The sequence below is a fragment of the Neptunicoccus cionae genome (assembly GCF_014643735.1).
Classification (GTDB): domain Bacteria; phylum Pseudomonadota; class Alphaproteobacteria; order Rhodobacterales; family Rhodobacteraceae; genus Amylibacter; species Amylibacter cionae.
In genome coordinates, this window is record NZ_BMKA01000003.1 from 111,749 (window position 1) to 169,419 (window position 57,671).

A 57,671-nucleotide genomic window follows, 5' to 3' on the forward strand; every position below is an offset into this window, starting at 1 on the left:
GAGGCGTCATACCTTGCGCCTTTTGGCTATCTAACCCTGCTATTCAACGCTTTTTGGGCCTATATGTTCTTTGCAGAAGTCCCCGACCGCGCCACGGTTATTGGTGGCGCAGTGATCGTCTTTGCAGGCGTTTATGTCTGGTATCGAGAGAGTTTTGGCGCGAAAAAAGCGGTCACAACCTAAAGCGCAGCGGTATTAATCCGACCGCCGCGCCGCAAGCACAGGGCCGAGGTTTTCGGACTGCACAACCACCGCATAATGGGCAGATTCCTCTACCGGATAGGTCAGGCTCATCGGGGTCGCGCCATCCCACTGGTCGACAGTAGACCAGTCCGTCACGGTATTCACGTAGTCCATATGGCGACCTGCGTTCTCCCCGTGTTCGATCTTCACTTCAACACTCGGCTCGAATGAAACCACATGAACGTCGGACGGCACAGACTGCCCTTCTATCGGGGTGATAACGATCTTAAGCGCACCGCCATCCCGTGACAGCACAACGCGCGCCCGCTCCGGTTCGTCCGAGAGCATCTCAATATAGTCGAGTATTTTCTGACGTTTGGCACCCGCGACATAGTCCCGCCCGTTAAAGATCATCTGCGGCGTCACAAGCCGGTACTTGCTATCCATTTTCGTATTAAACGCCGCCTGACGCTCTGCAAATTCCGGTTGGGCCAGATGATCCTGCCACCCCAAATAGTCCCAGTAATCCACATGCAAACCCAGCGCGAGCACGTCATCCCGTTGCGCGATCTCTGACAGGATCTCATCCGCTTCCGGACAGGAAGAACATCCCTGAGAGGTGTAAAGCTCTACCAGAACCAACGCGCCATCCGCCTGCGCTGTCTGAATTAAACCGGTTGTGGAAATGGCCATAGCGGCCAGAAATCTGCGCATGAACTGTGCTCGCATCAAAGTCTGTTAAGTCTTTTATAAACCTCTTCGCCCCTATTTGACCAATAAAGGTTTCGAGAGGTTTATGTTACAAAGCCCGTCTTCCGGCTATCGCTGCAGGGCTGAAGGGGCTTAGGATAAAGCAAACCCGATGTAACTTTGGACGGATGGCATGATCTCACCCGAATCCCCTGTCGTAATTCTGGGCGCTGGTGCCATTGGATGTTACCTTGGCGCGCAATGGGCCGCTGCGGGGGTGCCGGTTACTCTGCTTGGTCGGGACAGGCTACTCTCGCTGAACGACACAGGCTTTGCGGTGGAAGGCGGCCCTGATTTCACCGGCGCAGAGCTGGCCCGGAACCCAAAGGTCACGACCGAACCTGCCGTTCTCGCGAATGCTGGTCTCATCGTGCTGACGGTCAAATCAACGGCATTGGACGCAGCCGTTTCTCAGATCAGCACATTCAGCGCAAGCCATACACCCGTTTTGTGTCTGCTCAACGGCATCGCGCCCGTCCGCAGATTAGCAGCCGCTTTGCCCGAACGGGAGATCAGCGCAGGGATGGTGCCGTTCAACGTGGTGTGGCGCAATGCCAGCACCCTGCGCCGCTCCTCCGTTGGAGAGGTCATTCTAGAACGCTCCCCTGCAACCCGCGCCCTTAGCGCAGCAATTGGCGGCTCCGGCATAAGTCTCAGCGATGACATCCGCGCGGTGCAATACGGTAAGCTGCTGCTAAACCTGAACAATCCGGTGAACGCGCTCTCAGGAAAGTCTCTCTACCACCAACTGCGGGAACGTCCCTATCGTCTGGTCTATGCCGCAGCCCTTCAGGAAGCGCTGGATGTTTACGAGGGCGCACAAATCGCCCATGCAAAATCCGGTCCCCTGCCCGCAAACCGGATCGTGCAAATGCTGCGCGCGCCTGACTGGTTGTTCAACACCGTTGCCCTGCGTCTGCAAAAACTGGACCCGCAGTCACAAACTTCAATGGCGCAAGATCTGGCGGCTGGGAAGCCGACCGAAATCGACACAATCAACGGAGAGATCGTCGATCTCGCCACTGCAACGGGCCAGATCGCGCCCGTAAACACCAAGCTGGTGGAACTGGTCAAATCCGCCAGCGCCGGCGGACAGAAAACCTACACCGGCGCAGAACTGCACCGCGCGGTCCTTTCCACACCTTAAAAACAGGGCAAACCGCCACGGCTCTTTTTGGTTCAAATATCCAAATTCCACCCTCACCACGCAAAAAAGGCGCCGCAATGGGCGCCTTTTCCTTTCATTTCTTTAACAGTTAGATCAGGCAGATTTTGCCAGATTGCGCAGCACATAGTGCAGAACGCCACCGTTCTTGATGTAGTCGATTTCAACTTCGGTATCGATACGACACTTCAGTGTGATCTCTTTCACATCGCCGTTTGGATAGGTGATGGAACACAGCACGTCTTGCAACGGCTTCACAGTTTCCAGACCCTTAATCGAAACAGTTTCCTCACCGGTCAGATCCAGCGATTTGCGTGTATCGTCACCTGTGAACTCGAACGGTACAACACCCATCCCAACGAGGTTGGAGCGGTGGATACGTTCGAAGCTTTCAGCGATCACGGCTTTAACACCCAGAAGCGCTGTGCCTTTGGCGGCCCAGTCACGGCTGGAACCCGCACCGTATTGAACACCACCAAAGATCACCAGCGGCGTGTCGTTGGCCTGATGAGCCATCGCTGCGTCATAGATCGAGGTTTGCTCGCCATCGGTCCCTTTGGTGTAACCCCCTTCAACACCGTCCAGCATCTCGTTCTTGATACGGATGTTGGCAAAGGTGCCGCGCATCATCACTTCGTGGTTCCCGCGACGGGAGCCATAAGAGTTGAATTCACGCACAGGCACTTGGTGGTCTGTCAAATATTGACCAGCCGGTGTGGACTGTTTGAACGAACCCGCAGGGGAAATATGGTCGGTTGTGATCATATCGCCCAGCAATGCCAGAACCTTGGCGCCTTCGATGCTGCTGATTTCAGAAGCAGGATCTTTGGACATGCCTTGGAAATACGGCGGGTTACGCACGTAAGTGGACGAAGCAGGCCAGTCGTAGGTCAGGCTGTCAGTTGTATCAACGGCCTGCCATTTCTCGTCGCCTTCAAATACGGAAGCGTATTTTTCAAGGAAGGCTTCACGGGTCACGGTTTGCTCGACCAGCTCGGCAACTTCCTGTGTGGAAGGCCAGATGTCTTTGAGGTAAACATCATTGCCGTCTTTGTCCTGACCGAGAACTTCAGTGGTGATGTCCACATTCATGTCCCCCACCAGAGAGTAAGCAACAACTAGTGGCGGAGAGGCCAGATAGTTGGCGCGCACATCAGGGCTGATCCGCCCCTCAAAGTTCCGGTTGCCAGACAGGATCGACGTTGCAATCAGGTCATAGTCGTTGATCGCCTTGGAGATTTCAGGCTCCAGCGGACCGGAGTTCCCGATACAGGTCGTACAGCCGTAACCCACAAGGTTAAAGCCGATGGCGTCCAAATCTTCTTGCAGGTTAGCTGCTTCCAGATAGGCGGAAACCACTTGGCTGCCCGGTGCAAGGGATGTTTTCACCCAAGGCTTGCGGGTCAGACCCTTTTCGCGGGCTTTACGCGCCACAAGACCGGCACCGATCATCACATACGGGTTGGATGTGTTGGTACAGGATGTGATGGACGCAATTACGATAGACCCGTCATGCAGCTGGTAGTTACCATCTTCAGTGGCGACATAGCCGCGTTGGTGGTGGCCTTCATCACCTGGAATATCCTGTGGCTCTGGCTGTCCGCCCTCACCTTCCCAACGCACTTCCGAACGCTCGCTGGTGTCTTTTGCTGACCGCTCGCCCTTCACATACTGGGTGAAGGTTGTGCTCGCCTTGTTCAGTGCAATGTAGTCTTGCGGGCGTTTCGGACCGGAAATCGCCGGAACGATAGTGCCCATATCAAGGGACAGCGTGTCGGTGTAGATCGGTGCGTAATCCGCGTCGCGCCACATGCCGTTTTCCTTGGCGTAGGCTTCGACCAGCTTGATGCGCGCCTCATCTCGACCGGTTGTGCGCAGGTAACGCAGGGTTTCTGCATCGATCGGGAAGAAACCACAGGTCGCGCCGTATTCCGGTGCCATGTTCGCAATGGTCGCGCGGTCAGCCAGTGGCAGTTTATCCAGACCGGAGCCGTAGAATTCGACAAATTTGCCGACAACGCCTTTTTCGCGCAGCATCTCAACAACTTTGAGCACAAGGTCAGTCCCGGTTGTGCCTTCCAGCATCGCGCCGGTCAGTTCGAACCCGACAACTTCAGGGATCAGCATGGAAATCGGTTGGCCGAGCATGGCTGCTTCGGCTTCGATCCCGCCAACGCCCCAACCCAGAACAGCCGCGCCGTTCACCATTGTTGTGTGGCTGTCTGTCCCGACGAGCGTGTCAGGATAGGCCACTTCCACGCCGTCTTGGTCTGTGTCAGTCCAAACAGTTTGGGACAAATACTCAAGGTTTACCTGGTGGCAGATGCCTGTGCCCGGTGGTACAACGCGGAAGTTGTTAAACGCGCTTTGGCCCCATTTCAGGAAGGTATAACGCTCCATGTTGCGTTCGTATTCGCGGTCCACGTTCATCTGGAACGCCCGCGGGTTGCCAAATTCGTCGATCATAACCGAGTGGTCGATGACCAGATCAACCGGGTTCAGCGGGTTAATTTGTTCCGCGTCACCACCCAGTGCAACGATCCCGTCACGCATTGCTGCCAGATCCACAACCGCCGGAACACCGGTGAAGTCCTGCATCAGAACGCGGGCCGGACGGTAGGCGATCTCACGCGGGTTTTTCCCGCCGTTCGCGCCCCATTTTGCGAATGCTTTGATGTCGTCCACAGAAACCGTGCGCCCGTCATCTTCAAAGCGCAGCATGTTTTCCAGAACAACCTTCAACGCAGCTGGCAGATTGGTGAAATCCCCGAGACCGGCTTCTTGCGCCGCAGGAATTGAGTAATAGTCCACAGAAACGCCATCAACGCTGAGGGTTTTGCGGGTTTTGCTGGTATCGTTGCCGACGGATACGGTCATATTGGTCCTCCGAAACTGGATGTATAGAACTGGCTGGCCCGTCAATGCACCATTTTGCTGAGTCCTGCAAGGGTTCCGGTATACAATTGTGCACAATAAACCGCCGACCACTCTGGCGAAAGTAGTTCTTGATTATTTTACACGGGTTTGGGCTGGCTCAACCTGCTCAGCGCGTCTGATTTTAAGGATGACATCGCACTGCCGGACGGGCAATGTCATTCAATGAACACCCCGACAAATGCCCCCGCCCCTCACACCAGTTGCGCCTTCCTGTTTGACGGGTCCGGCGCGGCTGTCGCGCTAGACCTGAATACGACGCCTGCTATCCCAGACAGCGGGTTTCTCTGGGTGCATCTGGTCAAGGATGATCCTGCTACCCCCCTTTGGCTGGCAAAGGCCGATCTGCCCCCGATGATCGAAGCCGCGATCAGTGCAGAGGATACCCGCCCCCGCTGTACTCCCCACGGCAACGGCGCGGTGATTATCCTGCGCGGTGTGAACCTGAACGAAGGCGCACGGGCCGAGGATATGGTGTCCATCCGGCTGTGGGTCACGCAACATTGCATCATCAGTTACGCACAACGGCGGCTGCGCGCGCTGGAAGACATCCAGACATCCGCTGCCAGCGGCCCCACCGCCCATTCTCCGGGTGATTTTCTCGGGCGGCTGACCCAGCGGCTTGCGGATCGTGCAGAACCGACAGTGTCCGAATTGAACGAGCAGCTAGACGGGATAGAGGAAACCCTTCTGGACGAAGGCACCCTGCCCGACCGCAGCAGCCTCGGGGAAATCCGCCGCGCCGCGATTACCCTGCGCCGCTATATGATGCCGCAAAGGGATGCGCTCACGACCTTATTGATTGAGGACTTTAACTGGCTGTCAGACGCCGACCTCGCCCGCCTGCGCGAAGCGACGGAGCGGATTACCCTTTTGTCCGAAGAACTCGACGCGATCCGCGACCGCGCACAGGTGGTACACGATCAGATTCTCGACAAACGGTCTGAAACCATGAACCGCCAAATGTTCATCCTGTCATCAGTGGCGGCGATCTTCCTGCCTCTTGGCCTGATCACCGGATTGCTCGGGATTAATGTGGGCGGCATTCCAGGCACCGAAAACCCGAGCGCCTTTGCCCTTGTCACCATCGGTTTGGTGGTAATGGGCGGCCTGCTGGTCTGGCTGTTCCGCAAATGGGGGCTGCTTTAGCCTGCGCCCTTTGGTCTCTTCCCCCCCGTTGTCAATTGCCGTAAGGCTTCGCCCATGATGACAGTCACCGATCTAGACTGCCTGCGCGGGCAAAGACGCGTGCTAAGCGGGGTATCCTTCGCGCTAGACGCGGGCGATTGTCTGATCCTGCGCGGCCCAAACGGTGCGGGCAAAACCACGCTTTTGCGCACATTGGCAGGGCTTAGCCCCGCGCCCCGTGGCGCGCTGTCCACCGCACCCGAGGATCTGGTTTATACCGGCCACCTTGATGCGGTGAAACCGCAGCTGACCGTGGCTGAAAATCTGACATTCTGGCAAGGCATCTATCAAAACGCGCCGCAAGACACCCTCAATAGCTTTGATCTGGACGAACTGGCAGACCGCCCCGCCGCCACCCTGTCCGCCGGACAGAAGCGGCGGCTTGGCCTTGCGCGGTTGCATGTATCGGGTCGCAAAATCTGGTTACTCGACGAACCGACAACTGCGCTTGATGCTGATCACGTCGCCCGTTTCACCGACACCCTGCAAGCCCATTGCAACGGAGGCGGCATCGCGATCATCTCAACCCATCTGGATATAGCCCTGCCCCAAGCGCGCACCCTGAATGTGGCCGATTTCGCTGCAAGGCAGGACAGAACAGCGGACGAAGAAGCCGATCCGTTCTTACAAGGGGCTTACTGATGCTGGCGCTGTTCAAACGGGACATCCTGCTGGCCGTCCGCTCTGGCGGCGGCTTTGGTCTGGCGCTGGCGTTTTTTCTGATCCTCGTGATGTTTGTTCCCTTTGGCATCGGCCCAGACCGTGCGGTGCTGGCGCGGATTGCGCCGGGGATCTTGTGGATCGGGGCGCTGCTGGCCTGCTTGCTGTCCCTTGACCGCGTGTTCCAGCTGGATGCAGAGGACGGCACGCTGGAAGCGCTTGCCACCTCTCCGATCCCGCTCACAGGGCTGGTCAGCGCCAAAGCCGCCGCCCACTGGATTACCACGGGACTGCCCCTGACGCTCGCCAGCGCCCCGCTTGGCTATCTGCTCGGCCTGCCGTCGATTGGCTACGTCTGGTTGATCGCGAGCCTTGGCGTAGGCACGGTGTCCCTGTCCTTCATCGGCACCTTTGGTGCAGCGATTACGGTCGGCATAAAACGGGGCGGCCTGTTGTTGTCACTGTTGGTGCTGCCACTTTATATCCCCACCCTGATTCTCGGGGCGCACGTCGTTACACGGGCGGTCACCGGCCAAAATCCAACTCCGTCACTGGCCCTGCTCTGTGGCCTGACCCTTCTGACACTGGCCCTGATCCCAGCAGCGGCTGCAATGGCTCTACGCGCGAATATGCGTTGAGCCAGCAGCCACAATCCTGTTATAAAGAATGTGTTATTTAGACCGAATAAAAGGAATTTATCATGCCACCTTTCCGCACCATTCTTATGACCGCTGCCCTGTCTTTGGCCGCTGCGCCCGCGTTCTCTGCCGACTTCAAAGTGAAGCTCGCCGGTGGCTGGAACGGTAAGAAAGTACCTGCTGGCCAACAGTGCAAACTGTTCGGGGGAAATGGCGCCACTCCGCCTATGGTGATCAGCGGCTTGCCCGCTGGAACACAGTGGGTGCTGGTACAATACAACGACCGTGACTACAAACCCCTATCAACCAAAGGTGGTCACGGGGCGATCGGATTTCCGGTCAAAGGCTCCAAAGCGCAGCTTCCTGCAATTCCGGCCAATGTGAAAAAACTGCCAAACGGTATTTTCATCGCCTCCAAAGCCCGCAGCAGTGGGAAATACGCTTCCAAAGGCTATCTCCCCCCGTGTTCCGGCGGAAAAGGCCACATGTACTTTGCTGATGTCTTCGCGATGACCGGCAAGAATAAGTCGCTCGGTTCGACCCGCGTAGAGATCGGCCGCTACTGATCCAAGCCTCCACGGCCAAGGGCATCGGACCGGTTACGAACCTGTGACCCGATGTCCATTGGCGTGTTCCCAAAAACCCGTTACACACGCGGCTATGTCGATCTGGGAATATGCAAATCCGGTTAAATTCATGGCTCTCTCGGGCCGTGTATTGCCGTTCGCCACTCTGCTCTCCGCCTCGCTGCTGCTGACCGGTCTAGTCTGGGGCTTCTTCTTCACAGCGGACGATTACAAACAAGGGTCCACCGTCAAGATTATCTTCCTGCATGTGCCTGCCGCGCTCATGGCGATCAACATCTGGCTGATGATGCTGGTGGCTTCACTGGTCTGGCTGGTGCGCCGGCACCATGTCTCTGCACTGGCCGCACGCGCAGCTGCTCCGATTGGCATTACGATGACGCTGATTGCCCTGTTCACCGGCGCAATCTGGGGCAAGCCAATGTGGGGCACGTACTGGGCGTGGGACCCGCGTCTGACGTCTTTTATGATCCTCTTCGTCTTTTACCTCGGCTATCTCGCCCTGTGGCAAGCGGTTGAAGATGACGATACTGCCGCAGACCTGACCTCTATCCTGTGCATGGTCGGCTCGGTTTTCGCGCTGCTGTCGCGCTATGCGGTGAACCTGTGGAATCAGGGGCTGCATCAGGGCGCAACACTGACCGCAACCAAGGAAAGCCCGATTGACGGCAGCTATTACTATCCGCTTCTGATCTGCATCGTTGGCTTTATTACCCTGTTTATCACACTTGTTTTGCTGCGCACGCGCATGCACATCAGACTACGCCGCAGCCGCGCTGTTCTGGCACGAGAGGCCACAAGATGATCCCAGATCTCGGAAAATATGCCAGCGACGTGCTGTCGGCCTATGTGATCGCCCTCCTGCTGCTCGGCGGGTTGGTGGTGATAAGCCTGCGCCAGTCGGCAAAAGCCCGCAAGATACTGGAAGACGCCGAACGAAAGACCCGAAAATGAGCCGCATTTCTCCGTGGGTGGTGCTGCCGCCCGTGCTGTTTCTCACGATTGCTGCAACTTTCCTGTTGGGGCTTAACCGGTCCGATCCCAATGCGCTGCCCTCTACCATGATCGGCAAGCAGGCCCCGCCCCTGCAAGCTGAACCGCTCGGCGATCTGCCACCTGCCACCGAAGAACTGCTGCGCAGCGGAGACTTTAAACTGGTTAATTTCTGGGCGAGCTGGTGTGGCCCCTGCCGCGTGGAACACCCGAACCTGACCGAACTTGCCGATAACGGGATGCCGGTGATCGGGCTTAATTACAAAGACAACCCAAAAAACGCGCTGGCCTTCCTCGAAGAGCTGGGCAATCCCTATGTGGGCGCGTCATCGGTTGACGGACGTGCAGCGCTGGAATGGGGTGTTTACGGGGTGCCAGAGACCTTTTTGCTGGATGCAGACGGTACGATCCTGATGCGCACCGCCGGTCCGGTGACACAGCGCATCATCCGCGAAAAACTGGTCCCCGCAATGGAGGCAGCGCGCAAATAAACGCGCCGCCCGTTGGCAAAGATTACATCGCCAGAACCGATTTGACCGCACCTGCGGCCTCGGCACCTTTTTTGACGAAATGGGCCTTGTAAAAGGTCTCGTGCTCGGCAGTTTCCTGATAATGATGCGGCGTCAGACTGACGGAAAACACAGGCACACCCGTGTCCATCTGCGCGCGCATCAACCCGTCCACAACAGCAGCGGCAACGAAATCGTGGCGGTAGATACCGCCATCCACAACCAGCGCGGCGGCGACAACAGCATCAAATTCGCCAGTCTCGGCCAGTTTTTTGGCCAGAAACGGCATTTCAAACGCGCCGGGCACATCGAAGGGCTTCACCTCCGCATCGGGCATTTCTGCCAGAAAGCCTTCATAGGCGCGATCCACGATATCCGCATGCCAGCGGGCTTTGATAAAAGCGATTTTAGCGGGTTTTGTCATTGCTCTGATCCTTTCCTTCAACAAGACAAGACCCAGAGCGTTCAGACCCATGCCCCCAACGGGAACACAGCTCCATTCTCTTCCATCCGGACTATACCGTCGGCTCCGGAATTTCACCGGTATCTGCCCTGTGACAGGCTCGCGGGCTGTAACCGCCGGTGGGGAATTGCACCCCGCCCTGAGAATAGCCAATCGCTAGCAAGCTCTGTGCGCGGAAACAAGCCAAATCATCCCGACATTACGTCACTCCGGTGCAATTCAATGTTCCAGAAATACTCAGCGAACCGCCGACATCACCAATTGGCCCCAAAACTCCTTGCCCACCGCCCGTTCAGTTTTGTATCAGCAAGCAACAACACAGGAGCAACCTCCCATGACCAGCCTAACCATCCGCCGCCCCGACGACTGGCACCTGCATTTGCGCGACGGGGATATGTTGCGCGGCGTGCTGCCCGAAACGTCCCGCGATTTCGCCCGTGCGATTGTGATGCCGAACCTCGTGCCACCCGTGGTGACAGCCAAGGACGCCGCCGCCTATAAGGACCGCATCCTCGCCGCTCTGCCCGCAGGCAGCGATTTCCAGCCGCTGATGACGCTTTACCTGACCGAAACCACTGATCCGGCAGATGTTGCTGCGGCCTATGCAGACGGGCTGATCCACGCGGTGAAACTCTATCCGGCTGGCGCAACGACCAACTCCGCCTCCGGTGTGAAAGACATCAACAAGGCGATGCCGGTTCTCGAAAAAATGGCCGAAATCGGCCTGCCGATGTGCGTCCACGGTGAAGTCACCGATGCGGATGTGGATATTTTTGACCGCGAGGCCGTGTTCATCGACACGAAACTTGATCCCCTGCGCCGCCGCTTGCCCGAATTGCGAGTGGTAATGGAACATGTGACCACCAGCGACGGGATTGATTACATCAGCGAGGCAGAGGAAAACCTCGCCGGTACGATCACCACGCACCATCTGATCATCAACCGGAATCACTTGTTGGTGGGTGGCATCAAGCCCCATTACTACTGTCTGCCTGTTGCGAAACGCGAAGAACATCGTCTTGCCCTGCGCAGTGCGGCGACTTCGGGGGACGAACGCTTCTTCCTTGGCACGGATTCCGCGCCCCATACCGACCCGAACAAGCTGTGTGATTGCGGCTGTGCTGGCGTATTTTCTGCGACCAACACGATGGCCTGTCTCGCCCATGTATTTGAAGAAGAAAACCGGCTCGACAATCTGGAGGCGTTTGCGTCGCTGAACGGTCCGGCCTATTACAAGCTACCGGTGAACGAAGGGACTATGACCCTGACAAAACAGGACTCTCCGGTCGCCTATCCCAAGACGATAGAAACCGGTGAAGGCCCCGTAACCCTGTTCGATCCGGGCTTTCCGCTGTACTGGTCTGCGTCCTAAAGACAGTTACCCAATAAAAAACCCGGCTGCCGTAGCAGCCGGGTAAGTGCACCTGATGAATGACCGCCGACCTCGGAGGGAAGGACAGTCATGAGGCAGTTAAAAGAACCACAGTCCGAGTCTAACCGAAATTAGCAATGTTGGGTGGCCGACGCACAAAAATCGGATCAGCTTCCGCATCACCGAGACGAGGATTTGCACGCAGACAATCCACACCCGATTCGAGTCCTCATAGAAAAAGCCTAGCACGAATTGTATAGATACAAAAGTTTTCCACTATATTTTGTGGGAGCCCATTTCACGCAGAATTATTTTTCGCTGTGAATTTCCCTGCATAAGCCAGCCGATCCAACCGCTTTTTTCGCCTTATCCACAAGCAACCCGCCGTGTTTTCCAGATTGCCATTTGTCGGCCAATATCCCACATTGCAGACAATCAGAACAAGAGGACGAGATGAGCGGAATCGCAGCAATACCGGAACCCGGCCCAACCCCTGACACAGGCGAGAAATCCAGCCCGCTGCCCCATTCCATTGAGGCAGAACAGGCGCTTCTCGGGGCTTTGCTGGTCAACAACGAAGTCTATGACCGTGTGGCATCGCTGGTGAACGAATCCCACTTCTTTGATCCGGTCCACGGTCGTATCTTCGAAGTAATCGCGCGCCGCATCCAGAAGAACGCGCTCGCCTCTCCGGTGACGATCAAAGCTTTCCTAGAGGATGATCCCGGCCTCGCCGAACTGGGCGGTCCGGCGTATCTGGTTCGTCTTGCAGGGGCTTCTATGTCGGTGTTTGCAGCGCGGGATTATGCGCAGATGATCTATGATATGGCGATCCGGCGCGACCTGATCGCGATTGGTGAAGAAATCAGCGCCAAAGCCACAGAAATCAGCGTTGACGACGAACCAAAAGAGCAGATCGTCGCTGCGGAACAGCGGCTTTATGCGCTTGGCGAACAGGGTAGCGTGGACAGCGGCTTCCAGTCCTTTCTGAAAGCCGTGACCGAAGCGGTCAATGTGGCCAACACTGCCTATCAGCGGGACGGCGGGCTTGCGGGTATTTCCACCGGGCTGAGGGATATGGATGGCAAGCTAGGCGGCTTGCATAAATCCGACCTTCTGATCCTTGCCGGACGCCCCTCTATGGGGAAAACCTCGCTGGCGACCAACATCGCCTATAACATCGCCAAAGCCTATAAGAAGGGCATCACACCCGATGGCAAAGAAGGCGCGATTGAAGGGGGCGTTGTCGGGTTCTATTCGCTTGAGATGTCCGCCGAACAGCTGGCGGCGCGTATTCTGTCCGAAGCATCCGAGGTCGAATCCCACAAGATCCGCGCCGGTGACATGACAGAGGAAGAGTTCCGCCGCTTTGTTGAAGCCGCGAAAAGCCTCGAAAACTGTCCGCTGTTCATCGACGACACCGCCGCCCTGCCGATTTCCCAGCTTGCCGCCCGTGCCCGCCGCTTGAAACGAACCCACGGGCTCGATGTGCTGATCATCGACTATTTGCAGCTTGTCCGCCCCGCCACCGCCAAAGACAGCCGCGTGAACGAGGTATCCGAGATCACCCAAGGCATGAAAGCCATCGCCAAGGAACTGGACATCCCCGTGATCGCCCTGTCCCAGTTGTCCCGTCAGGTGGAAAGCCGCGACGATAAACGCCCGCAACTTTCAGACCTTCGGGAATCCGGCTCGATCGAGCAGGATGCGGACTGTGTCATGTTCGTGTACCGCGGCGAATATTATAAGGAACGGGAAAAACCGGCAGAGCATGAGGCCGAGAAAATGATGACTTGGCAGGCCGAAATGGAAGACCTGATGGGAAAGGCCGAAGTGATCATCGGCAAGCAGCGTCACGGTCCTATCGGGTCTGTCGATCTGGCATTTGAGGGCCGTTTCACCCGCTTTAGCGATCTCGCCAAACCTTGGCAAAGAGACCGCGAAGAAGAATATTAAGGTTAAATCACAGGCTTGGGGGGGTCCTTTCGTCTGTGTCGCAACCGCACAGGTTTAAATCCTCTTGACCTCTGCAAGGCTCTGGTGTCCCTACAAATCAAGATAAAAGGAACACGCCATGGCTGTAGCGACACTTACGATTGATCTGAACTCCCTAGTCGAAAACTGGCGCGCGCTCGACGCTGTGTCGGCAGATGCCGTTGAAACCGCTGCCGTGGTGAAAGCGGACGGTTATGGACTGGACGCGGGACGGGTCGCAGCTGCACTGGCGAAAGGTGGGGCAAAAACATTCTTTGTTGCCGTAGCCGAAGAAGGCGTCGCCGTCCGCAAGGCTGTTGGTGCGGAGCCAGAAATCTATGTCTTTTCAGGCTGTTGCGGTGAAGATGCCGCGCTTCTTAACTCCCACGACCTGATCCCGCTGCTGAACTCTCCTGAACAGGTTTATCAGTTCCTCCCAAGTGCCAAACCCTTTGGCATCCAACTTGATTCTGGGATGAACCGGCTTGGTATGGAACCCGAAGAATTCGCTGCCCTCAAAGATCAGATCACTGGCGCCGGCCCCAAACTCGTTATGTCCCATCTGGCCTGTGCTGATGAACCGGAGCACCCCCAAAACAAGGCGCAGCTGGATTGCTTTCGCGCCATGACGGAAGGCTTGACCGCACGCAAATCGCTCTCCGCGACCGGTGGCACGCTGCTGGGGGCTGATTATCACTTCGATCTGAACCGTCCGGGCGTAGGTCTTTACGGCGGTGCCCCTTTCGTAGACGCCAAAGCGGTGGTGCGCCTGTCGATCCCCGTGATCCAGACAAGAACAGTGCGGGAAGGCGAAACCGTCGGCTATGGCGCAAACTGGACTGCACAGCGCGACAGCAAGGTCGCCACGATTGCATCCGGCTATGCAGACGGCCTGATCCGCGGCATCGGCAACGGCACCCTGAACCTTTACGCCGGTGACACCCCTTGCCCGTTGATCGGCCGCGTTTCTATGGACCTCATCACCGTGGATGTAACGGACCTAGATCACGTTCCCGATCACCTTGACCTGCTGAACGATACGCAAACCGTCGATCACCTCGCTGATGCCGCAGGTACCATTGGCTATGAAATCCTCACCTCTCTTGGCGCGCGTTACAATCGCGTCTACAAGGGGTGAAACAGCATCGCTGACTCGCAAATCCGGCAGGATTTTAAGCCTGAAACCGGTAAGAAGCGTAAAAAAGGGTAGATTATGCAGGCACTTACATTCCTAGACGCATTTCTGGGCAGTATCGGGCGTTCCGTGCTGGGCCTTTGCGCTGCAATCGGGCGCATTGCCATGTTTGCCGTTCTGACCATCAGCCACCTGCTGCGCCCGCCCTTTTATCTGGCGGAATTTGGCCGACAACTGCTGCACATCGGTTACTTCTCTCTGCCTGTTGTGGGTTTGACGGCCCTGTTCACTGGCGGGGCGCTGGCCTTGCAAATCTATTCCGGCGGTGCGCGTTTCAGCGCCGAGGCTGTGGTCCCGTCCGTGGTGGCCATCGCGATGGTGCGTGAACTCGGCCCTGTGCTTAGCGGTTTGATGGTTGCGGGTCGGGTCTCTTCCTCTATTGCTGCAGAACTTGGTACCATGCGCGTGACTGAACAGATCGACGCGCTGACAACTCTGTCCACAAACCCGATGAAATATCTGGTGGTGCCCCGCGTGCTCGCCGCGACCATCGCAATGCCGATCCTTGCCTTTATCGGGGATGTGATTGGCATCATGGGCGGCTTTTTGGTGGGCACACAACGGCTGGACTTTAACGCCGCCACATACATCAACAACACGTGGAGCTTTCTGGAGTTCGAAGACATTTTCTCGGGCCTAGTCAAAGCCGCCGCCTTCGGGTTCATCGTCGCGCTGATGGGGTGCTACCACGGCTATAACTCGGGCCGCGGTGCGCAGGGTGTGGGCCGTGCCACAACTAACGCCGTAGTCAGCGCCAGCGTGCTGATCCTTGCTGCCAACTACCTTCTGACAGAGATATTCTTCACCTCATGATACAGCTTATCAACGTCAAAAAATCATTTGGAAACAACCACGTCCTGCGCGGTGTTAACCTTACCATCGAACAGGGCGAAAGCATGGTGATCATTGGCGGATCGGGCACCGGAAAATCGGTTGCGCTGAAATCCGTGCTCGGTCTTGTGCAACCGGACAGCGGCCAGATCCTTGTGAACGGGGCTGACACAACCGAAGGCGACCGCGATGCGTTTCTGGCCCAGTTCGGTATGTTGTTTCAGGGCGGTGCCCTGTTTGACAGTCTCTCGGTCTGGCAAAATGTGGCTTTCCGTCTGCTGCGCGGCAAAGGCAAACTGTCCAAATCCGACGCGCGCGACGTGGCCATCGAAAAGCTGCGCCGCGTGGGACTGAAACCCGAAGTTGCAGACCAGTTCCCTGCCGAACTTTCAGGCGGCATGCAAAAACGTGTCGGCCTCGCCCGCGCCATTGCTGCGGAACCGGACATCATCTTCTTTGACGAACCCACCACCGGACTCGACCCGATCATGTCAGGGGTGATCAACGAACTGATCCGCGAAATCGTCGTCGAAATGGGCGCAACCGCCATGACCATCACCCACGATATGTCATCCGTCCGCGCCATTGCCGATAAAGTTGCCATGCTCCACGAAGGGGTTGTCCAATGGACCGGCCCAGTATCCGAAATGGACAGCAGCGGCGATCCCTACCTTGACCAGTTCATAAACGCCCGCGCCGAAGGCCCGATTGAAGCCGTGCGCTAATCCGCTTCAATGTTCCCTAAATACTCACCCGTCCCCAGCCGCCAGTGGCACCGATGCTCAAAGCCGCCAACCTCTGCCTTCTAATCCTCTTCCCCGTCGCATGGTTCGCACCACTGCTGCGGGCGGGATTGCTGCCGTTCTTTGCGCTTGATGAAATCAGCGTGATCTCCGGCCTTCAGGCGTTGTGGGAGAAGGACGTCTTCCTCGCGCTTCTTGTCACTTTACTCGCACTGGTGGCGCCGCTTGCTAAGGTGATCGGCACAGCACTGATACAGTTCAACCTGATGTCGCCCCGCCTTAAGCCGGTCCTGACCACCCTTGGCCGCCTTGCGATGGCGGATGTATTTCTCATCGCGATTTACATCGTTGCAGCCAAAGGAATTGGCGTCGGGCGTCTTGAAACCGGCTGGGGATTATACCTCTTTACTGCCTGCGTGCTCGGCTCTTACGCCATCACCCTTATCGACAAATCGCAGGACCCCGATCAAAGAGCTTGATCCTTGCACCCCCTTTGGCCTATCTGCGCCCATGGCCAAACAAACTCTCGCTTTTTCCTGCTCTGCCTGCGGTGCCTCCCACAAAAAATGGGCGGGGCGCTGTGATGCGTGTGGCGAATGGAATTCCATTCAGGAACAAGCTCCGCTGGCCGCTGGTCCCAAAGGCAAAACCATCGGCGCCACCAAGGGCCGCCGGATCGAATTGTCCGACCTCACTACCAAAGACGCTCCACTTCCCCGCGCGAATTGCGGCATAGAGGAACTGGACCGTGTGCTGGGCGGCGGTTTGGTCCCTGCCTCGGCTATTCTGGTGGGGGGCGATCCGGGAATCGGGAAATCCACCCTTCTGCTTCAGGCCACGGCGCGGTTCGCCATGACCGGCAAGAAAGCGATTTATGTTTCGGGCGAGGAAGCCGCCAGCCAGATCAGAATGCGGGCACAGCGGCTCGGCCTGACCAAGGCTCCGGTGCAGCTTGCGTCCGAAACCAACTTGCGGGACATCCTGACAACACTGGAGGCGGAGAAGCCCGATCTGGTGGTGATTGATTCGATCCAGACCATGTGGGCGGATCACATCGACAGTGCGCCAGGGTCTGTGTCACAGGTCCGCGCCGTTGCCCATGAACTGACCACATTTGCCAAAAGCCGCGGTGTGGCGGTGATCCTTGTGGGCCACGTCACCAAAGAGGGCCAGATCGCTGGTCCGCGTGTGGTGGAACACATGGTGGATACGGTCCTTTATTTTGAGGGCGAACGCGGCCACCAGTTCCGCATCTTGCGCGCTGTAAAGAACCGCTTTGGTCCCGCGGATGAGATCGGCGTGTTCCAGATGACCGGTGCGGGGCTGGAAGAAGTCACCAACCCGTCCGCACTGTTCCTGTCGGATCGTGAAAAACCGGCCCCCGGATCGGTGGTTTTCGCCGGAATTGAGGGCACGCGCCCTTTGCTGGTGGAAATTCAGGCGCTCGTCGCGCAATCCGCGCTCGCCAATGCACGTCGCACGGTGGTGGGCTGGGACAGCGGGCGTCTCTCCATGATCCTCGCCGTGCTGGAATCCCGCGCAGGTTTGTCCTTTGCGGGGATGGACGTATATCTCAACGTGGCAGGCGGGATGCGGATTTCCGAACCCGCTGCCGACCTTGCTGTGGCGGCGGCACTGATTTCTGCTCGTCAAGACACCAGCCTTCCGGGCGATCTGGTGGTTTTCGGAGAAATCAGCCTGTCTGGTGGCTTGCGCCCTATTTCGCAGGCCGAAGCCCGTCTGAAAGAGGCGATGAAACTCGGGTTTAGTGGCGCGTTTGCGCCATCCCGTATGAAACTTGCCAGCACATCTGGCATGACGTTAAAAAAAGTGAATGATGTGGCTACGTTTATCGCTGATTGTTTTGGCGACATAGAGGCCTGAAGAAGAGGATACCATGGAAGGTTTCACACTGGTAGACGGCGGCGTTGCTGTCGTTGTTCTAATTTCGGCCATACTGGCCTACTCGCGCGGCTTTGTACGCGAAGTCCTGTCTATCGCTGGATGGATCATCGCCGCTGTGGTGGCCTATGTCCTCACACCGCAGGTGGAACCTCTGGTGAAGGAAATACCGGTTGTTTCCGATATTATCGGCGGGTCTTGCGTGTTGTCCCTGATAGTCGCCTTCGCGATTATCTTTGCGGTTGCGTTGATCGTCGTCTCCATCTTCACGCCGCTGTTTTCCGGCATGATCCAACAATCGGCCATTGGCGGCGTGGATCAGGGAATCGGGTTCCTGTTTGGCGTGGCACGGGGGCTGTTGTTGGTGCTGATTGCCTTCATATTATACGACAACATCTTCCCTGCCGGTGATCGTCTGGAGATCGTTGAAAACAGCAAATCCCGCGCGGTTCTGTCTGACAGTCAGGCCCGACTGGCCGAGATGCTGCCAACCGAAGTGCCGACTTGGCTGCAAGACCGTTACGAGTCCTTTGTTGGCACCTGCGGCGGCGTTTCGGACGGTCCGTCCGACACGGGCATCACCACGCCACCGGCCACTGACAACAGCTCTGAAACCTAAGCATTCCTTGCAGGGCGTCGGTCCTGCAAGCCAATTTCAAAACGCGCGCCGTGGGTCCACTGGCGCGCGTTTTTATGTTCGCGTCACGCTGTGCGCTGCGACATTTGGTATGACGTTTTGATGAACACTCTGCCATAGACGTCTGGCACCTTGCGGGTTATACCCTGCCTACCTGCTGCCAATCTCGGAATCTCCCCATGCTGAGCCAGACCAAGCCGTTTCTTTCCCATCCATTTGACGACGACAAACTGAAAGAGGAGTGTGGCGTATTCGGCGTAATCGGCGTTCAAGACGCTGCCAATTTTGTCGCCCTCGGGCTGCACGCCTTGCAACATCGTGGGCAGGAAGCCGGAGGCATTGTTGCCTATGACGCGGAACACGGCTTTAACAGCGCGCGGCGCTTTGGCTATGTGCGCGATAACTTCACCAAAGCGTCGCTGATGGAAACCCTGCCCGGTTCAAATTCCATTGGCCATGTGCGATATTCTACATCCGGTTCCAAAGGCCAGACCGCCATCCGCGATGTGCAGCCCTTCTTCGGAGAGTTCTCGCTTGGTGGTTGCGCGATTGCCCATAACGGCAACCTGACAAATGCTGAATCCTTGCGCAAGGAACTGATCTCGCGCGGGTCGATCTTTCAGTCTTCGTCAGACAGCGAATGTATCATCCACCTGATCGCACGGTCCTATCAATCCACCCTGCCTGAACGCCTGAAAGACGCGCTGCGCCGTGTTGAAGGCGCGTTTTCCGTCATCGCCCAGACCCGCACCAAACTGATCGGTGTGCGCGATGCGCTGGGTGTGCGGCCTTTGGTGCTCGGCAAACTGGCAGACGGTTGGGTTCTGTCATCCGAGACCTGTGCCCTTGACATTATCGGCGCGGAATTCATCCGCGAAGTGGAACCGGGCGAGATGATCATCGCTTCGGCCAACGGCATTGAAAGCTCTTATCCCTTCGAAAAAGCCAAACCACGCCCCTGTATCTTTGAACATGTCTACTTCTCCCGTCCTGACAGCATCCTCGGCGGCCAATCCGTCTATGAGACCCGCCGCCGGATCGGTGTGGAACTGGCCAAGGAAGCGCCAGTTGAGGCAGATCTCGTCTGTCCTGTACCGGATTCCGGCACACCTGCCGCTATCGGCTTTTCACAGGAAAGCGGCATCCCTTACGCGATGGGTATCATTCGCAACCAGTATATGGGTCGGACCTTTATTGAACCGACAGAGCAGATCCGCAACATGGGTGTGCGCCTGAAACTGAACGTGAACCGCGCGCTGATCAAAGGCAAGCGGGTCATTCTGGTAGACGACTCTGTTGTGCGGGGCACGACGTCGCGCAAGATCAAGGAAATGATTCTGGATGCAGGCGCTGCCGAGGTCCACTTCCGCATTGCGTCCCCCCCCACAGCTTGGCCCTGTTTCTACGGCGTGGATACGCCGCAGCGAGAAAAACTGCTCGCCGCCACCATGAGCGAGGAAGAAATGCGCCACCATCTGGAAGTGGCCTCGTTGAAGTTTGTCACGCTCGATGGATTGTACCGCGCCTGTGGTGTTGAAACCGGTCGTGACAAAGCGTCTCCGGCCTATTGTGACGCCTGTTTCAGCGGTGAATATCCTGTGAAACCCGTGGACCAGATTGAAAACGGCTTTCTGATGAAAGCGGCGGAGTAAGACGTGACCCAACCTATTTCTCTCGTTACCGGCGCATCGCGCGGGCTGGGCGCTGCTACGGCAGAAGCTTTGGCCGCAAAGGGCCACCATGTAATCGCGCTTGCCCGTACAACCGGCGCTTTGGAAGAACTGGATGACCGAATCCAAGCCAAAGGCGGCACCACCACGCTGGTTCCGCTGGATGTGAAAGACGAAGAGGCAGTCAAACGCCTGTGCATCTCTATTTACGAGCGTTGGGGCGGGCTGGATCTGTGGGTGCATTGTATCAACCACGCACCACCCCTGTCGCCCGCAAATCATGCGGCACAGAAAGACTGGGACAACACGTTCAACACCAACGTGCGCATGGCGCAGCAGTTGATTGTGAACATCGACCCATTGCTGGAAGCTCGCAAAGGCACCGCTGTACACTGCCACGACCCCCGCGCCGGAGAGAAATTCTTCGCGGCTTATGGCGCCTCTAAGGCGGCACAGAAGGCCCTGTTTGACAGTTGGGCGGCCGAAGGTGCGGGACGCGGACGCAAGGTTGTCAGCTTTGAACCGGCCCCGATGCCAACCGCCACACGGGCGCGGTTCTACCCGGGTGAAGACCGCGGCGCACTGACATCCTGTGCGACGGAAGCCGCACGCCTCGTCGCGCTGCTCTGAACCCCATCGCCTGATCTGACAGACCTCAAGGTCGGGGTGCAATCCCCCTTCCCTTTTGCGATCGTTTCCAGCAGACTGCCCGAAAACAGTCCGCAGGCATGGTAGTGAGTACATCAAACGTCAAAAACATCCTCTTCCTGTCGATTGAGGACCTGAACGACTGGATCGAACCGCTGGGCGGTCATCCGGACACAATCACCCCGAATCTGACCCGACTCGCCGCCCGCGCACAGGTGTTCCAAAACGCTTACGCAGAGGCGCCAGCCTGCTCTCCCAGCCGCACATCCACCTTGTTTGGCCGCCATCCGTGGTCCACCGGCGTCTATGCTAACAACCACAAATGGCACGATTATTTCGAACCGGGCGCGCGCAAATCCCTTGTAGGACAATTCCGTGATGCAGGGTTTGAAACACACGGCGCGGGCAAGGTTTTCCACGTCGCACCCAAGCACTTCGATCACAGCGACTGGACCAGTTACAATGACATCCGGATCGAGGGGGTTGAACCGATCAGCAAAACCCGCAAGTCCGGCAAGGTCGGCCCCTACACGGATTTTGGTCCGCTTGACGAAGGCCACCTGCAATACGACGATCACAACACCGAATGGCTGGTGAACCGTCTGCACCCCGGTGCCATTGGCCAGTTCTGGGCGCTCGGGCTGTATCGTCCGCATCTTCCCTTTCTTGTGCAGCAAAAGTATTTCGACCGCTTCCCTGATGAAGTTGCCGATCCACCGGGGTTGGGCCTGAACCGCTTTGATCCCGCAAACACCTCGCTTCACGATCCGCTGCCGGAGTCTGGCAAAACAATTGCGAATGATTCTGCGATGTTACGGCGGATTCTGGGGCGGAATGATGAATACAAAGACCTGCTGAAGGCTTACCTCGCCTCGATCAATTACGCCGATGAACTGCTTGGGCACGTGCTCGACCGGATGGACGCCTGCAACCTGTGGGATAACACGCTGGTGGTGCTTTGGTCTGATCACGGCTGGCAGTTGGGCGAGAAACTGGCCTTCCGCAAGTTCACCCTGTGGGAAAGAGCGCTGAGGGTGCCTTTGATGTTCGCAGGGGCCGGAATTGAGGCCGGAAAAGTGAACGAGCCCGTGTCGCTTTGTGATATTGCCCCGACCCTTTTTGCCCGCGCAGGGCTTTTGACGCCTGAACAGTTTGAAGGGCAGGATCTCTCCCCCGCACTTGATCACAGCGACGGGGAACTGCGCGGCTATGCAGCGGCGGTCTGGGGGCGCGATTTTAAGACAGACAGCCCAAAACTCGCCATGTCCGCGCGATCCCACACCCACCGTTACATCCTGTACTGGGACGGCGGAGAGGAGCTTTACGACCACTGCGCCGACCCGTTTGAACATGTGAACCTGCTGGCCGATCCTGCCGCTGTCAAGGACCCCGAACTTGCCGCGCTGCGAGAGGCCCATCAGTTGATGCTGCCCGAAGATTTTGCCATCCCTGTATCGCAGACAACCTTCCGTGGATAAGCCGCGCCAGAATATCCTGCTGTTCTCGATCGAGGATTTGAACGACTGGATCGAACCCCTTGGCGGGCATCCCGATGCGATTACCCCGAACCTGTCACGGCTGGCAAAACGGGCCGCTGTTTTTACCCAAGCCTATAGTCCGGCGCCTGCGTGCTCGCCCGCGCGGACCGCAGCGCTGTTTGGGCAAAACCCTTGGGAAACAGGTATTTATGAGAACAAGCATAAGTGGCACCACCATTATCCAAAGGGGAAACGCCTGTCCATTGTCGGGCATATGCGCAGCGCCGGTTTTGAAACGCACGGGTTGGGCAAAGTGTTTCACGTCAACAAACCCCAATTCGATTACGAGGATTGGGACAGCTTCCCCCAAAGCAATTCCGAACTGTTCTCCCCCATCAGCCGCCTTGCGAAAACCGGAAAATTCGGGCCGTCGATTGATTTTGGGGCCATTCCTGACAGGGATGACCTTTACGACGATGTGAACACCAGTGCGATGATCGAACGGATGACGCGCGGCAGTCAGGGGCAGTTCTGGGCCTTGGGCCTGTACCGTCCGCACCTGCCCTTTGTCGTCCCGCAGCGGTTCTTTGACATGCTGCCTGATACAGTCGCCAATCCGCCAGGTCTGGGGCAGAACAGTTTCGATCCAACCGCCGAGGCGCCCCAATCGGGGTTATCCGAAGCTGGTAAAGCCTATGCCAACAGCCGCGCCCAGTTTCGCCGGATCGTAAACAGGACGGGTGAGTATCAGGACTTCCTCAAAGCCTACCTCGCCTCTGTCGCTTATGCGGATTATCTGCTTGGACGGGTGCTCGATCATATGGACGCGACGGGACTGTGGGAAACCACGACCCTGCTGCTTTGGTCCGATCACGGCTATCAGCTGGGGGAAAAGCTGGCCTTTCACAAATTTACACTGTGGGAGCGGGCTTTGCGCGTGCCCCTGATGATCGCGGGGCCGGATATTGCACCGGCACGCTATGACGAACCGGTGTCGCTGATCGATATTGCCCCAACGCTGATGTCAGCGGCAGGCCAGCCCCCCGTGCCGCAATTTTCGGGTCAGGATCTGATGCCGCTTGTTAAAGGCGAAAATCCGGCGTGGCGAGGGTATGCGGGTTCGGTCTGGACCCAGCAGAGCAAGGACGGACTGGCGCAAACCGCGCTTTCCGTGCGCAGCCGCACCCATCGTTACATTTTCTATTGGGATGGCTCAGAGGAGCTGTACGATCATCGCAGCGACCCGTTCGAGCATGATAATCTGCTAAAGGGTGGGACCGGATCAACGCCAGCGCTTGCCCTGCGCGAAGAATTCATGGCGTTGCTGCCGGAAGATATGGCAGAGCCAGCCAATTAACCCCGCCGCAGGCTGAAAGTTTTGAAGCCTCCGGCGGGGATATTTCAGGGCCAGAAGAAGCTGGCTTTAAAAGGCTTAGGACTTGGGTTTAACGCCCCGTCCGGCTTCCTTGCGGTAGCGGCCTTCGGTGTGTTTGTTCAGCTTCGTGACCTTCTTTTCCTTCTTGTCCCGATAAGGGTTCTTGTCAGACTGGCTGCGCATATAGAGGCGGATTGGCGTTCCTGGCATGTCAAGATCGGCCCGCAAGCCATTGATAAGATAGCGGTTATAGCTTTCGGGCACCAGATCAGGATGCGAGCACATGATCACGAAACTTGGCGGACGGGTTTTCACCTGAGTCATATACCGCAAGCGGATGCGGCGACCACCGGGTGCGGGCGGCGGGTGCGCCTCTAGCATCAGGGTCAGCCAGCGGTTCAGGCGTGCGGTGCTGATTCGACGGTTCCAGACTTTATGCGCGCTTAGGATAGCGGCATGAAGACGGTCCAGACCCTTGCCCGTGCGCGCGGAAACTGTGACCATCGGTGCGCCGCGCAATTGGGGCAACAGACGGGTGAAGGCTTCGCGGAGTTCCTTCAGCTTGGTCTGTTTTTCGTCTTCGAGATCCCATTTGTTCACCGCAACCACCACAGCGCGGCCTTCCCTTTCAGCAAGGTCGGCAATGCGCAGATCCTGTTGTTCGAACGGAATATCCACATCGAGCAGCACAACTACCACTTCAGAGAATTTAACCGCGCGCAGACCATCAGACACAGAGAGTTTTTCCAGCTTCTCCTGCACTTTGGCACGCTTGCGCATGCCTGCCGTGTCCCAGATCCGGAACGGAATCCCGTCCCAATTCGCATTGGTCGAAATCGCATCGCGGGTGATGCCCGCTTCGGGTCCGGTCAGCAATTTATCCTGACCGAGAATTTTATTAATCAGGGTCGACTTACCCGCATTCGGGCGTCCCACAACCGCGATTTGCAGAGGTTTGGCGGCGGAGTAGGTAATCTCCACATCCTCGTCTTCAAAATCCTCGGGCATGTCAGAGACATCGACGTCGGTTTCAGGCTCTACCTGACGTTCCGCGAATTCTTTGGCGAAAGGCTCCAGCATGCGCAGCAGATCGTCCATACCCTCGCCGTGTTCAGCCGACAGCTGCACAGGTTCCCCAAGGCCGAGCGAAAACGCATCGTAATAACCGGTTTCACCAGCTTTGCCTTCAGCCTTATTCGCACCAAGAATAACGCGGGCGGATTTTTTGCGCAAGATTTCAGCAAACACCTGATCCGCGGGCATGACACCAGCGCGGGCGTCCATCATGAACAGGCAAACGTCAGCCATTTCCACGGCCCGTTCGGTCAGCATCCGCATCCGGCCCTGAAGGCTTTCGTCGGTGGCTTCTTCCAGACCGGCGGTGTCAATCACCGTAAAGCGCAGTGGCCCGAGGCGGGCATCGCCTTCGCGCAGGTCGCGCGTCACACCCGGTTGATCGTCAACCAGTGCGAGTTTGCGTCCAACCAGACGGTTGAACAGGGTGGATTTACCAACATTGGGACGCCCGACTATGGCCAGCGTAAAAGACATGACTAGAAACCTGTGTATGGGTTGAAACCGCGCTCTAACGGATCATGACCCTCTTGGAAAGGCTTATTGATAGGCGTGCAACTGGCCATTGGCCGAGAAGATGTAGAATTTGCCACCTGCAATAGCCGGTTGAGAGGCTGCACCACCGGGAATATCGACAGTTCCCGTCAAAGTCCCATCAGCCGGATTATAGCTGCGCAACAGCCCGTCGCTGCCTGCGACCCAAAGCTGGCCACCGGCCAGAACAGGACCGAAGTAGGCATAGGTTGCTTTCTTGCGCCGGTCCCGTTCCGCTTTGAAATTAGGGAGTTCTGCGGACCAGACCTCAGATCCGTCCGATGCGTTCAGCCGTTTGACAGCAAAACTGTCAGTGATCATGAAGACCGCGCCACCCGCAGGCCAAACTGGCGAATAAGAGCCGTCTTTAGCGGTCCAAAGCCTGTCGCCCGACCGCCGGTCAAGGGCTGCAAGACGGCCTGACTGGTTCGCCACATAAAGTGTCGTGCCGTCAATCACAGGATCGCCCGAAATGTCAGAAACGAGATTGCGCGCCTGTCCTTTATTGCTGCCCGTCACAGTCGTGGACCAAGCCCGCAGACCGTTGCTGGTCACCGCGCCGACGATTTCACCCGAAGCAAACGGCAGAACCGCCAGTTTGCCAGCAGCCGCAGGCGCACCCGCCCCTGCAATGCCGGATGTATCGCCCGGGCTCAGTTGTTGCCAAAGCAAACGTCCGTTGGAAATATTAAGACCAATCGCCACGTTATTTCTGGCAACGGCAACCACCACGTCCCCCACGATCAGCGGATCGCTGGAAATTGCGCCATTCATCTGATGGCGCCAACGGATGTTGCCTGTGGTCGCATCCGCAAGGATCACTTCGCCGTGGCCGGTGGTGATCGCAAGCACGCCATTGGCATAGACCACGCCACCACCCGATACTTCGCCTTTTTTCTCGTTTGGCGGGGTCAGATCGCGGGTCCACACCGACTGTCCGGTCAGGCTGAACGCCCGAAGGGATCCATCAGAATCTATGGAATAAACACGTCCGCCGCCAATCACAGGGCTGGCGGTGATGGCGTTCTTGCGGCTGTTTCCAGCCCCGATCCCAACGCTCCAGACCCGTGAAAGACTGCGGCCAAGCGCAGGGTGGCGGATCAAATGCTGTGCAGATCCGTTGCGATGGGTCCATTCAGCGTTCACGGCAGGCGCGCGCAAGGCCAGTTTGTCAACCCGCGTCGGCTCCACCTGTGCCCCTTCGGGCAGGAACGGTTCACGCAGGTCAAGACGTTCGCCCGGCAGCGGCGGTTCCTGTTGGGAACAGGCCACAAGCGCAGTTCCAAGCAGCAGAGACATCGTCAGCGCGCGTCCGAATTTGCTTGTTCTTGTTAATTTACGACTGGTTACCACTTGCTCGGCCCCGATCTTTGATTGATCCTGTTGTATCTGCGATTGTGCCGTTTTTTACTCGGAAAGCAATTGGGACGTTGCCGGAATTTCCGCACCCAAAGCGACCAGAACCTGAGAGGCACGGTTGCGCAGCGCGTCTGTGGCCTCGCTGTCCTGCACCAGTTCGGTATAAAGCGCGATTGCGGCGTCTTTATCATCAGCGGCCAACGCGGAGATTGCCTGTTGTTCCAATGCAAGCGGGCGATAGATCGCACCGGGTGCAGCCAAATCGTCGAGCACGGCCTGACGCGCGGCGGCATCCATTGCAGTTCCTTGAAGGATTACGGATTTTAGCCGCGCCAGTTCGGTATAGATCGGTCCGGCATCGCTGCTGGCAACCGCATCATAGGCCGCAACTGCGCCATCGATATCACCGGCCTCTGCCAGTTCTGCAGCACGGCGCAAATCCACAATAACCGCTGCTGGACCAGCCTCGGGCGTGAGTGCAGCCAGCGCATCAGCACGGGCGGAGGGTTCAGGAGCGTCCAGCGCTGCCGCAAACTGATCGCCACGGGCCTGCGCATCCGAAGCAAGGCTCGCTTTTTGCCATTCCAGATAACCGGTCACCCCGACAGCACCAACCACAAGCAAAACAGCAATCCAGCCGTATTTGCGGACGTATTTATACAATTGGTCGCGCCGAACTTCCTCGGTGACTTCTTCAATAAAGGAATCGCTATCGCTCACAGTTGTCTCCTGACCCGAATTCGGGCGGACAATACTGCGAAGCAGGCAAGTTTGCCAAGGCGCATTTGCAACAACTGGCCCGTTCGGGATAAGAAATGGCCCCTTGACGCACAACCTTGCCTTGTCAGCAAGGGTTCCCCCCCCTATTCAGAGAGCACTGCTTATTTACGCCAATCGCCGCGCAATGGGTGCTGCGATGCAAAGAGGTTTCTACATGCGTTTTACCCCGTTGCTGACAGCCACGCTCGTCTGTGCCTTTACTTATATGCTCATTCTTGAGCGCGACGCCCTGCTGGCCTTTGCCGGAGCAGAACCCGAGCCGGCATCTGAAGAAACTGTTGAACAACGGATCGAGGACAAGCCGCCGGTTTCTGTGTTGGTGCAAAAGTCCCAAGCCCAGCCGGTGGATCGTGGCATTGTGTTGCGGGGGCAGACGGCTGCTTTCCGCTTACTTGACGTCAAAGCCGAGACCAGCGGGCAGGTAATATCGCCCCCCCTGCGTGCCGGTACACTGGTGGGTGAAGGGGAACTGCTGTGTAAGCTGGATCCTGGCACCCGAGAAGCCACGCTGTCCGAAGCCAAGGCGCGTCTGGCCGAGGCTGAGGCCAACAACAATGTTTCTGCCAGTTTGGTGCAAAAAGGGTATGCGTCCGAAACCACTGCCATTTCGCGGGTGGCCGCCTTACAGGCAGCCCAAGCGGTGGTCGAGCGGGCCAAAAAAGAGCTGGAGCAACTGGAAATCCACGCGCCTTTTTCTGGGCTGCTGGAATCCGACACCGCGGAATTTGGCGCCTTGCTGCAAACCGGAGGCACCTGTGCGCGGGTGATCGCGTTGAACCCGATCAAGCTGGTGGGCTATGCCACGGAACAACAGGTGCAGCGCATTTCAGTGGGGGGGCTGGCTGGTGCGCGGCTGATTGGCGGACAAGAAGTCCGCGGCAAGCTGACCTTTATTTCACGCAGCGCCGATCCCCTGACCCGCACCTTCCGCGTCGAAGTGACCGTTCCTAACGAAGACCTGTCGATCCGCGATGGTTCCACGGCTGAAATCTATATCGCGCTGCACGGGGAAACCGGACATTTACTGCCCCAATCCGCCCTTACCCTGAACGATCAAGGGCAACTTGGCGTGCGGATTGTGGACGGAGAAACGGCGGTGTTCAAACAGGTCACGATCCTTAACGAAAGCCCTGACGGTGTTTGGGTCGGCGGTTTGCCGGAACAGGCCGAAGTGATCATTGTCGGGCAGGAATACGTCGTGACGGGGCGGCGCGTGACCGTAACCTATCAGAAGGATGCGTCATGATCGGTATCGTCGATTGGGCCTCGGCCCGCGCACGCATGATCTTTGCGCTGATCGTCCTATCCCTTGGCGCGGGCACGTTTTCTTACATTAACCTACCCAAAGAGGGCGAACCGGACATCGACATTCCGGCCCTATTCGTTTCTGTCCAATTCCCCGGCATTTCGGCGGAGGACAGTGAAAAACTGCTGGTCAAACCGCTGGAAAGCAAGCTGCGCGATCTGGACGGGTTAAAGAAAATTTCCGGCACGGCCGCTGAAAATTACGGCGGGGTGGCGCTGGAGTTTGAATTTGGTTGGGACAAGTCCGCCACCATCGCAGATGTGCGCGACAAGGTTAATCAGGCGCAGGCCGATTTCCCCGAAGACGCAGACCAACCCACCATCAACGAGATCAACTTCTCGGAATTTCCGGTGCTTGTGGTGTCCCTGTCCGGCGCCATTCCCGAACGAACTTTGCTGCGTGTTGTCAAGGACTTGCAGGATAAAGTCGAAGCGCTGACACCCGTGCTGGAGGCCGGTCTGGCGGGCCATCGGGATGAAATGCTCGAGGTGTTGATCGACCCGCTGAAACTAGAGGCTTACAACGTCACCGCTGGCGAGCTGATCAATGTCGTTACCAACAACAACCAGCTGATCGCCGCTGGTGAAGTGGAAACCGCCAATGGTGCGTTTTCGGTCAAAATCCCGTCCGCATTTGATGAGCCACAGGATGTTTACAACCTTCCGGTTAAGGTTAACGGGGATCGGGTGATCACGCTCGGGGATCTCGCAGAAATCCGTCTGACCTTTGAAGATCAGGTGGGCACGGCACGCTATAACGGGCAGACAACCGTGGCGCTGCAAGTGGTCAAGCGCAAAGGCACCAATCTGATCAACGCGGTGCAACTGGTGCGCGACACTGTAGAGGCCTCTCAGGCGGAATGGCCACAAGAGCTGCGCGACAGTATCACTGTCAGCTATTCCATGGACGAAAGCACAAATGTGGCCGATATGGTCAGCCAGCTTGAAGCTTCCGTGCTGACAGCCGTGGCGCTGGTGATGATCGTTGTCCTCGCCGCGCTTGGTGTGCGTTCTGCGCTGCTGGTCGGTTTTGCCATCCCCACGTCGTTCCTGTTGTCCTTTGCAATCATGGCAGTGGCGGGGATTTCTATCTCTAACATCGTGATGTTCGGCCTTATTCTGGCGGTCGGGATGCTGGTGGACGGGGCCATTGTGGTGGTCGAATACGCCGATAAGGAAATCACCCGTGGCGTCGGCCCGATGCGCGCCTATACGGCGGCGGCGAAACGGATGTTCTGGCCGATTGTCTCTTCCACTGCGACCACCCTTTGCGCCTTTTTACCAATGCTGTTCTGGCCCGGTGTTCCCGGGGAGTTCATGGGCAATCTGCCTGTCACCCTGATTTTTGTGCTTTCGGCGTCCTTACTTGTGGCGTTGGTTTACCTGCCGGTTGTCGGCGGTGTGGCAGGGCGGATGTCGGCTATTCTTGGAAGGGTTTCGCTCTGGCTGCGCAAATCGGTACACTGGAGCATTCGTCTGATCCTGATGGTCCTAAGCGCGGTTATCCTGTTCAACGGCATTCTGATGCTACTGCGGGGCGAAATGGCCGGCGCCACCATCGCCGTGCTGCTGGGCTGTTTCGCACTGGCCGCCACGGGCGGATCACTTGGGCCACAGCAAAAGAAGAAGAAGGTTAAGGCCGGTTACAAACGATCCCCGTTTGGCTGGATTATCCACCTGATCGCAGGCAATCCGGTGATGCCGATTGTGACCATCGCAGCGATCGGATTCTTTGTGGTTTCGGTGTTTGGTTACTTTGGGGCCAATTCTAAAGGTGTTGAATTCTTTGTAGAAACCGAACCCGAACGGGCCATCGCCTATGTGCGCGCACGCGGCAACCTCAGCCTTGAGGAAAAGGACAATCTGGTCCGTCAGGTCGAAGCCGAGATCATGCAGGTAGAAGGCGTCGAAAGCCTGTTTGCCTTTGCTGGTGAAGGCGGTCTGAACCAGAATACAGGCGGGGCGATTGCCCCGACTGACAGCATCGGACAGGTGCAGATCGAGCTGGTTAAATGGACCGAACGCCCCCGTGGATCTGGCAATGACATTCTGGATCAGATCAACGAGCGTCTGAAAACCGTGCCCGGCATTCAGGCCGAGATTTCCGAGGCGGCGATGGGTCCGGCCTCTGGCAAGCCGCTCAACCTGCGGGTCACGGGCGACAACTGGGAAGAACTCCAAACCGCTGCGGACACTGTGCGGCGCAAATTCGACAACACCACAGGCCTGATCAAGATCGAGGACACCCGCCCCCTGCCCGGTATCGACTGGCAGATTGACGTGGATGTGGAACAGGCCGGACGCTACGGCGCGGATGTTCTGTCGGTGGGCGCGATGGTGCAGCTTGTGACCCGTGGCCTGATGCTGGACACCATGCGGGTTGAAAGTTCGGACGACGAAATCGAAATACGTGTGCGCCTGCCTGAAAACGACCGTTTGCTGTCTACCATTGATACGCTGCGGGTGCGCACCGCTTCGGGGTTGATTCCGCTCAGCAATTTCATCACCCGCACGCCGGTGGACAAATTAGGACAGATCGACCGTTTTGACACCAAACGCTATTTTGACGTTAAGGCAGATGTTGAAAGCGGCCTGTTTGTAGATGCGGACGGCAATATCGTTTCAGCCGATGCCAAAGGGGCAAAGCCGCTCAACGGAAATCTGGCGATTGAGGCGATGACCAAATGGCTGGAGGAAGACACCCCCCTTCCGCCGAGCGTGGAATGGTCATGGCAAGGGGATCAACAGGATCAGGCAGAATCCGAGGCATTCCTTGGCAAGGCTTTCGCCGGTGCGCTTGGCCTGATGTTTGTCATTCTGCTGGCCCAGTTCAACTCCGTCTACAACTCCATCCTTGTGCTGCTCGCGGTGGTTCTGTCCACCGCAGGCGTGTTGATCGGGATGCTGGTGATGGATCAGACGTTTTCGATCATTATGACCGGCACAGGGATTGTGGCGCTGGCAGGGATCGTGGTGAACAACAACATTGTTCTGATCGACACCTATCAGGAATACGCCGAATATATGCCGCGCCTACAAGCCATTGTGCGCACAGCCGAGGACCGGATTCGCCCTGTTCTGCTGACCACCATCACCACGATGGCAGGGCTGGCGCCGATGATGTTCGGCCTGTCCATCGACTTTTACAATGGCGGCTACTCCATCGACGCGCCAACTGCGCTGTGGTGGAAACAACTTGCCACTGCGGTGGTGTTCGGCCTTGGCATCGCGACCGTTCTAACGCTGGTGTTTACGCCCTCCATGCTGGCCCTGCGGGTCTGGTTCACGACTGGCGCCTACAGTGCCGGTGCGCTGGCGGGCACGCTGCTTGGCGGGCGCAATACGCGGATCGCACAGGATCGCAGGCAGCGCAAACGGGCGCGTAGAACCGGCGCTGGCGAAATCCACTGGGACGAAGCAGACGAAGGCCCTGCCCCTGTGACAGAAATATCCGCCAGCCCCAAACCGCCCCTAAAAGCGGCCGAGTAATCAGGCCCACGCAGAAACGAAAAAGCCCCCGCCAGAGCATCAACTCCGGCGGGGGCTTTTGATTTGGTCGGGCTTACCCCGCTTAGGCTACGGCGCTGTCGTCTTCGTCCTGTTCAGACAGTTGGCGCTGCCACATGCTGTAATAGCGGCCCGCTTGCGCCACCAGTTCGTCGTGGGTGCCCTGTTCAACAACCACACCTTTTTCCAGCACCATGATCCGGTCCGCGTCCACCACAGTAGACAGACGGTGCGCGATGGTAATAACCGAGCGCCCCTGCCCCATTGCCCGCAGACTTTCCTGAATGTCCCGTTCGGTTTCCGTGTCCAGCGCCGAAGTTGCCTCATCCAGCAGCAGGATCGGCGGGTTCTTCAACAGCGTCCGCGCAATGCCGACCCGTTGTTTCTCACCCCCCGACAGCTTTAACCCCCGCTCCCCAACAGCGGTGTCATAGCCTTCGTGCAGGGATTCCACAAAGTCGTGGATTTTTGCGGCCTTGGCAGCAGCGATCACATCCTCGCGGGTGGCCCCTTCACGCCCGTAAGCGATGTTATAACCGATGGTATCGTTGAACAGCACCGTATCCTGCGGCACGATCCCAAGCGCATCGTGCAGGCTGTCTTGCGTCACATCGCGGATATCCTGACCGTCAATTTTAATCGCCCCTCCGTTCACATCATAGAACCGGAACAACAGCCGCCCGATGGTGGATTTGCCCGAACCGGACGGACCGACCACCGCCACCGTTTGCCCCGGCTTCACCACCAGATCGAGCGATTTGAGGATTTGCCGTTCGCCGTTATACCCGAAATCTACCTCTTCAAAGCGGATTTCACCGCCGGACACATCCAACAGCTTGGCGTCCGGCTTGTCGCTCACTTCGGAAGGTTGCTCCAGCAGATCGAACATCTCGCCCATATCCACCAGCGCCTGTCGAATTTCGCGGTAAACCGTACCAAGGAAGTTCAACGGCATGGTGATCTGGATCATATAGGCGTTCACCATCACGAAATCGCCCACCGTCATCTGGCCGTTTTGCACCCCAATCGCGGCCATCACCATAACGATCACCAAACCGGTAGAGATGAAAAGAGACTGTCCAAAGTTCAGAAAGGATAGCGAATAGCTGGTTTTCAGCGCCGCAGATTCGTAGTTTTTCATGCTTTCGTCGTAACGGGCCGCCTCGCGCTTTTCAGCGCCGAAGTATTTCACCGTCTCAAAATTCAGCAGGCTGTCGATGGCCTTCTGGTTCGCATCCGTGTCCTGATCGTTCATTTCCTTGCGGATCTGAACGCGCCATTCGGTCACTTTGAAGGTGAACCAGATATAAAGCCAGATGGTCACAACAACCACCGCCAGATACCAGACATCAAAAACAAAGAACAAAATGCCGCCGATTAGCACCAGCTCCAATATCAGCGGGCCGATGGAAAACAACAAAAAGCGCAACAGAAAGTCCACGCCTTTCACACCCCGTTCAATAATCCGGCTAAGGCCGCCGGTTTTGCGGGTGATGTGATAGCGCAGCGACAGCGCGTGCATGTGTTCAAAGGTTTCAAGCGCGAGTTTGCGCAACGCGCGCTGGCCGACACGGGCAAAAATCGCGTCCCGCAACTGGTTGAACCCCACAGCAAGCAGACGCAGCGCGCCATAAGCCACCGTCAGGCCAACAGCCCCCATCGCCAGCATTGTCGCAGGTGATGCGTCTTCCGCCACCGGTGCCAGCGCATCCACTGCCGCCTTATAGAAAAACGGCGTCACAACCGCGATCAGACGGGCGATCACCAGCACAACCAAAGCCGCAATTACGCGGGTTTTGATCTCGGGTTTGTCGCTCGGCCAAAGATAAGGCATGACCTTTCGGATCGTGCGCATACCGCTTTTGCGATCGATGTCGGACGTAGTGATGGTAGATTTTCGCATCGGATAGCCTTCTCTTGAAGGCTCTTAGATAGTTCGCGGGGCACGGATTGGCCAGAGCAGCGCACGCTTATTTTGGGTCTGCGCCCTCTGGCAGATCAAACACCTGTCCGGGATAGATCAAATCGGCGTTTTTAATACGGTCCCGGTTTGCGCTGAAGATCTGGACGTATTTCACGCCGTCCCCGTAGCGGCTCTCGGCCAATGCCCAAAGTGTATGGCCCGGTTGCACGATTACAGTGGACTGATCAGGTGCATTGCGCGCCGCTGCTGCCAGTTCTGCCGGTGCCTCCCGTTTGAACGGGCTTTCGACGCGGGACAGCACGTCACCCCCTTTGCTGATCTGATCCACCCGCAGCGTATGCACGCCCTGATCCACCGCGGGCAGCACCACCCGCCAGTTGCCATCCTGAAGCACCGGTTCAGTCTGGATCGGCTGGTTATCCACATAGACGCGCACAAATTGGTCGCCACTGCCTCGCCCCGAGAGCACAACAGCACCGCCCTGATCGTAAGAAATTGTATCAAGGCTAAGCGGATCATCCGACAATTCCTCTGGCACAACCGGCTGGCCTGGCTGGATCACAGCGGCACCTTGTGTATCCGCCACTACAATGGTGGGCGAGGTTTCGGGCATATCGGGTTGGGGCGGCACCACCAGAACCGTCTGGGGCGAAGTGGACACCACAGTCCCGTCGCGCAATTCCTCAAGTCCCATAGTTTGCGGGGTGTCACCGGCTGGCAGCTGGACGATCGCCACGAAAGAGCCGCTTTGATCCGCGCGCACGGTCTCCAACGGCGCATTGCCAAGGGTGACCTGCACCTGCGCGCCTGGCGCGGCCTGACCGGCAATCACCGTTGCGCCGCTGTTATCCACCCGCACCAAATCAAAACGGGGCTCGGCCGCTGTGGGTTCCGGCTGCGCAGTGCCAAGCTGCACATCCGATGCAGAAGCAGGCGGCGCTTGGTTCGACGCCACCTCTGGTGAAGGTTCCACCGCAGGTTCCGCGACTTCAACTTGCGAGCCGGTTTCGCTGGCAACTTCAAGTGCCGCCGTGTCGGTTTCATCCAAGGGCCCAAGGGGTTCGTCAGCCGATACTGTGGCGGGGGCATCTGCACCTTCGGCAGCATCCGTCGTTTCAGGGGTATCCGCAGATGTTGAATTATCTTCTGCCGAAACGTCAACCGCGGCGGTTGGCTCTGTTACAGCCGCAGTTTGTGTCGTTACGACAGACTCAGCCTGTGCCTCCGGCTTGATCGGGGCTGCCGCGTTCTCTTCCACCGGGACAACATCTGCTTTCACTTCAGTGTCCAGCGGCGCAGTCTTCGTAACCGCCGCAGTGATGGCGACCGTTTCTTCAGCCTCCACCGGATCAGCCGGATCGGCAGGTTCTAAAGTCTCGTCCCCGATCAATGCGAAATCTTCCACGGGATTCACGTCCGCTTCATTACTGGCGGGCTCTTGTTCGCGCGGCGCGTCCGATACAGCCGTATCGCGCTGCGCAGTCTCAACTGATGGAACCGTTGGCTCTTGCACAGCGGCTCCCTGCTGCGCAGGTTCCGGCGTGGTCGTTTCCTCCATCACCGGGACCAGTTCCAACGGCGAGGGTTCACGCAAGAATACAATCAACGCCATAATCACAGCGAGCGTCAAACCCGCTATGGCAATCTGGATTGGGACGGAAATGGAAGGCAACTTGGACATGGATCTTCGTCTTCTTGGGGTAGCGTTTTGCCGTTTCACCGGCACAGGACCGTGATACACTATGAAAACCCAATCTCAAACTACCAATACCAAAGGGACCTTAATGCCTATCAATGCTAAAAACCTCTCTGTCTGCGTCTTCTGCGGCTCCCGTTTCGGAACGGAACCAGCCTACAAGCAATCTGCAGTCGACCTTGGCACTGGACTGGCCGAGCGGAATATGCGGCTGGTTTACGGCGCGGGTGATGTCGGGTTGATGGGGGCTGTGGCCACGGCTGCGCAAAAAGCGGGCGGCGAAACCTTTGGCGTTATCCCCGAGCATCTGCTGAACTGGGAAGTGGGCAAACGGGATTTGTCCGCTTTCGTTGTCACCGAAACCATGCACGAACGCAAAAAAGTGATGTTCAAAAACTCCGACGCGATTGTGGTTCTACCCGGTGGCGCCGGTTCACTGGACGAGTTTTTTGAAGTGCTAACGTGGGCGCAACTGAAGCTGCACGCCAAGCCGATTATTCTGGTGAATGTGGACGGTTACTGGGACCCACTTTTGGCCTTGGTGGATCATAGCGTGGACAAAGGGTTTGCCGATGCCAGCCTTAAGCAATTGTTTGTGGTGGATGACACAGTTGAGGCGGTTCTGGACAGGCTGGCCCCGTCCGACACTTAAGCGCAGAAAAAGCGGCGCAGGATCACATCCCGCGCCGCTGCTTTGATAGCCGCCGTCAGATCAGGCGGCCAATTCTTTCTTAACGATATCTTCAATCTCGTTGATGGGATGGTTGGTCAGGGTCTTTGCAACCTCCCCGATCACTTTGTCAGACACTTCTGAGTGGATTTGACTGCGCAATTCCCCAAGGATGTTCGGTGCGGCCACCAGCACCAGATGCTTGAACCGGCCCTTATGCGCCCATTTGTACAGCATATCAGCGAGATCTCCGGCAAAGCGCTCTTTCTCTAGTTCGTGGAAATCCGTATCCGCCAGTGCAGAGCGTTGTCCCTGCCCCACATCAGGCATCCGGCCCGGGCGATTGGCAGCTTGTTCGCGGTGGGGCGGGTTTTCCTGCTCCTCCTTGCGAACCACCTGCAAGTGGGGATCTTCGCCATCGGTCAGGTTTTCCAGAAACAATGCTTTCTCACCGTCTGCGATAAGAACCCAAGTCCCGTTTTTCAGTTCAGCCATCTGATCCTCCTAAGGTTTTGTGATACAGAAAACCAACGCGGTTTGCCGTGACAAGGTTGCACGAAAAAACCCGCCACCGTGAAAACGGAAGCGGGTTTAAAGTTTCTGTCATGGCGCAGGGATGCGCCCGCGCAGATTACATACGGCTTGCGACGTTTTCCCAGTTCACCAGTTTGTCGAGGAAGTTCGACAGGTAAGCCGGACGCTTGTTGCGGAAATCGATGTAGTAGGAGTGCTCCCAAACATCACAGCCCAGCAGCGCAGTCTGGCCAAAGCACAGCGGGTTCACGCCGTTTTCTGTTTTGGTCACTTTCAGACCGCCATCTGTGTCTTTCACCAGCCACGCCCAGCCGGAGCCGAACTGACCTGCGCCGGCAGCAGAGAAATCTTCTTTGAATTTGTCAACGGAACCAAAGCTCTCTTTCAGAGCAGCCTCCAGTTCGGACGGCATGTTGCTTTCGCCCGGACCCATCATTTCCCAGAACTGGTTGTGGTTCCAAAGCTGGCTGATGTTGTTGAAAATGCCGTTCTGCGCAACGGAAGACGAATCGTAAGTACCGGTGATGATATCTTCGAGGGACTTGCCCTCCCACTCGGTTCCAGCGATCAGCTTGTTGCCGTTGTCCACATAGGCTTTGTGGTGCAGGTCGTGGTGATATTCCAGTGTTTCCTTGGACATGCCGGCATCCGCCAGAGCATCGTGCGCATAGGGAAGATCGGGAAGTTCAAAAGCCATAGTATCCTCTTTCTGTTTATTCATGCCAAAGCAAACCTTTGGCGTTGGGGGTGACTATATCGCGCTTCACCTGTCGGTAAAAGCCGCGTTTTGACTATCTCTAGAGCGTTGAAATTGTTTTGCAAACCAAAACAGACTTTTGCTTTGTCCGAAGGTTCGGAAGTTTTCAACGCTGGCTGCCCAGTCTGTTAACCGGGCTAGGGATTAACCAGTTGCTCAAGTGGCGCGTTGCTCTCGACGCAGGCGCCTTTTGCTGAATAGAAGGTGTTCAAACCACTCGGAGTGGCGCGCAAAAGTATCTTGTTACCGCCACGCAGCAGTGTAGCAGTATAGGTGATCGGCAACGCACTGTTCGCCGCATAATCTCGGCTCGGACGTGCCTTGGGGTTGTTGTAACGTCCCGACTTCCAGCTGAGCGACACGCGCACCGAATTGGCTGTTGCAACCTTGGCCTCGGCCAATTCGCCACTTACCGAATAGGTGATCGGATCATAGGTGCGTGCTGTGGCATCGCCATGAAGTACCTCAAACACGAGCTTTTCTGGTGCCCATCCGCTGTTTCGGCTGTCGGTAAGCACACAACTGTAAGTAAGCGCCGACGCTGGCGCAGCCATAAGGATCGCGGCGAGACCGGACAGATTTAAGAGTTTATTCATATCCCATAACCTAGAGCCTGGAAGCGCAAAGCCAAGCCCTATTGCGCGCTCAGACCGGTAAAGCAGCAATGGCAACGCGACGGCCTTCGGACAGCAGGATGTTATAGGTACGACACGCACTTGGGCTCGACATAACTTCAGCGGCGACACCGGCGTCTTCCAGAGTAGCCCGCAATGATGCAGGCAAGGGCGCGATGTCCGCACCGGTGCCCACAAACAGAATGTCAAAGCTATCAGCAAGCGCGAGCAGCGGCGCAGGATCATCCAGCCCCTCCCAGCCTGTGATGCCCTTCGCGCTGAGGAACAGGGCACCGTCACGAGGTTGGTCTTTGACACGGAAAAAGCCCGGTCCGTAGGCATCCACAGGGGGCTGTCCGTCAAAGGTGACTTCGGTAAGTTTCATGTGCTCTCTCCTGTACTGGCGCGAAGGCGGCTAGCCCCAAACCGGCAGCCCCATCAGGGCAGATACGGTTATCACGATGAATGCTGCTGCTCGATACAGGTTTTCGCGCGCAGGATCAAACAGTGCCGCACCGATTGCCGTGCCAGCCATATAAGGCAGCAGCGCCAGCATTCCGATGAAAATCGCGTCCCAACCGAGCACCCCTTGAAACCCGAGTATCGGGAAGATCGCAACGTCGGCCAGCAGCAAATAGAGAATCATGTTGGCGCGCACGGTTTCCGCAGACAGGCGGCTGGCCATATAAAGCACTGTGACCGGCGGACCGGGCAATCCGGCAATGCCGCCAAGAAAGCCGCCGATGCCACCTGTGGTCGCAATCACCGGCTTTGACAGACGCCCCGCATAGCGCACCCCAGACAGCAGGATAAGCACACACAGCAGAGTACTGATCGACACCACATATCGGTAAGTGTCAGATTCCATTCGCACCAGAAAATACAGGCCGACGGGCAACATTAACACCAGCCCGACCCCCAGCAAAGCAACATCACGGGGTTGGCCCTTACGCAGGGCACTTGGCACCAATGGCAATGGGCCGAAAATGTCCATTGAAAGCAACGAAACCAGCGCTGTCACCGGACTAACCACCGCCCCTGCAAAGGGCAGATAGACCATCGCTGTGCCAAACCCTGTAAAGCCGCGCACCACTCCGGCAATGGAAGCGCCCAGAAGCAGCCACCACAGACCGGGCAGCTGCACAAGTTCTGTCAGGGTTTGCACGTCAGGCGTCGATATTCGCGAACTGGTTGCCAGAGGTGTTGTCGGGCTTGGATTTGTCCCGTGTCACACCAAGATGCAGCAGCAAGCTGGATGCTACAAACACCGAGGAATAAGTCCCCACCAGAACGCCCCAGATCATCGCAAATACGAAGCCGCGGATCACATCGCCGCCCAGCACGAACAGGGAAATCAACGCGATCAGTGTTGTGACAGAGGTCATCACCGTCCGGCTAAGCGTTTCGTTGATAGAGAGGTTCAGAACGTCTTTCAGTGGCGTGGTTTTGAACTTGCGCAGATTTTCCCGCACCCTGTCAAACACGACCACGGTATCATTTAGCGAATAGCCTACAATCGTCAGCAGTGCGGCGATAATCGCCAGATCGAACTTGATCTGCAACAGACTGAACACGCCGATGGTCAGTGTTACGTCATGGATCAGCGCCAGAACCGCACCAACGGAGAACTGCCACTCAAACCGCAGCCAGATATAAAACAGCACCGCCAATACCGCGAGAACCACAGCTTCGACAGCCGTCCAGACCAGCTCTCCCGAGACTTTCGGTCCGACACTTTCTACCGAAGGAAAGGTCATGGTGCTGTCAACGTCGCTTAGCGCGGCTTTCACGGCGAGGATGGTCTCGTTGGTAATCGACTGCGCGCCTTCTTGTGCTTGAATGCGCACTTGCGCCACGTTCAAATCAGGGCGGGTCGGATCAGTCACTTCGGTGATGGAAATATCACCAAGATTCAGCGGCGTCAGCGCATCGCGGTAAGCGCCGACATCCACGCTAACATCGCTGTCCGTGCGGATTGTCGTGCCCCCTCTGAAATCAATGCCGTAGTTCAGACCCATCGTCAGGAACAGCACCACAGAGGCAATCATCGCAAAAGCAGACAGTCCAACCGTGATATAGGTGATACCAAAGAAGTTAATATTCGTGTTTTCGGGAACCAGTTTCAAACGCATGTCTCTTGCTCCTTCAAACTTCGATTGTCTTTGGACGACGGTATTGCATCCATGTGGAGATCAGCAACCGCGTGACCCAGATTGCCGTAAACACGGAGGTAACGATGCCAAAGCCTAGGGTAATCGCAAAGCCACGCACTGGACCGGAGCCCATAACAAACAGGATCACGGCTGCAATCAGTGTCGTAATATTCGCATCTATAATGGCCGAGAACGCCCGCTCGTAACCGAGCTCGATCGCGCGAGCCGGTCCTTTGGCGGATTTCAACTCTTCGCGGATACGCTCGAACACCAGCACGTTGGCATCCACCGCCATCCCGATAGTCAGCACGATCCCCGCGATGCCGGGCAGTGTCAGCGTTGCACCAATCGCGCTAAGCAATCCGAAGATCAAAGCCACGTTAATGATCAGTGCCACATTGGCAAACAGACCGAAGGCGCCATAGCTTAGCCCCATGAAGATAAGAACAGCGGCGAAGGCAACGATACAGGCAATACGCCCCGCCTCAATGCTGTCCTGCCCCAGTTCCGGCCCGATGGTCCGTTCTTCAAGGTAGGTCACTTTCGCAGGCAATGCCCCTGCCCGCAGCTGAATCGACAGCTTTGCGGTTTCTTCTACACTGAACCGGCCCGTGATGATGCCCGAACCGCCCGGAATATGGCTGCGAATTGTCGGGGCGGACACAACGCCGCCATCCAGAACAATTGCAAAAGGCGTGCCGATGTTATTAGCAGTGTATTCGCCGAAGATGCGCCCGCCCGACGGGTTCAGCCGGAAGCTGACAGCCGCCTGATTGTTCTGATCAAACGCTGCCTGCGCGTCCACAAGCTGGTCGCCGTTGATGACAGGTGTCTTTTCAAGAATGTAGTAAATGCCTGGCTCGTCTTCGGCGGGGAGCATGATCTGACGGGATTGAACGCGTGCGTTCTGGTCTGAAGTCCGCCCTACAACCGCATGAAACGTCAGTTTTGCGGTGGTGCCAATCAGGTCTTTCAGCTCCTCAGCGGAGCCAATACCGGGCACCTGAATAAGGACACGATCCGTGCCTTGCCGTTGGATTGTCGGCTCACGCGTGCCAGCCTCGTCTACGCGGCGACGGATGATTTCTAGGGTTTGTTCCAAGGTCCGCTGGTCCGTGGCAAGCTTTTCTGCCTCGGACAGGCGCACGATAATGTCGGCGCCGCTAGAGCTGACCTCTATATCGGTCTGTCCCGCACTGGTCAAAGACACAACAGGCTGCGCAAGGGCGCGAATGGCGGTGACAGCCGAATTGATCGCTTCCGGCTTGGAAATACGAACGTGCAGTTCGTCGTCAGGGCTGTCCACGCGGCGTATGGTGCCGATTTCGCTGCGCTTTTCACGCAGGGCATCGCGCACGGACGGCCACATATCGTCCATACGGGCGGAATAAACTTCGCCCAATTGGACCTCTGCCAGCAAATGCGCACCACCCCGCAGGTCAAGCCCGAGATTCACCAGCGAAGACGGTAGAAAAGACGGCCAGTTCTGGGCCTTCGCCATTAACTCCGGCGTCTCCTCTGCACCAGCTTCTAAAGCAGCTGTCGCATCATTGTATTCTTCCACCTGCGTGTACTGCAGGTTGGGTGCGGCCATCAGAATTCCAAGGGCGCAAATGCCCCAGATCACTATCTTTTTCCAAAGGGGGAATTGAAGCATGCTCTGCCCTTGTTCTTGTTATTATAGCCAAAAATGCGCACCGGAGGCCGATGCGCATTCAGGAATGTTTATGTTGTCGGTTCTGTCTTGCTTAGAACAGTCTGGATCGTGGATTGAACCACCCGCACCTTAACGCCTGTTGCCAGTTCGACTTCGACTTCGTTGTCGTCTTTGACCTTGGTCACTTTACCGATCAAACCACCAGCGGTGACAACTTGATCCCCTTTGCGCAGGGCTTCGACCATAGCGCGGTGTTCTTTCAGCTTCTTTTGCTGGGGACGGATCATCAGAAAATACATGATGCCAAAGATCAGAATCAGCGGCACAAAGCCCCCGATTCCACCCAAACCACCACCGGCTGCCTGTGCATAAGCAGGACTTGCAAACATATTTTTATCCTTTGTAGCGGGCAGCCCGTTCAGCCACCGAATTTCCGCGTGGAACCTAGAACTTCAGATGGGGGATAGCAAGGCCGCTGACAAGAGCTAATGCAGCGACAGAACAGAACGAATCGCGCAATCCGCCTGTAATATGCCCCTCACCACGGTTCTTAGAGCGTTCGGCAGCGTGCAGATTTCCGAAAATCAAGAAAATCCTACCTCACCAGCGCGCTTCGTTTCCCGAACGGAAACGATCATCAAATTGCGCCCTTGCCCCCGAGTAAGTTTGCGTCAAATAAGTTGATAAGACAATAAATCCGGCGCACTCTAGTCGCTATACTACTGTAACATTTATCTAATACGCCTTGTGCATCTGTCGGGGGGACAGTCCATGGAAACACCGGAACGCGGGCTTGTGCTCGATCTGCCCGCAATTACGATTCCAACCGCTCTCACACCAGAGACGGTGCCTTGGGCGCTTGCTGCGGTGGTGTTGCTGCTTATTTTGGCCCTGCGTTACAAGCTGTGGCGAGGCTGGCGGCGACGGTTCGATTTCTTCCGCCGCACCGAAAAACCGCTGCTGCGCGTGATCGGCTGGATGTCGATTCTGGTCTCTCCAATCTGGATCTCCCTCATTTTTCTGGTGTTTTTCTCTATTTGGATGCTTGCAATCTCTTTTGGCGAAGCAATTGGCGTGGAATCCATGCGCTGGCATGTTCTGGCGATTGTGGGGATGATTGCCTCGCTCGTTGGATTGCTGTCCATGCCACTGCTGATTATGAATGCTTTTCACGCGGAACGGCGCACCCGTGCGAGCGAGGAAAGCTATCTGACCGACCGGATTTCCCAAGCCGTCGAAAAACTCGGGGCGGAGCGGGTGGTCTGGCGGGACAACAAACAGCAGTCCGAACCGAATCTGGAGGTGCGTATGGGCGCGCTCTACCTGCTGGAGCGGATTGGCAAGGACAGCCAGCGCGATCACATTCCAATCACCGAAACCATCTGCGCCTATATCCGTGAAAATGCCAACGCGCCCTATATTGACGCTGAAGCGACCCGCCAGAAAGAACAGGACGCAGCCCGTCGCCTCAAGATCAAGCGCACCGAATTGGACGCAAGCGACAAAGCCGCCTGTCTGACCTACGCCGTTCCGCGTGCGGATATACAGGCGGCTGCGACGATCCTTGGCCGCCGTTCAGAAGACGCGATTGCGCTGGAAGAGTCCGAGCGTTACGTGCTCGACCTGCGCGGTGTGCATCTGGACCGGATTGATTGGACCAATGCCCAGCTAGCCAATGCCATTATGGATGACGCCAGCCTGAACGGCGCGAGCCTTTGTGTGGCAAACCTGCGCGGTGCACGGTTGAAGAACGCCGCGCTGGACGGGGCCGATTTGTTCAAAGCCAACCTGACCGAGGCATGGCTGTCCGGTGCGACACTGTCTAATGCGTGGCTGGACTGGGCGGTGCTACACGGCTCGCAACTCTCTCTCGCCAAGTTCCAAAACGCGAATTTCTCGGCAACGGAACTTAGCTTTGCAGCGGTGAAAAACACCGACTTCACAGATGCCAAACATCTGGACGAACAACAATTGGCCGGAACAGTGGGCGATGGGTCCACGATCCTGCCAGACAATATTATCACGCCGCGCTCTGAAACATGGACGGATAAAGTGCTGCCGTCTGAAGCGTTCTTCAGCCTTTGGCGCAACGTGAAGAAACAGGCGGGGATGACCTGACCCGCCTGCCCTGAAATATTGTCAGTTCAACAGCACCCTTAACCGCTGTCCGGCGCGCAATGTGATACGTTTGGCCACCGATCCACCTTCAGGGAAGTAGCTGTTTGGCACCATCCAGACCACGCGGGACTGCACATAATAGGTGCCTGGCGCGATGCCGGAGAATTCAAAGTCCCCATCCGCATCACAGGTCGCCACCCGACGGTACTCCAGATACTCCGGTGGGACCCCTTTGGTTGTGACGCCCTGAAATACATTGATCCGCCCGCCAGAGACGTCCCCGTAAATTTTTGCAAACCGTTCCGTGGCATAGCGTGTGGCCGGAAAAAGGTTCACATCTTCCCCTGCACAAGTCACAACACCGCCACCATTCTGGCGCATAAACGCCTGCCCCGACAGTTTCGCTGAGCCGCCCCGCTTGATAAGGGCTGCCTCCCGCGGGTCAAATTTCGCCGTAATTTCCAAATCACGCCCGACACATCCCGCAACCAACAGGATCAGACAGCAAAGTTTAATCGCTTTAAACACAGTAAACATCCTTACAATTCATAGATCTAACAGCGCAAAGATGCACGGGTCAGCACCGTATCAGATTTCGCATGGAGAGCGGTGATCTTGCAGCCTGTAACCGCTTCAATCGCAGCCCCACCATCCGCCATCGTACCTTTCAGCCCACGCAGGCTTTGATTGTTGAGCCGGATCGCCTGGGCCTGCTTGTCCGAATAATAAACCAGAAACCGGTTCTTCCCGATGTCGATCCGCCCCGTTTTATCGTAGGAAAACCCAACCGTCGGAGTATCGCACCCCGAAAGCACCACAATTACTCCAACACAGACAATCCAAAGTTCACGCATACCCCCACCCTGCCCGATAGCCGTTAACACAGAGTTAACGCCGGTATCCGACGCCTTAAGATGCAGCCACAACACGCTGACTGTCGCTGTTTCACAAAGCCCCTTAACCTTGGCGCCGGTTTCCTATATCCCGCCTTCATCACCGACTCCGTTACTTTGAAAGGCTTAAGGACGATGCATGATATTCGACTGATCCGTGACAACCCCGAAGGGTTTGATGCCGCACTGGCGAAACGTGGATTGGCGCCGATGTCGTCCCAAATCCTCGCGCTTGATGAATCCCGCCGCACCAAGATCACCGCAGCCGAGAAAGCTCTGGCGGATCGCAACGCGGCCAGCAAACAAGTCGGCGCGGCTAAGGCGAAGGGCGATGAGGCTGAATTTGAACGTTTGCGGGCGCTTGTGGCGGATAAAAAGGCCGAAATCGCGACGCTGGAAGAAGAAGCCAAGGCCGAAGACCAGCGTTTGCAGGATCTTCTGGCGACCATCCCGAACCTGCCCCATGAAGATGTGCCGCTTGGCGTGGATGAAAACGACAACGTGGAATTGCACACTTGGGGTACTCCAAAGGCGTTTGATTTCAAACCTGTAGAACATTTCGAACTGCCTGCCGTTCAGGACGGCATGGACTTTGAGATGGCGGCCAAACTGTCCGGTTCGCGGTTTGTTGTGATGTCGGGCGCTGTGGCGCGCGTGCACCGTGCGCTGGCGCAGTTTATGATCGACACCCACACCAGCGAAAACGGCCTGACCGAGGTGAACACTCCGGTTCTGGTGCGCGATGAGGCGATGATGGGCACCGGCCAACTGCCGAAATTTGCCGAGGACAGCTATCAGACCACCAACGGCTGGTGGCTGATCCCCACATCCGAGGTTACGCTGACCAACCTTGCCGCTGGCGAGATGATGGAAGAGTCCACTTTACCCCGTCGCTACACCGCCCATTCGCTGTGTTTCCGTTCCGAAGCGGGTTCGGCGGGCCGCGACACGTCGGGCATGTTGCGCCAGCACCAGTTCGAGAAAGTCGAAATGGTCAGCGTCACGCGCCCCGAAGATAGTCTCGACGAACTCGACCGGATGACCAAATGCGCCGAGGGTATTCTGGAACGTCTGGAACTGCCCTACCGCACCGTTGTTCTGTGTACCGGCGACATCGGCTTTGGCGCACGCAAGACCCACGACATCGAGGTGTGGCTGCCCGGACAAGACGCCTACCGCGAGATCAGTTCCTGTTCGGTCTGTGGCGATTTCCAAGCCCGCCGCATGAACGCCCGCTTTAAGCGCACCGGCGAGAAGAAGCCGGAGTTTGTGCACACGCTGAACGGTTCCGGTCTGGCGGTCGGTCGCTGTTTGATTGCTGTGCTGGAAAACGGCCAACAGGAAGACGGTTCGGTCAAACTGCCAGAGGCACTTCACCCATGGCTCGGTGGCAAAACCATGATCACTGCTGACGGGAAGATGGCGTAAACCGCTAGCCTGTCAGACCGGCAACAGAACAACGACAGAACGACAAAACCCCGCCAACACGGCGGGGTTTTTCTGTTTTTGCAGTCTGTTACGCGGCGCTCGGGAAGCGGTGTTACAGATAGGGTGTCGGGTCAACGCTCTCGGTGCCGCGCCGGATTTCAAAGTGTACAAACCCCGGCGAACCGCCTGCAACTTTGCCCAATGACTGGCCACGGTTTACACTTTGGCCTTTCGTAACCGAGACATCGGACAGATTGGAATACACCGTATAAAGATTGTCGGGATGGCGAACCAAAACGATTTTGGAGTTGCCGCCAGCGGAAGACACCAAAGCGACCTCGCCGTTTTCAGCGGCCTTGACGGCTGTGCCCTTATCGGCCGCAATATCCAGACCTTCGTTCCCGCCCGGTTTATTGGAGTAGCCCCGCAGGACCTTACCGGACACCGGTTTGAGCAGTTTGCGGGACGCGCCCGCAGGGGTGCGATCCGCTGCAAGGTTTGGGCTGTCGGGAATAACAGCTTCCTCAACAGGTTCTGGCAGCGGTTCAACCGCGCTTGGCGGGATTGGTGTGATGGACCCCTGCCCCGGAGCCGGTTCAACCGCGGCGATTTCCTGTGTCTGGCGAGCCGGTGTGCCGTCCTCGACCACGGGAATCAGCAAGCGCTGTCCGGTGCGCACGGCAAGGTCTTTGCCAAGTCCATTCCAGCTGGCCAGCGACGTGACAGACACCCGGTAAAGCCGCGCGATGGAATAGGCGGTTTCGCCCTGTTCGACAACATGGCGGATCGGTTCGGGGCCTTGTTGCACAGCGGCAGTCTGTTGATCGCCCGCGCGCCCGATTGCAGAAGATGCAATCGCTTCGATATTGTTCGTACCCGTCGCCGTGCCAGCAGTGCCAGTTGTGGCGGCAGTGGAACCGACCGGGATAACAACGCCTTTGGGTAATGCCAGAACCTCGCCGGAGCGGGGCATGTAATTCGGGTCAAGACCGTTATAACGGGCCAGTTCAACGCCGCTCATTCCGATCCTGCTGGCTACGTCGTTCATTGTGTCACCGCGCTTTGCTACGATGACCTGATAATGGGGATAGGTGATCAACCCGCGACTGTCGGGTTTGGGTCTTGGAGCGGATTCGACAACTGCGTTATTCACAGTCGGTTTGCGATCCAGTCTGTCGGTCAGACTGCCCGGACCGGTGTCACAGCCCATCAGCAGAATTGCGCCGCCTGTCAGAAGAATTGCACTTTTGCGAAGTCCTGTAATACGCTTCGTCATACCGCTCACCTCAATCGTTTGCCCAGTTTCAGGCTTATTTCTTAGGGATCCGGAGAGATCCCCTCTACCAATGGCACAAAGCGCACCGCTTCTAACTCTGTGTACTCAAAGCCGTTTTCCAGCTTTTCCACTTTAATCAGATGTTGAACAGCATCCGTTTGCCCGACGGGTAATACCATAATACCCCCGACACGCAATTGCGCCAAGAGATTTGCAGGCGGGTCTTCTGCCGCAGCTGTTAAAAGGATGCGGTCGAACGGAGCCTGATCTCTTAGACCGAGCGATCCGTCCCCTGTCATAACGATCACATTCGCCAAGCGCAGTTCGTCCAGAACCCGCTGCGCGCCGCGCGCAAGGCCGCGATGCCGCTCGATCGTGTAGACCCTGCGTGCCAGATGGGACAGGATCGCCGCCTGATAGCCCGATCCGGTCCCGATTTCGAGCACCTTGTCACGCGGCCCCACATCCAGTGCCTTGGTCATCTTTCCGACCACAGATGGCTGGCTGATGGTCTGACCGCTGGCAATCGGTAGGGCTGTATCTTCATAGGCGCGGGGTTGGAAATGGCCTTGCACGAACAGGTGCCGAGGCACTTTTTCCATAGCATTCAGGATGCGCTTGTCTGTGACGCCGGCTGCGCGCAGAGCGAACATATACTGCATCATGGATTGCGCATCGACCATCAGGCAAAGACCTTTTGCAGCTGTGCCATTGATTGGTGCGCGGTCAAATCGGCCCGCATTGGCGTGACCGAGACATAGTTTTGCAGATTGGCATGCACATCACTGCCCGGTTCCGTGGGCTGGTCCTGCGGCCCGCCCTGAATGAACAGGAAGCGACGGTTGTTGATGGTATGCGGGTCGATGGTGAATTCTGTATTCGCACGCCAGCCTTGGGTCACCGCTTTGGCGCCCTGCACCTGTGCACCGGAACACGGCGGGAAGTTCACGTTGTAAAACAGCTCGTAAGGGCCGTCGTGCCACGGGGCTTCTTCGTATAGCTGGCGCACAACCTGTTCGCCACTGGCGCGCGCGGCTTCGAACGGGTCCTCCAGATCGCGGTTGTCCGGTCCGAAATACTGGGACAGCGCGATGGATTTGACCTGATGCATGGCGGCCTCGATCACAGCACCGACGGTGCCGGAATAAAGCGTGTTTTCGGCGGCGTTATTGCCCCGGTTCACACCGGACAGGATCAAATCCGGTGGATTGTCCTTCATTACCTCAAACAGCCCTGCCAACACGCAATCCGCCGGTGATCCGTCCACCGCAAAGCGGCGCGGATCGAGTTCGGTCAGCAGCATCGGTTTGGTGTAGGAAATACAATGCCCGACGCCCGATTGTTCAAACGCAGGCGCAACGGTCCAGACGTTTTCTTCTCCGGCGATAGCACTGGCAATTTCATGCAGCGCCATCAGTCCGGGCGCGGAAATTCCGTCATCATTGGTAATCATTATCCGCACGGCTGCCTGCTTTCCGTTCTGCTCGCTTAAATACTCTGTTGTGTAGCTACCCCAAGCAGCGCGGCGTGAAAAGGCGCAATTCGCTCCTGCACCTAGGGAAACCTTGACAGAACAGAGACGAGGCGGAACACTCAACCCTGTGTTTATCGCCTTTCATTGCCGCGACACGGTTTCTGCCTGTGTCTGTCGGCCTTCCGCCTGATCTTTAGGAGCTGCTTTATGTCTGCCAAACTTCTCACCACCATATCCGCCCTCGCGCTAAGCGCTTCTGCGGCGGCTGCGGATTATTCCCTGACCATATTGCACACGAACGATTTCCATTCGCGCTTTGAACCGATCAGCAAATACGACAGCGGTTGTTCTGCTGAAGACAATGACGCGGGCAAGTGTTTTGGCGGGTCTGCCCGTCTGGTCACAGCGATTGCGGATGCGCGGGCGCGGTCTAACAACTCTATTCTTGTGGACGGGGGGGACCAGTTTCAGGGCTCTCTCTTTTACACCTATTATAAAGGCAAGCTGGCCGCCGAGATGATGAACAAGCTTGGCTATGACGGGATGACCGTTGGCAATCACGAATTCGACGACGGCCCCGAAGTATTGCGCGGGTTTATGGATGCCGTGGATTTTCCGGTGCTGATGTCCAATGCCGATGTTTCGCGCGAGGAATTGCTCAAGGACAAGCTGGCCAAATCCACCGTGATTGAACGGGGCGGCGAAAAGCTCGGCCTGATCGGTCTGACGCCCCATGACACCCACGAACTGGCAAGTCCCGGCCCCAATATCACCTTCACCGATCCGGTGGATGCGGTTCAGGGCGAAGTGGACCGGCTGACGGAAATGGGTGTGAACAAAATTATCGTTCTGTCCCACTCGGGCTATATGGTGGACCAAAAGGTTGCAGCGGAAACAACTGGCGTGGACGTGATCGTCGGGGGTCATACCAACACACTGCTGAGCAACACCAACGAGCGCGCACAAGGCCCCTACCCCACAATGGTTGACGATACGGCGATTGTGCAGGCCTATGCCTATGGCAAATTTCTGGGCGAACTGAATGTAACCTTCAACGACGCAGGCGAAATCGTCAGTGCCGAGGGGGAACCGGTGATTGTAGATGGTGAAGTTGCCGAGGATGCCGACACCAAGGCCCGCATCGCAGAAGCGGCCGTGCCACTGGATGAAATTCGCAATAAAGTTGTGGCCGAGACCGCGGCATCTGTCCAAGGCAACCGCGAAGTCTGCCGGATCGAGGAATGCGAGATGGGCAATCTGGTGGCAGATGCCATGTTGGCACGGGTGAAAGATCAGGGGATTCAGATCGCAATCGCGAATTCCGGCGGATTGCGGGCCTCTCTTGATGCGGGCGAAGTGACTATGGGGGAAGTGTTAAGCGTGCTGCCCTTCCAAAACACACTGTCCACCTTTCAGGTCAGCGGGCAGACCGTGATCGACGCGCTGGAAAACGGGGTTAGCCAAGTGGAAGAGGTCAAAGGCCGCTTTCCGCAGGTGGCCGGTCTGACCTTCATGTGGGACCCGTCCAAACCTGCAGGTGAAGGCCGGATTAGCAATGTGATGGTGGACAGAGGTGACGGTTACGCGCCAATCGATCCAGCCGCAACCTACGGGCTTGTCTCTAACAACTATGTGCGTGGTGGCGGTGACGGGTTCAAAATGTTCCGCGACGCGGAAAACGCCTATGATTATGGACCAGATGTTGCGGACGTTTTGGCCGAGTATCTGGCAGAGAATGCCCCTTACAAGCCTTACACCGACGGGCGCATCGTCCGGAAGTAAACAAGCCGGATGCATGAAAAGGGAGGGAGCTACAAGCTCCCGCCCAATATAATACAGCACCGGCACAGCAACGAAAACTGCGCCGGTGCCCCTTCCCCAGTCCGGTCTGTGGGATCCTACCAAACACATTGGATTGAGTATTTGTGGAACGATGAAGCTGATCCGTTACACCGTGCTGCCCTGGAACTGACCTGGCTAAACTTGAAATGCACACGCAGTTCCGTTAGCATTTCGGGCAATATTAGGAGGGGCCGATGACCACGCATATTTTTAACGCATTTAGAGCAACTGATAAAAAAGACGTCCTTACACTGGTAAACAATAACTCCAGTGTGGCAATGACATTCAATCATATCGGGGAGACGCTGAGCTACCATTTTGGCGATGATGAACCCAAAGGCCTGTCTCCCGTCACGTTGAACACGGTCCCGCAGCAGGTCGTCATCGACGGTACGATTTACAACGGACTGGATGGCTTTCAGGATATCGACGTTGGTCGTATCGAGTGGGGCGACGACAAAACATCCGACATCATGCTGATCCATCTGTCGCGGACAGAGTTCGTCTTTATTAATATTGCAGGAGATCCAGTAAAAGTGGACTCCACTGCGCAACTCCGAAACTTCGTGTCGAGCCTGACCGGTGAAGGCCCGATCGAATCCGGAGATCTTGCCCAGAACCAGTCCTTCAGCTTCACCCGCTTCACAGATCACGTCTCTTTCGTCGAAGACGACACTATCACAGGGACGAAGGATGACGACAACTACAGGCTCGGAGCGGGCGATGATATTGTATATGCCCTCGGAGGCTCGGATCTGATCGACGGCGAGGACGGCAACGACACCCTGTTTGGCGGCGACAGTCAGGACTACCTTTACGGCGGCAAAGGGAACGATCATCTTTACGGCGGAGCATCCGGTTATTCGAGTTCGTTTGGCGTAGATCGACTCTTCGGTGACGCTGGTAAGGACTATCTGTTTGGGGGCCCTGAGCAAAGCGAGCTTTACGGAGGTGGCGGGCGCGACAAACTTTACCTGCTTGAAGGTGACGGGGTCGTTTATGGCGGCGGTGGCGGTGACAAAATATATCTTGAGACAGAGCTGTTTGGCGGGCTGATTGAAATGCAGGCTTCTGGCGACAGCGGCAACGATAAAATTTTCGGCGGAAATGCTTCTGATTATCTCTACGGCGGTGACGGGCGCGACTTGATTAAAGGGGCCAAACGCTCTGATTTTATTGACGGCCGGAACGGTGATGACAGGTTGCTCGGCGGTGCGGGCGCGGATCAAGTTATCGGAGGCGCCGGTAAAGATAAAATTTTCGGGCAGAAAGGGTCCGATGATCTTTATGGCGGGGAAGGTGCGGACGAATTTTATGGTGGTAAAGGCAACGACACCGCATCGTACGAAAGGGATGCTGGCGCTGTGATTGCATCCCTGAAAGACGACAGCAAGAACGCCGGCGCTGCTGCCGGTGATACCTATCACAGCATCGAAAACTTGCTTGGAAATTCCTCCCATGACCATCTTACTGGCGATAACGGGAAGAATGCGCTCCACGGTGGTGCGGGAAACGACGCGCTGTTTGGCGGGGCCGGTGCAGACAGGCTTTCGGCTGACGACGGCAACAACAGCCTTTACGGCGGTAAGGGTAACGACAACTTGGAAGGGTTCGGGATCGGGACCAATTTGTACTACGGCGGCAAGGGAAAGGACACTATTTGGGACGAGTCCAGAGGCGCTACAGTTCATGGGGGTGGAGGCGCGGACTACATCGAAACATCATCAGGCCGTGACATAATTTTCGGCGGATCTGGTGCGGACGATATTTACAGCGGGAAAGGCAATGACACGGTTGCCGGCGACGGCGGGTCGGACAGTTTCCACTTTGGCAAGACTGAGAACGACAAACTTACCATCACCGATTTCAAGGATGGCGAAGACACTCTGGTTTTCGATACGGACCTCTACAGGACAAAATCCGGCGATTTCATGGGGGCAAACGCTTTTATGGACACTTACGCCGAGGAAACCGGTAGCGATGTCCTGTTCGATTTCGGCGGTGGCAACACGGTCCTCGTGAAAGATATGACAGTATCAGAGCTGACAGACGATATCGCGTAAATCTGGGATCGCGCGCCGGTCATCGCAAGGTGCTACCGGCGAATTTACCCAAGCATAACAGACCGAATCAAATATGCGACGGGCGGCCAATGCATTATGTGATCACATAATTTTATCGTGTGATCACATAACAGCATATTTGTGCCGATACGGGGAAAATTCTTCTTTTTCCCTTCAAACACAGTGCGGGATGTGCGACCAACAGGTGAATTCTTTGCCTAAGGGACAGCTCGCATGAACATTCACGAATATCAAGCCAAACAACTTTTGAAAGAATACGGTGCTCCGGTATCCGACGGCCGCGTGGTTCTGCGCGCCGAAGATGCCAAGACCGCCGCAGGAGAGCTGGACGGACCGCTTTGGGTTGTCAAAGCACAAATCCACGCAGGTGGACGCGGTAAAGGCTCTTTCAAAGAGGAATCCGCTGGCGAAAAAGGTGGTGTGCGCCTGACTAAATCCGTGGAAGAAGCCGCAGAAGAAACACGCAAGATGCTGGGCCGCACATTGGTTACCCATCAAACCGGTCCGGCTGGCAAGCAGGTAAACCGCGTTTACATCGAAGACGGTTCGGGCATCGAAAAAGAACTCTACCTCGCGCTGCTGGTGGATCGCGTATCCAGCCGCGTCTCTTTTGTGGCCTCCACTGAAGGTGGCATGGACATTGAAGAAGTTGCAGCCAACACGCCCGAAAAGATCATTTCCTTTTCGGTTGATCCGGCATCCGGTCTGTCCGCATTCCACGGCCGCCGCGTTGCATTCGCGCTGGGTCTGGAAGGCGCACAGGTTAAACAGTGCGTTCAACTGATCGCGAAGCTTTACAAAATGTTCGTCGAGCGCGACATGGAGATGCTGGAAATCAACCCGCTAATCGTCACTGATAAAGGCGATCTGAAGTGTCTCGACGCGAAAATGGGTTTTGATGGCAACGCTCTGTACCGTCAGAAGGATATTCTGGCATTGCGGGATGAAACCGAAGAAGACCCCAAAGAACTCGCCGCCTCCAAGTTCGATCTGAACTACATTGCGCTGGACGGTGAAATCGGTTGCATGGTGAACGGTGCCGGTCTGGCGATGGCCACAATGGACATCATCAAGCTGTACGGCGCAGAGCCTGCCAACTTCCTTGATGTGGGTGGCGGTGCGACCACTGAAAAAGTAACCGAGGCTTTCAAGATCATCACGTCCGATCCGAACGTCAAAGGCATTCTGGTCAACATCTTTGGTGGCATCATGCGCTGTGACGTAATCGCAGAGGGCGTTGTTGCGGCTGTGAAAGAAGTCGGCCTTCAGGTTCCGCTGGTTGTGCGTCTGGAAGGCACAAACGTCGAAGAAGGAAAGAAGATCATCAACGAGAGCGGCCTAGCCGTGATTGCTGCGGACGATCTGGGCGATGCTGCACAGAAGATCGTTAAAGAGGTCAAAGGCTAAAGTAGGGCGGGATTCACCCCGCCAGCGCTTATTGGCGGGGTGAACCCCGCCCTACCCCAAATTACCAAGGAACAAACACTATGGCCGTACTCGTAAACAAGAACACCAAAGTTATATGTCAGGGCATCACCGGCTCTCAGGGGACTTTCCACTCTGAGCAGGCTATTGAATATGGCACGCAAATGGTTGGCGGTGTGACACCGGGCAAAGGCGGGCAAACTCACCTGAACATGCCGGTTTTCAACTCTGTCCATGAAGCCAAAGCGATGACCGAGGCCAATGCTTCTGTGATCTACGTCCCCCCGCCCTTCGCTGCGGATTCCATTCTTGAAGCCATTGATGCGGAAATGGAACTGATCGTCTGCATCACCGAAGGCATTCCGGTTCTGGACATGATGAAGGTAAAACGGGCGCTTGAAGGCTCCAAATCCCTGCTGATCGGTCCGAACTGTCCGGGTGTTATCACGCCGGGTGAATGTAAGATCGGCATCATGCCGGGCCACATCCACAAACCGGGTTCTGTGGGCATCGTTTCCCGCTCCGGTACGCTGACCTATGAAGCGGTTGGTCAAACATCTGCAGCGGGTCTGGGTCAGTCCACAGCCATCGGCATCGGCGGCGATCCGATCAAAGGCACAGAGCACATCGACTGTCTGGAAATGTTCCTTGCAGATGAAGACACGCATTCCATCATCATGTTGGGCGAAATCGGCGGTTCTGCAGAAGAAGAAGCCGCACAGTTCCTCAAAGACGAAGCCAAGAAGGGTCGATCCAAGCCTTGCGCCGGTTTCATCGCTGGCCGCACAGCGCCTCCGGGTCGTCGCATGGGTCACGCCGGTGCGATCGTTGCAGGTGGCGTCGGTGGCGCAGAAGACAAGATCGAAGCGATGAAATCTGCTGGTATCGTTGTAGCTGACAGCCCTGCCGGTCTTGGCGAAGCTGTGATCAAGGCTATCGGCTGATGCCCCGCCGCCCTGAAGGTTGCGCGGATGCTGCGCACATGTTCCTGACTGGCGGCTATAAACTGGCAAGGCGCGCCCGTCGCGCCTTGTGTGCTTTGCTTTTGGTAGGGCTTGCCCCAGCTGCGCACGCTTTTGACGCGGCCACTTGCACCACTCCGGCGCAAAGCTTTGCCGATCTGGAAAACGCACTGAGCGCAGAAGGTTGGAGCGTTGTCGAAAAACAAACCAAACCCGTCATCGAGGCCCTCGCCTGGATCGGGATGCCGCAATATTTTGCAGGGGACAGCGGCGGACGCTCGCAAGCTTATGTGCTGGATCTGAAACGGGCCGCGGCGAAGGGGTATTTTCGCAAGAAAGACCTGACAAACGCTAAGACCCGCATTCTGACCCGCAAAGCAGGCCGCCAAACCGAACTGCTACTGGTATCTTGGTTGAAGACCTCGCTGATGCAAATCCAGGTCACCTGCGATTTCGCCTTGAGCGAAGCATCGACCGCCCCCTTGCGCACTGAACATACGGCCCTAACTTACGACAAAGGCTATGCGCGTATACCCACGGAATACGGCGCGGACAGGACCGCCATGCATCATTCCCAACTCGTCTTTCTGGACCGAGAAACTTTAAAATCCAGCCTGAACATCAATATTCCGGCGTCTGCTATTCTCTCAACCTCCCTGAGCTATCCCGCAAAGGACCACAAACCATGACCGAACATCCTTCCAACGACCAGTTTAATGCTGAGAGTTTTTTGCAGGGACATAATGCTGAATATATCGAACAGCTTTATGCGCGGTTTACGAAAGACCCCTCTGCAGTGGATGCAGCATGGGGCGATTTTTTCCGTTCTATGGATGATCCGGCAAAGGACGTTCAGGCAGAAGCAGCCGGTCCAAGCTGGGCGCGCACAGACTGGCCCCCCCAGCCAAATGATGACCTGACAGCCGCACTGGATGGTCAATGGGGCGTGGACCCGAGCGCGAACGCCGAGAAGAAAATCACCGAAAAAGCCGCTGAAAAAGGCGTCGCGATTTCAGAAACGCAGGTGCGTCAGGCTGTGCTGGATTCGGTTCGTGCCTTGATGCTGATCCGCGCCTACCGCATTGTCGGACATCTGGCAGCGGACCTTGATCCGCTTGATATGCGCAAAACCGGCGACTTGCCGGAACTGAAGCCGGAAAACTACGGTTTCTCTGAGTCCGATATGGACCGGCCAATCTTTCTGGATAACGTATTGGGTCTGGAAACAGCCACCATGCGCGAGATTCTAGAGATCGTGAAACGCACATATTGTGGCACTTTCGCGCTGCAATACATGCATATTTCCGATGCGGAACAGGCAAGCTGGCTGAAAGAACGGATCGAAGGTTTCGGCAAGGAAATCCACTTCACCAAGGAAGGTCGTAAGGCGATCCTGCAAAAGATGGTCGAAGCCGAGGGCTTTGAGAAGTTCCTACACGTTAAATACACTGGCACCAAACGCTTTGGTTTGGACGGCGGCGAAAGCCTGATCCCCGCGATGGAACAGATCATCAAACGGGGCGGCGCGCTCGGCGTTCAGGACATCATCATCGGCATGCCCCACCGTGGCCGTTTGAACGTTTTGTCGAACGTGATGCAAAAGCCATTCCGCGCGATCTTTAACGAATTTCAGGGCGGCAGTTTCAAACCCGAAAGTGTTGATGGGTCAGGTGATGTTAAATACCATCTCGGCGCGTCTTCAGACCGCGAATT

At 56.8% G+C, this 57,671-nt stretch carries 53 protein-coding genes and 1 riboswitch (2 of these 54 running past the window's edge); of the genes, 32 read left to right on the forward strand and 21 right to left on the reverse strand.

Annotated elements, in window-relative coordinates; translation table 11 throughout:
* A protein-coding gene (locus IEX10_RS11415; RefSeq protein ID WP_188675119.1) for a DMT family transporter crosses the window boundary here: on the forward strand, positions 1–183 show its 3' portion. It extends 717 nt beyond the left edge of the window; only the last 183 of its 900 coding nucleotides appear in the window; its start codon lies off the left edge, out of view; its stop codon occupies positions 181–183.
* Positions 184–195: 12 nt separating this feature from the next.
* On the opposite strand, the gene IEX10_RS11420 is transcribed toward IEX10_RS11415, so the two are convergent.
* Positions 196–897 (reverse strand): DUF1223 domain-containing protein, encoded by a 702-nt coding sequence (locus IEX10_RS11420; RefSeq protein ID WP_188675122.1) that lies wholly within the window; start codon positions 895–897, stop codon positions 196–198.
* A 169-nt stretch (positions 898–1,066) separates the two neighbouring features.
* On the opposite strand from IEX10_RS11420, the gene IEX10_RS11425 reads away from it, so the two are divergent.
* Entirely contained in the window at positions 1,067–2,080 is a 1,014-nt protein-coding gene (locus IEX10_RS11425; protein WP_188675126.1) for a 2-dehydropantoate 2-reductase, read from the forward strand.
* A 114-nt stretch (positions 2,081–2,194) separates the two neighbouring features.
* Here IEX10_RS11425 and acnA read toward each other — a convergent pair whose 3' ends face one another.
* Positions 2,195–4,975: an aconitate hydratase AcnA gene (gene acnA, locus IEX10_RS11430; RefSeq protein ID WP_188675128.1), complete on the reverse strand. Its 2,781-nt coding sequence runs from the start codon at positions 4,973–4,975 to the stop codon at positions 2,195–2,197.
* Positions 4,976–5,197: 222 nt separating this feature from the next.
* Here acnA and IEX10_RS11435 point away from each other — a divergent pair, with 222 nt between their 5' ends.
* From IEX10_RS11435 to IEX10_RS11465, 7 genes are all read left to right on the forward strand, one after another.
* Positions 5,198–6,181 carry a zinc transporter ZntB gene (locus tag IEX10_RS11435; RefSeq protein ID WP_188675131.1) on the forward strand — a complete coding sequence of 328 codons (984 nt, stop codon included), beginning with the start codon at positions 5,198–5,200 and terminating at the stop codon, positions 6,179–6,181.
* Positions 6,182–6,235: 54 nt separating this feature from the next.
* The gene (ccmA, locus tag IEX10_RS11440; RefSeq protein WP_188675134.1) at positions 6,236–6,862 is read left to right on the forward strand and encodes a heme ABC exporter ATP-binding protein CcmA; all 627 of its coding nucleotides are present in this window, start codon (positions 6,236–6,238) and stop codon (positions 6,860–6,862) included.
* Positions 6,862–7,518, forward strand: coding sequence for a heme exporter protein CcmB (gene ccmB, locus IEX10_RS11445; RefSeq protein WP_188675137.1), 657 nt, complete (start codon positions 6,862–6,864; stop codon positions 7,516–7,518). The genes ccmA and ccmB overlap by 1 nt, the downstream gene beginning before the upstream one ends.
* Positions 7,519–7,580: 62 nt before the next feature.
* The gene (locus IEX10_RS11450; protein ID WP_188675140.1) at positions 7,581–8,084 is read left to right on the forward strand and encodes a YbhB/YbcL family Raf kinase inhibitor-like protein; all 504 of its coding nucleotides are present in this window, start codon (positions 7,581–7,583) and stop codon (positions 8,082–8,084) included.
* 94 nt (positions 8,085–8,178) lie between these two features.
* Complete coding sequence (locus tag IEX10_RS11455; protein ID WP_188675142.1) at positions 8,179–8,907, forward strand: heme ABC transporter permease; 729 nt, start codon at positions 8,179–8,181, stop codon at positions 8,905–8,907.
* On the forward strand, positions 8,904–9,056 hold the full coding sequence (ccmD, locus tag IEX10_RS11460) for a heme exporter protein CcmD (RefSeq protein ID WP_188675145.1): 153 nt from the start codon (positions 8,904–8,906) through the stop codon (positions 9,054–9,056). The genes IEX10_RS11455 and ccmD overlap by 4 nt, the downstream gene beginning before the upstream one ends.
* Entirely contained in the window at positions 9,053–9,586 is a 534-nt protein-coding gene (locus IEX10_RS11465; RefSeq protein WP_188675150.1) for a DsbE family thiol:disulfide interchange protein, read from the forward strand. Before ccmD ends, IEX10_RS11465 begins: the two co-directional genes overlap by 4 nt.
* 22 nt (positions 9,587–9,608) lie before the next feature.
* Here IEX10_RS11465 and IEX10_RS11470 read toward each other — a convergent pair whose 3' ends face one another.
* Positions 9,609–10,028 (reverse strand): 6,7-dimethyl-8-ribityllumazine synthase, encoded by a 420-nt coding sequence (locus tag IEX10_RS11470; protein WP_188675153.1) that lies wholly within the window; start codon positions 10,026–10,028, stop codon positions 9,609–9,611.
* A gap of 70 nt (positions 10,029–10,098) precedes the next feature.
* Positions 10,099–10,218: riboswitch (FMN riboswitch) on the reverse strand.
* 183 nt (positions 10,219–10,401) lie between these two features.
* Between IEX10_RS11470 and pyrC the strand changes: the two genes are divergently transcribed.
* The 12 genes from pyrC (at position 10,402) to IEX10_RS11530 (ending at position 23,874) form a co-directional block, all read left to right on the forward strand.
* Positions 10,402–11,439 carry a dihydroorotase gene (gene pyrC / locus IEX10_RS11475; protein WP_188675156.1) on the forward strand — a complete coding sequence of 346 codons (1,038 nt, stop codon included), beginning with the start codon at positions 10,402–10,404 and terminating at the stop codon, positions 11,437–11,439.
* Positions 11,440–11,892: 453 nt separating this feature from the next.
* Entirely contained in the window at positions 11,893–13,395 is a 1,503-nt protein-coding gene (locus IEX10_RS11480) for a replicative DNA helicase (protein ID WP_188675159.1), read from the forward strand.
* 118 nt (positions 13,396–13,513) lie between these two features.
* Complete coding sequence (gene alr, locus IEX10_RS11485; protein ID WP_188675163.1) at positions 13,514–14,551, forward strand: alanine racemase; 1,038 nt, start codon at positions 13,514–13,516, stop codon at positions 14,549–14,551.
* Between the two features lie 75 nt (positions 14,552–14,626).
* Entirely contained in the window at positions 14,627–15,421 is a 795-nt protein-coding gene (locus tag IEX10_RS11490; protein ID WP_188675166.1) for an MlaE family ABC transporter permease, read from the forward strand.
* Positions 15,418–16,164 carry an ABC transporter ATP-binding protein gene (locus IEX10_RS11495; protein ID WP_069299802.1) on the forward strand — a complete coding sequence of 249 codons (747 nt, stop codon included), beginning with the start codon at positions 15,418–15,420 and terminating at the stop codon, positions 16,162–16,164. The genes IEX10_RS11490 and IEX10_RS11495 overlap by 4 nt, the downstream gene beginning before the upstream one ends.
* A 53-nt stretch (positions 16,165–16,217) precedes the next feature.
* Positions 16,218–16,661, forward strand: a complete 444-nt coding sequence (locus IEX10_RS11500) for a paraquat-inducible protein A (protein WP_188675169.1) — start codon at positions 16,218–16,220, stop codon at positions 16,659–16,661.
* Between the two features lie 31 nt (positions 16,662–16,692).
* Complete coding sequence (radA, locus tag IEX10_RS11505) at positions 16,693–18,066, forward strand: DNA repair protein RadA (protein ID WP_188675172.1); 1,374 nt, start codon at positions 16,693–16,695, stop codon at positions 18,064–18,066.
* Between the two features lie 13 nt (positions 18,067–18,079).
* Entirely contained in the window at positions 18,080–18,703 is a 624-nt protein-coding gene (locus tag IEX10_RS11510; RefSeq protein ID WP_188675175.1) for a CvpA family protein, read from the forward strand.
* Positions 18,704–18,900: 197 nt separating this feature from the next.
* On the forward strand, positions 18,901–20,373 hold the full coding sequence (gene purF, locus IEX10_RS11515) for an amidophosphoribosyltransferase (protein WP_188675178.1): 1,473 nt from the start codon (positions 18,901–18,903) through the stop codon (positions 20,371–20,373).
* Between the two features lie 3 nt (positions 20,374–20,376).
* Complete coding sequence (locus tag IEX10_RS11520) at positions 20,377–21,021, forward strand: SDR family NAD(P)-dependent oxidoreductase (protein ID WP_188675181.1); 645 nt, start codon at positions 20,377–20,379, stop codon at positions 21,019–21,021.
* 104 nt (positions 21,022–21,125) lie between these two features.
* Entirely contained in the window at positions 21,126–22,517 is a 1,392-nt protein-coding gene (locus IEX10_RS11525) for a sulfatase (RefSeq protein WP_188675184.1), read from the forward strand.
* Positions 22,510–23,874 carry a sulfatase gene (locus IEX10_RS11530; protein ID WP_188675186.1) on the forward strand — a complete coding sequence of 455 codons (1,365 nt, stop codon included), beginning with the start codon at positions 22,510–22,512 and terminating at the stop codon, positions 23,872–23,874. Before IEX10_RS11525 ends, IEX10_RS11530 begins: the two co-directional genes overlap by 8 nt.
* 75 nt (positions 23,875–23,949) lie before the next feature.
* On the opposite strand, the gene der is transcribed toward IEX10_RS11530, so the two are convergent.
* From der to IEX10_RS11545, 3 genes are all read right to left on the reverse strand, one after another.
* A complete protein-coding gene (der, locus tag IEX10_RS11535; protein ID WP_188675189.1) occupies positions 23,950–25,443 on the reverse strand; it encodes a ribosome biogenesis GTPase Der in 1,494 nt (497 codons plus the stop codon).
* 63 nt (positions 25,444–25,506) lie between these two features.
* Positions 25,507–26,799: an outer membrane protein assembly factor BamB family protein gene (locus IEX10_RS11540; protein ID WP_188675192.1), complete on the reverse strand. Its 1,293-nt coding sequence runs from the start codon at positions 26,797–26,799 to the stop codon at positions 25,507–25,509.
* A 108-nt stretch (positions 26,800–26,907) separates the two neighbouring features.
* Complete coding sequence (locus IEX10_RS11545) at positions 26,908–27,579, reverse strand: tetratricopeptide repeat protein (RefSeq protein WP_188675195.1); 672 nt, start codon at positions 27,577–27,579, stop codon at positions 26,908–26,910.
* Positions 27,580–27,793: 214 nt separating this feature from the next.
* Between IEX10_RS11545 and IEX10_RS11550 the strand changes: the two genes are divergently transcribed.
* Positions 27,794–28,885, forward strand: a complete 1,092-nt coding sequence (locus IEX10_RS11550; RefSeq protein ID WP_188675198.1) for an efflux RND transporter periplasmic adaptor subunit — start codon at positions 27,794–27,796, stop codon at positions 28,883–28,885.
* Positions 28,882–32,433, forward strand: coding sequence for an efflux RND transporter permease subunit (locus tag IEX10_RS11555; RefSeq protein WP_188675201.1), 3,552 nt, complete (start codon positions 28,882–28,884; stop codon positions 32,431–32,433). Before IEX10_RS11550 ends, IEX10_RS11555 begins: the two co-directional genes overlap by 4 nt.
* 82 nt (positions 32,434–32,515) lie before the next feature.
* Here IEX10_RS11555 and IEX10_RS11560 read toward each other — a convergent pair whose 3' ends face one another.
* Together IEX10_RS11560 and IEX10_RS11565 are read right to left on the reverse strand one after the other, a co-directional pair.
* Positions 32,516–34,354: an ABCB family ABC transporter ATP-binding protein/permease gene (locus IEX10_RS11560; RefSeq protein WP_188675204.1), complete on the reverse strand. Its 1,839-nt coding sequence runs from the start codon at positions 34,352–34,354 to the stop codon at positions 32,516–32,518.
* Between the two features lie 67 nt (positions 34,355–34,421).
* Positions 34,422–36,056, reverse strand: coding sequence for a LysM peptidoglycan-binding domain-containing protein (locus tag IEX10_RS11565; protein ID WP_188675206.1), 1,635 nt, complete (start codon positions 36,054–36,056; stop codon positions 34,422–34,424).
* Between the two features lie 103 nt (positions 36,057–36,159).
* On the opposite strand from IEX10_RS11565, the gene IEX10_RS11570 reads away from it, so the two are divergent.
* Complete coding sequence (locus IEX10_RS11570) at positions 36,160–36,723, forward strand: LOG family protein (protein WP_188675208.1); 564 nt, start codon at positions 36,160–36,162, stop codon at positions 36,721–36,723.
* A 60-nt stretch (positions 36,724–36,783) separates the two neighbouring features.
* On the opposite strand, the gene IEX10_RS11575 is transcribed toward IEX10_RS11570, so the two are convergent.
* From IEX10_RS11575 to yajC, 8 genes are all read right to left on the reverse strand, one after another.
* Positions 36,784–37,236, reverse strand: coding sequence for a host attachment family protein (locus IEX10_RS11575; protein ID WP_188675223.1), 453 nt, complete (start codon positions 37,234–37,236; stop codon positions 36,784–36,786).
* A gap of 136 nt (positions 37,237–37,372) precedes the next feature.
* Positions 37,373–37,972 carry a superoxide dismutase gene (locus tag IEX10_RS11580; RefSeq protein WP_188675227.1) on the reverse strand — a complete coding sequence of 200 codons (600 nt, stop codon included), beginning with the start codon at positions 37,970–37,972 and terminating at the stop codon, positions 37,373–37,375.
* A 197-nt stretch (positions 37,973–38,169) separates the two neighbouring features.
* A complete protein-coding gene (locus tag IEX10_RS11585; RefSeq protein WP_188675231.1) occupies positions 38,170–38,628 on the reverse strand; it encodes a hypothetical protein in 459 nt (152 codons plus the stop codon).
* A gap of 49 nt (positions 38,629–38,677) precedes the next feature.
* Entirely contained in the window at positions 38,678–39,031 is a 354-nt protein-coding gene (locus tag IEX10_RS11590; RefSeq protein ID WP_188675234.1) for an Mth938-like domain-containing protein, read from the reverse strand.
* A gap of 30 nt (positions 39,032–39,061) precedes the next feature.
* Positions 39,062–39,811, reverse strand: a complete 750-nt coding sequence (locus IEX10_RS11595) for a TSUP family transporter (protein WP_188675237.1) — start codon at positions 39,809–39,811, stop codon at positions 39,062–39,064.
* Between the two features lies 1 nt (position 39,812).
* A complete protein-coding gene (gene secF / locus IEX10_RS11600; protein WP_188675240.1) occupies positions 39,813–40,778 on the reverse strand; it encodes a protein translocase subunit SecF in 966 nt (321 codons plus the stop codon).
* A 13-nt stretch (positions 40,779–40,791) separates the two neighbouring features.
* Complete coding sequence (gene secD / locus IEX10_RS11605) at positions 40,792–42,456, reverse strand: protein translocase subunit SecD (protein ID WP_188675244.1); 1,665 nt, start codon at positions 42,454–42,456, stop codon at positions 40,792–40,794.
* A 68-nt stretch (positions 42,457–42,524) separates the two neighbouring features.
* The gene (gene yajC, locus IEX10_RS11610; RefSeq protein ID WP_188675247.1) at positions 42,525–42,845 is read right to left on the reverse strand and encodes a preprotein translocase subunit YajC; all 321 of its coding nucleotides are present in this window, start codon (positions 42,843–42,845) and stop codon (positions 42,525–42,527) included.
* A 382-nt stretch (positions 42,846–43,227) separates the two neighbouring features.
* On the opposite strand from yajC, the gene IEX10_RS11615 reads away from it, so the two are divergent.
* Positions 43,228–44,574, forward strand: coding sequence for a pentapeptide repeat-containing protein (locus IEX10_RS11615; RefSeq protein ID WP_188675250.1), 1,347 nt, complete (start codon positions 43,228–43,230; stop codon positions 44,572–44,574).
* A gap of 21 nt (positions 44,575–44,595) precedes the next feature.
* Here the strand turns inward: IEX10_RS11615 and IEX10_RS11620 are convergent, their stop codons facing one another.
* Both IEX10_RS11620 and IEX10_RS11625 read right to left on the reverse strand, forming a co-directional pair.
* Complete coding sequence (locus IEX10_RS11620) at positions 44,596–45,102, reverse strand: hypothetical protein (RefSeq protein ID WP_188675253.1); 507 nt, start codon at positions 45,100–45,102, stop codon at positions 44,596–44,598.
* Between the two features lie 26 nt (positions 45,103–45,128).
* Entirely contained in the window at positions 45,129–45,428 is a 300-nt protein-coding gene (locus IEX10_RS11625) for a hypothetical protein (RefSeq protein WP_188675255.1), read from the reverse strand.
* Positions 45,429–45,602: 174 nt separating this feature from the next.
* Between IEX10_RS11625 and serS the strand changes: the two genes are divergently transcribed.
* A complete protein-coding gene (gene serS / locus IEX10_RS11630) occupies positions 45,603–46,895 on the forward strand; it encodes a serine--tRNA ligase (RefSeq protein ID WP_188675258.1) in 1,293 nt (430 codons plus the stop codon).
* Positions 46,896–47,007: 112 nt separating this feature from the next.
* On the opposite strand, the gene IEX10_RS11635 is transcribed toward serS, so the two are convergent.
* Genes IEX10_RS11635 through surE form a run of 3 tightly spaced genes read right to left on the reverse strand, consistent with a single transcriptional unit; the run spans position 47,008 to position 49,633 of the window.
* On the reverse strand, positions 47,008–48,171 hold the full coding sequence (locus tag IEX10_RS11635) for a peptidoglycan DD-metalloendopeptidase family protein (protein WP_188675261.1): 1,164 nt from the start codon (positions 48,169–48,171) through the stop codon (positions 47,008–47,010).
* 41 nt (positions 48,172–48,212) lie between these two features.
* Positions 48,213–48,854: a protein-L-isoaspartate(D-aspartate) O-methyltransferase gene (locus IEX10_RS11640; RefSeq protein ID WP_188675264.1), complete on the reverse strand. Its 642-nt coding sequence runs from the start codon at positions 48,852–48,854 to the stop codon at positions 48,213–48,215.
* Complete coding sequence (gene surE, locus IEX10_RS11645; protein ID WP_188675267.1) at positions 48,854–49,633, reverse strand: 5'/3'-nucleotidase SurE; 780 nt, start codon at positions 49,631–49,633, stop codon at positions 48,854–48,856. The genes IEX10_RS11640 and surE overlap by 1 nt, the downstream gene beginning before the upstream one ends.
* Positions 49,634–49,852: 219 nt before the next feature.
* On the opposite strand from surE, the gene IEX10_RS11650 reads away from it, so the two are divergent.
* From IEX10_RS11650 to IEX10_RS11675, 6 genes are all read left to right on the forward strand, one after another.
* Positions 49,853–51,427: a bifunctional metallophosphatase/5'-nucleotidase gene (locus tag IEX10_RS11650; protein ID WP_188675270.1), complete on the forward strand. Its 1,575-nt coding sequence runs from the start codon at positions 49,853–49,855 to the stop codon at positions 51,425–51,427.
* A 254-nt stretch (positions 51,428–51,681) separates the two neighbouring features.
* On the forward strand, positions 51,682–53,550 hold the full coding sequence (locus IEX10_RS11655) for a calcium-binding protein (RefSeq protein WP_188675273.1): 1,869 nt from the start codon (positions 51,682–51,684) through the stop codon (positions 53,548–53,550).
* Between the two features lie 234 nt (positions 53,551–53,784).
* A complete protein-coding gene (sucC, locus tag IEX10_RS11660) occupies positions 53,785–54,978 on the forward strand; it encodes an ADP-forming succinate--CoA ligase subunit beta (RefSeq protein WP_188675276.1) in 1,194 nt (397 codons plus the stop codon).
* 80 nt (positions 54,979–55,058) lie between these two features.
* The gene (gene sucD / locus IEX10_RS11665; protein ID WP_188675280.1) at positions 55,059–55,940 is read left to right on the forward strand and encodes a succinate--CoA ligase subunit alpha; all 882 of its coding nucleotides are present in this window, start codon (positions 55,059–55,061) and stop codon (positions 55,938–55,940) included.
* Positions 55,940–56,647 (forward strand): hypothetical protein, encoded by a 708-nt coding sequence (locus IEX10_RS11670; RefSeq protein ID WP_188675282.1) that lies wholly within the window; start codon positions 55,940–55,942, stop codon positions 56,645–56,647. Before sucD ends, IEX10_RS11670 begins: the two co-directional genes overlap by 1 nt.
* A protein-coding gene (locus IEX10_RS11675) for a 2-oxoglutarate dehydrogenase E1 component (protein WP_188675285.1) crosses the window boundary here: on the forward strand, positions 56,644–57,671 show its 5' end (the start). It continues 1,930 nt past the right edge of the window; only the first 1,028 of its 2,958 coding nucleotides appear in the window; its start codon is at positions 56,644–56,646; its stop codon lies off the right edge, out of view. The genes IEX10_RS11670 and IEX10_RS11675 overlap by 4 nt, the downstream gene beginning before the upstream one ends.

What these genes read in the sequence shown, in the direction of transcription:
- IEX10_RS11420 (WP_188675122.1), bottom strand. Translation starts at nt 897, where the DNA reads ATGCGCAGATTTCTGGCCGCTATGGCCATTTCCACAACCGGTTTAATT.
- IEX10_RS11425 (WP_188675126.1), top strand. Translation starts at nt 1,067, where the DNA reads ATGATCTCACCCGAATCCCCTGTCGTAATTCTGGGCGCTGGTGCCATT.
- acnA (WP_188675128.1), bottom strand. Translation starts at nt 4,975, where the DNA reads ATGACCGTATCCGTCGGCAACGATACCAGCAAAACCCGCAAAACCCTC.
- IEX10_RS11435 (WP_188675131.1), top strand. Translation starts at nt 5,198, where the DNA reads ATGAACACCCCGACAAATGCCCCCGCCCCTCACACCAGTTGCGCCTTC.
- ccmA (WP_188675134.1), top strand. Translation starts at nt 6,236, where the DNA reads ATGATGACAGTCACCGATCTAGACTGCCTGCGCGGGCAAAGACGCGTG.
- ccmB (WP_188675137.1), top strand. Translation starts at nt 6,862, where the DNA reads ATGCTGGCGCTGTTCAAACGGGACATCCTGCTGGCCGTCCGCTCTGGC.
- IEX10_RS11450 (WP_188675140.1), top strand. Translation starts at nt 7,581, where the DNA reads ATGCCACCTTTCCGCACCATTCTTATGACCGCTGCCCTGTCTTTGGCC.
- IEX10_RS11455 (WP_188675142.1), top strand. Translation starts at nt 8,179, where the DNA reads ATGTCGATCTGGGAATATGCAAATCCGGTTAAATTCATGGCTCTCTCG.
- ccmD (WP_188675145.1), top strand. Translation starts at nt 8,904, where the DNA reads ATGATCCCAGATCTCGGAAAATATGCCAGCGACGTGCTGTCGGCCTAT.
- IEX10_RS11465 (WP_188675150.1), top strand. Translation starts at nt 9,053, where the DNA reads ATGAGCCGCATTTCTCCGTGGGTGGTGCTGCCGCCCGTGCTGTTTCTC.
- IEX10_RS11470 (WP_188675153.1), bottom strand. Translation starts at nt 10,028, where the DNA reads ATGACAAAACCCGCTAAAATCGCTTTTATCAAAGCCCGCTGGCATGCG.
- pyrC (WP_188675156.1), top strand. Translation starts at nt 10,402, where the DNA reads ATGACCAGCCTAACCATCCGCCGCCCCGACGACTGGCACCTGCATTTG.
- IEX10_RS11480 (WP_188675159.1), top strand. Translation starts at nt 11,893, where the DNA reads ATGAGCGGAATCGCAGCAATACCGGAACCCGGCCCAACCCCTGACACA.
- alr (WP_188675163.1), top strand. Translation starts at nt 13,514, where the DNA reads ATGGCTGTAGCGACACTTACGATTGATCTGAACTCCCTAGTCGAAAAC.
- IEX10_RS11490 (WP_188675166.1), top strand. Translation starts at nt 14,627, where the DNA reads ATGCAGGCACTTACATTCCTAGACGCATTTCTGGGCAGTATCGGGCGT.
- IEX10_RS11495 (WP_069299802.1), top strand. Translation starts at nt 15,418, where the DNA reads ATGATACAGCTTATCAACGTCAAAAAATCATTTGGAAACAACCACGTC.
- IEX10_RS11500 (WP_188675169.1), top strand. Translation starts at nt 16,218, where the DNA reads ATGCTCAAAGCCGCCAACCTCTGCCTTCTAATCCTCTTCCCCGTCGCA.
- radA (WP_188675172.1), top strand. Translation starts at nt 16,693, where the DNA reads ATGGCCAAACAAACTCTCGCTTTTTCCTGCTCTGCCTGCGGTGCCTCC.
- IEX10_RS11510 (WP_188675175.1), top strand. Translation starts at nt 18,080, where the DNA reads ATGGAAGGTTTCACACTGGTAGACGGCGGCGTTGCTGTCGTTGTTCTA.
- purF (WP_188675178.1), top strand. Translation starts at nt 18,901, where the DNA reads ATGCTGAGCCAGACCAAGCCGTTTCTTTCCCATCCATTTGACGACGAC.
- der (WP_188675189.1), bottom strand. Translation starts at nt 25,443, where the DNA reads ATGTCTTTTACGCTGGCCATAGTCGGGCGTCCCAATGTTGGTAAATCC.
- IEX10_RS11540 (WP_188675192.1), bottom strand. Translation starts at nt 26,799, where the DNA reads ATGTCTCTGCTGCTTGGAACTGCGCTTGTGGCCTGTTCCCAACAGGAA.
- IEX10_RS11550 (WP_188675198.1), top strand. Translation starts at nt 27,794, where the DNA reads ATGCGTTTTACCCCGTTGCTGACAGCCACGCTCGTCTGTGCCTTTACT.
- IEX10_RS11555 (WP_188675201.1), top strand. Translation starts at nt 28,882, where the DNA reads ATGATCGGTATCGTCGATTGGGCCTCGGCCCGCGCACGCATGATCTTT.
- IEX10_RS11560 (WP_188675204.1), bottom strand. Translation starts at nt 34,354, where the DNA reads ATGCGAAAATCTACCATCACTACGTCCGACATCGATCGCAAAAGCGGT.
- IEX10_RS11565 (WP_188675206.1), bottom strand. Translation starts at nt 36,056, where the DNA reads ATGTCCAAGTTGCCTTCCATTTCCGTCCCAATCCAGATTGCCATAGCG.
- IEX10_RS11570 (WP_188675208.1), top strand. Translation starts at nt 36,160, where the DNA reads ATGCCTATCAATGCTAAAAACCTCTCTGTCTGCGTCTTCTGCGGCTCC.
- IEX10_RS11575 (WP_188675223.1), bottom strand. Translation starts at nt 37,236, where the DNA reads ATGGCTGAACTGAAAAACGGGACTTGGGTTCTTATCGCAGACGGTGAG.
- IEX10_RS11580 (WP_188675227.1), bottom strand. Translation starts at nt 37,972, where the DNA reads ATGGCTTTTGAACTTCCCGATCTTCCCTATGCGCACGATGCTCTGGCG.
- IEX10_RS11585 (WP_188675231.1), bottom strand. Translation starts at nt 38,628, where the DNA reads ATGAATAAACTCTTAAATCTGTCCGGTCTCGCCGCGATCCTTATGGCT.
- IEX10_RS11590 (WP_188675234.1), bottom strand. Translation starts at nt 39,031, where the DNA reads ATGAAACTTACCGAAGTCACCTTTGACGGACAGCCCCCTGTGGATGCC.
- secF (WP_188675240.1), bottom strand. Translation starts at nt 40,778, where the DNA reads ATGCGTTTGAAACTGGTTCCCGAAAACACGAATATTAACTTCTTTGGT.
- secD (WP_188675244.1), bottom strand. Translation starts at nt 42,456, where the DNA reads ATGCTTCAATTCCCCCTTTGGAAAAAGATAGTGATCTGGGGCATTTGC.
- yajC (WP_188675247.1), bottom strand. Translation starts at nt 42,845, where the DNA reads ATGTTTGCAAGTCCTGCTTATGCACAGGCAGCCGGTGGTGGTTTGGGT.
- IEX10_RS11615 (WP_188675250.1), top strand. Translation starts at nt 43,228, where the DNA reads ATGGAAACACCGGAACGCGGGCTTGTGCTCGATCTGCCCGCAATTACG.
- IEX10_RS11625 (WP_188675255.1), bottom strand. Translation starts at nt 45,428, where the DNA reads ATGCGTGAACTTTGGATTGTCTGTGTTGGAGTAATTGTGGTGCTTTCG.
- serS (WP_188675258.1), top strand. Translation starts at nt 45,603, where the DNA reads ATGCATGATATTCGACTGATCCGTGACAACCCCGAAGGGTTTGATGCC.
- IEX10_RS11635 (WP_188675261.1), bottom strand. Translation starts at nt 48,171, where the DNA reads ATGACGAAGCGTATTACAGGACTTCGCAAAAGTGCAATTCTTCTGACA.
- IEX10_RS11640 (WP_188675264.1), bottom strand. Translation starts at nt 48,854, where the DNA reads ATGGTCGATGCGCAATCCATGATGCAGTATATGTTCGCTCTGCGCGCA.
- IEX10_RS11650 (WP_188675270.1), top strand. Translation starts at nt 49,853, where the DNA reads ATGTCTGCCAAACTTCTCACCACCATATCCGCCCTCGCGCTAAGCGCT.
- IEX10_RS11655 (WP_188675273.1), top strand. Translation starts at nt 51,682, where the DNA reads ATGACCACGCATATTTTTAACGCATTTAGAGCAACTGATAAAAAAGAC.
- sucC (WP_188675276.1), top strand. Translation starts at nt 53,785, where the DNA reads ATGAACATTCACGAATATCAAGCCAAACAACTTTTGAAAGAATACGGT.
- sucD (WP_188675280.1), top strand. Translation starts at nt 55,059, where the DNA reads ATGGCCGTACTCGTAAACAAGAACACCAAAGTTATATGTCAGGGCATC.
- IEX10_RS11670 (WP_188675282.1), top strand. Translation starts at nt 55,940, where the DNA reads ATGCCCCGCCGCCCTGAAGGTTGCGCGGATGCTGCGCACATGTTCCTG.